The 57671-nt window shown below is 42.4% G+C and carries 48 protein-coding genes and 1 pseudogene (2 of these 49 cut by a window edge); 18 read left to right on the plus strand and 31 right to left on the minus strand.

Going from position 1 to position 57671, the window contains the following annotated elements:
- The 7 genes and pseudogenes from sufD to NIE32_RS08035 form a co-directional block, all read right to left on the minus strand.
- Positions 1–1061: the 5' portion of a Fe-S cluster assembly protein SufD gene (gene sufD, locus NIE32_RS08005; RefSeq protein ID WP_253054625.1), read on the minus strand. It extends 247 nt beyond the left edge of the window; the window shows 1061 of its 1308 coding nt (coding positions 1–1061); it begins with the start codon at positions 1059–1061; its stop codon lies beyond the left edge, outside the window.
- A gap of 26 nt (positions 1062–1087) precedes the next feature.
- Positions 1088–1870, minus strand: coding sequence for a Fe-S cluster assembly ATPase SufC (gene sufC / locus NIE32_RS08010; RefSeq protein WP_253054627.1), 783 nt, complete (start codon positions 1868–1870; stop codon positions 1088–1090).
- Between the two features lie 274 nt (positions 1871–2144).
- Positions 2145–2375: pseudogene (locus NIE32_RS08015) on the minus strand (MetQ/NlpA family ABC transporter substrate-binding protein); the annotation flags it as partial.
- Between the two features lie 116 nt (positions 2376–2491).
- Complete coding sequence (locus NIE32_RS08020) at positions 2492–3445, minus strand: anti-sigma factor domain-containing protein (protein WP_253054629.1); 954 nt, start codon at positions 3443–3445, stop codon at positions 2492–2494.
- A gap of 16 nt (positions 3446–3461) precedes the next feature.
- Entirely contained in the window at positions 3462–4220 is a 759-nt protein-coding gene (sigI, locus tag NIE32_RS08025; protein WP_253054631.1) for an RNA polymerase sigma-I factor, read from the minus strand.
- Positions 4221–4603: 383 nt separating this feature from the next.
- A complete protein-coding gene (gene gcvH, locus NIE32_RS08030; protein WP_253054633.1) occupies positions 4604–4984 on the minus strand; it encodes a glycine cleavage system protein GcvH in 381 nt (126 codons plus the stop codon).
- 116 nt (positions 4985–5100) lie between these two features.
- Positions 5101–5466 (minus strand): Spx/MgsR family RNA polymerase-binding regulatory protein, encoded by a 366-nt coding sequence (locus NIE32_RS08035; protein WP_253054808.1) that lies wholly within the window; start codon positions 5464–5466, stop codon positions 5101–5103.
- A gap of 175 nt (positions 5467–5641) precedes the next feature.
- Between NIE32_RS08035 and NIE32_RS08040 the strand changes: the two genes are divergently transcribed.
- From NIE32_RS08040 to NIE32_RS08055, 4 genes are all read left to right on the plus strand, one after another.
- On the plus strand, positions 5642–5920 hold the full coding sequence (locus tag NIE32_RS08040; protein WP_253054635.1) for a hypothetical protein: 279 nt from the start codon (positions 5642–5644) through the stop codon (positions 5918–5920).
- Positions 5920–6255 (plus strand): spore coat protein, encoded by a 336-nt coding sequence (locus NIE32_RS08045; RefSeq protein WP_253054637.1) that lies wholly within the window; start codon positions 5920–5922, stop codon positions 6253–6255. The genes NIE32_RS08040 and NIE32_RS08045 overlap by 1 nt, the downstream gene beginning before the upstream one ends.
- Before the next feature lie 428 nt (positions 6256–6683).
- A complete protein-coding gene (locus tag NIE32_RS08050) occupies positions 6684–7502 on the plus strand; it encodes a CAP domain-containing protein (protein WP_253054639.1) in 819 nt (272 codons plus the stop codon).
- Between the two features lie 152 nt (positions 7503–7654).
- Entirely contained in the window at positions 7655–8302 is a 648-nt protein-coding gene (locus NIE32_RS08055; protein ID WP_253054641.1) for a GDSL-type esterase/lipase family protein, read from the plus strand.
- Between the two features lie 222 nt (positions 8303–8524).
- Here NIE32_RS08055 and NIE32_RS14355 read toward each other — a convergent pair whose 3' ends face one another.
- The 8 genes from NIE32_RS14355 to gltB form a co-directional block, all read right to left on the minus strand.
- The gene (locus NIE32_RS14355; RefSeq protein ID WP_253054642.1) at positions 8525–9166 is read right to left on the minus strand and encodes a YpjP family protein; all 642 of its coding nucleotides are present in this window, start codon (positions 9164–9166) and stop codon (positions 8525–8527) included.
- A gap of 199 nt (positions 9167–9365) precedes the next feature.
- Entirely contained in the window at positions 9366–10346 is a 981-nt protein-coding gene (nrdF, locus tag NIE32_RS08065) for a class 1b ribonucleoside-diphosphate reductase subunit beta (protein ID WP_253054644.1), read from the minus strand.
- Positions 10347–10399: 53 nt separating this feature from the next.
- Positions 10400–12505 (minus strand): class 1b ribonucleoside-diphosphate reductase subunit alpha, encoded by a 2106-nt coding sequence (gene nrdE / locus NIE32_RS08070; protein WP_253054646.1) that lies wholly within the window; start codon positions 12503–12505, stop codon positions 10400–10402.
- Positions 12468–12851, minus strand: a complete 384-nt coding sequence (gene nrdI, locus NIE32_RS08075) for a class Ib ribonucleoside-diphosphate reductase assembly flavoprotein NrdI (RefSeq protein ID WP_253054648.1) — start codon at positions 12849–12851, stop codon at positions 12468–12470. The genes nrdE and nrdI overlap by 38 nt, the downstream gene beginning before the upstream one ends.
- 282 nt (positions 12852–13133) lie before the next feature.
- Positions 13134–15281, minus strand: a complete 2148-nt coding sequence (locus tag NIE32_RS08080; RefSeq protein ID WP_253054650.1) for an RNA degradosome polyphosphate kinase — start codon at positions 15279–15281, stop codon at positions 13134–13136.
- 10 nt (positions 15282–15291) lie between these two features.
- A complete protein-coding gene (locus NIE32_RS08085) occupies positions 15292–16809 on the minus strand; it encodes a Ppx/GppA phosphatase family protein (RefSeq protein ID WP_253054652.1) in 1518 nt (505 codons plus the stop codon).
- A 239-nt stretch (positions 16810–17048) separates the two neighbouring features.
- Positions 17049–18512: a glutamate synthase subunit beta gene (locus NIE32_RS08090; protein ID WP_253054654.1), complete on the minus strand. Its 1464-nt coding sequence runs from the start codon at positions 18510–18512 to the stop codon at positions 17049–17051.
- A 55-nt stretch (positions 18513–18567) separates the two neighbouring features.
- The gene (gene gltB / locus NIE32_RS08095; RefSeq protein WP_253054656.1) at positions 18568–23118 is read right to left on the minus strand and encodes a glutamate synthase large subunit; all 4551 of its coding nucleotides are present in this window, start codon (positions 23116–23118) and stop codon (positions 18568–18570) included.
- Positions 23119–23304: 186 nt separating this feature from the next.
- Between gltB and gltC the strand changes: the two genes are divergently transcribed.
- On the plus strand, positions 23305–24210 hold the full coding sequence (gltC, locus tag NIE32_RS08100; RefSeq protein WP_253054658.1) for a glutamate biosynthesis transcriptional regulator GltC: 906 nt from the start codon (positions 23305–23307) through the stop codon (positions 24208–24210).
- Between the two features lie 236 nt (positions 24211–24446).
- On the opposite strand, the gene lipA is transcribed toward gltC, so the two are convergent.
- Positions 24447–25379, minus strand: coding sequence for a lipoyl synthase (lipA, locus tag NIE32_RS08105; protein ID WP_253054660.1), 933 nt, complete (start codon positions 25377–25379; stop codon positions 24447–24449).
- A gap of 36 nt (positions 25380–25415) precedes the next feature.
- The gene (locus NIE32_RS08110) at positions 25416–26237 is read right to left on the minus strand and encodes a lipoate--protein ligase family protein (RefSeq protein WP_253054662.1); all 822 of its coding nucleotides are present in this window, start codon (positions 26235–26237) and stop codon (positions 25416–25418) included.
- A gap of 401 nt (positions 26238–26638) precedes the next feature.
- Here NIE32_RS08110 and NIE32_RS08115 point away from each other — a divergent pair, with 401 nt between their 5' ends.
- The 5 genes from NIE32_RS08115 to thrB all read left to right on the plus strand — a co-directional run bounded on the left by NIE32_RS08115 (position 26639) and on the right by thrB (position 33973).
- Positions 26639–29734: a DEAD/DEAH box helicase gene (locus NIE32_RS08115; RefSeq protein WP_253054663.1), complete on the plus strand. Its 3096-nt coding sequence runs from the start codon at positions 26639–26641 to the stop codon at positions 29732–29734.
- Between the two features lies 1 nt (position 29735).
- Positions 29736–30296, plus strand: a complete 561-nt coding sequence (locus NIE32_RS08120) for an SWIM zinc finger family protein (protein WP_253054664.1) — start codon at positions 29736–29738, stop codon at positions 30294–30296.
- A 422-nt stretch (positions 30297–30718) separates the two neighbouring features.
- The gene (locus NIE32_RS08125; RefSeq protein ID WP_253054665.1) at positions 30719–32005 is read left to right on the plus strand and encodes a homoserine dehydrogenase; all 1287 of its coding nucleotides are present in this window, start codon (positions 30719–30721) and stop codon (positions 32003–32005) included.
- A 4-nt stretch (positions 32006–32009) separates the two neighbouring features.
- Positions 32010–33068 carry a threonine synthase gene (gene thrC, locus NIE32_RS08130; RefSeq protein WP_253054667.1) on the plus strand — a complete coding sequence of 353 codons (1059 nt, stop codon included), beginning with the start codon at positions 32010–32012 and terminating at the stop codon, positions 33066–33068.
- Complete coding sequence (gene thrB, locus NIE32_RS08135; RefSeq protein WP_253054669.1) at positions 33065–33973, plus strand: homoserine kinase; 909 nt, start codon at positions 33065–33067, stop codon at positions 33971–33973. Before thrC ends, thrB begins: the two co-directional genes overlap by 4 nt.
- 237 nt (positions 33974–34210) lie before the next feature.
- Here thrB and NIE32_RS08140 read toward each other — a convergent pair whose 3' ends face one another.
- The gene (locus tag NIE32_RS08140; protein ID WP_253054671.1) at positions 34211–35053 is read right to left on the minus strand and encodes a MurR/RpiR family transcriptional regulator; all 843 of its coding nucleotides are present in this window, start codon (positions 35051–35053) and stop codon (positions 34211–34213) included.
- 395 nt (positions 35054–35448) lie between these two features.
- On the opposite strand from NIE32_RS08140, the gene hisC reads away from it, so the two are divergent.
- From hisC to NIE32_RS08160, 4 genes are all read left to right on the plus strand, one after another.
- Positions 35449–36537: a histidinol-phosphate transaminase gene (gene hisC, locus NIE32_RS08145; RefSeq protein ID WP_253054673.1), complete on the plus strand. Its 1089-nt coding sequence runs from the start codon at positions 35449–35451 to the stop codon at positions 36535–36537.
- A gap of 653 nt (positions 36538–37190) precedes the next feature.
- A complete protein-coding gene (locus NIE32_RS08150) occupies positions 37191–38360 on the plus strand; it encodes a pyridoxal-phosphate-dependent aminotransferase family protein (RefSeq protein WP_253054675.1) in 1170 nt (389 codons plus the stop codon).
- Positions 38353–39957, plus strand: a complete 1605-nt coding sequence (gene serA, locus NIE32_RS08155; RefSeq protein ID WP_253054677.1) for a phosphoglycerate dehydrogenase — start codon at positions 38353–38355, stop codon at positions 39955–39957. The genes NIE32_RS08150 and serA overlap by 8 nt, the downstream gene beginning before the upstream one ends.
- Positions 39958–40282: 325 nt before the next feature.
- Positions 40283–40387, plus strand: a complete 105-nt coding sequence (locus tag NIE32_RS08160) for an IS3 family transposase (RefSeq protein ID WP_381452258.1) — start codon at positions 40283–40285, stop codon at positions 40385–40387.
- A gap of 121 nt (positions 40388–40508) precedes the next feature.
- Here the strand turns inward: NIE32_RS08160 and NIE32_RS08165 are convergent, their stop codons facing one another.
- The 4 genes from NIE32_RS08165 to NIE32_RS08180 all read right to left on the minus strand — a co-directional run bounded on the left by NIE32_RS08165 (position 40509) and on the right by NIE32_RS08180 (position 44461).
- Positions 40509–41654, minus strand: coding sequence for an HAD family hydrolase (locus NIE32_RS08165; RefSeq protein ID WP_253054679.1), 1146 nt, complete (start codon positions 41652–41654; stop codon positions 40509–40511).
- A gap of 60 nt (positions 41655–41714) precedes the next feature.
- A complete protein-coding gene (locus tag NIE32_RS08170) occupies positions 41715–42665 on the minus strand; it encodes a hypothetical protein (RefSeq protein WP_253054681.1) in 951 nt (316 codons plus the stop codon).
- Between the two features lie 163 nt (positions 42666–42828).
- Complete coding sequence (locus tag NIE32_RS08175) at positions 42829–43623, minus strand: TIGR00266 family protein (protein WP_253054683.1); 795 nt, start codon at positions 43621–43623, stop codon at positions 42829–42831.
- A 58-nt stretch (positions 43624–43681) separates the two neighbouring features.
- Complete coding sequence (locus NIE32_RS08180; RefSeq protein WP_253054685.1) at positions 43682–44461, minus strand: class I SAM-dependent methyltransferase; 780 nt, start codon at positions 44459–44461, stop codon at positions 43682–43684.
- 233 nt (positions 44462–44694) lie between these two features.
- On the opposite strand from NIE32_RS08180, the gene NIE32_RS08185 reads away from it, so the two are divergent.
- A complete protein-coding gene (locus NIE32_RS08185) occupies positions 44695–45279 on the plus strand; it encodes a manganese efflux pump MntP (protein WP_253054687.1) in 585 nt (194 codons plus the stop codon).
- A 186-nt stretch (positions 45280–45465) separates the two neighbouring features.
- On the opposite strand, the gene NIE32_RS08190 is transcribed toward NIE32_RS08185, so the two are convergent.
- The 3 genes from NIE32_RS08190 to alsS all read right to left on the minus strand — a co-directional run bounded on the left by NIE32_RS08190 (position 45466) and on the right by alsS (position 48651).
- Positions 45466–45744 carry a hypothetical protein gene (locus NIE32_RS08190; protein WP_253054689.1) on the minus strand — a complete coding sequence of 93 codons (279 nt, stop codon included), beginning with the start codon at positions 45742–45744 and terminating at the stop codon, positions 45466–45468.
- A 426-nt stretch (positions 45745–46170) separates the two neighbouring features.
- On the minus strand, positions 46171–46890 hold the full coding sequence (budA, locus tag NIE32_RS08195; protein ID WP_253054691.1) for an acetolactate decarboxylase: 720 nt from the start codon (positions 46888–46890) through the stop codon (positions 46171–46173).
- 72 nt (positions 46891–46962) lie between these two features.
- Positions 46963–48651, minus strand: coding sequence for an acetolactate synthase AlsS (gene alsS / locus NIE32_RS08200; RefSeq protein WP_253054693.1), 1689 nt, complete (start codon positions 48649–48651; stop codon positions 46963–46965).
- A gap of 240 nt (positions 48652–48891) precedes the next feature.
- On the opposite strand from alsS, the gene alsR reads away from it, so the two are divergent.
- On the plus strand, positions 48892–49782 hold the full coding sequence (gene alsR / locus NIE32_RS08205; protein ID WP_253054695.1) for an acetoin biosynthesis transcriptional regulator AlsR: 891 nt from the start codon (positions 48892–48894) through the stop codon (positions 49780–49782).
- Positions 49783–49789: 7 nt separating this feature from the next.
- Here alsR and NIE32_RS08210 read toward each other — a convergent pair whose 3' ends face one another.
- Positions 49790–50902 (minus strand): AI-2E family transporter, encoded by a 1113-nt coding sequence (locus NIE32_RS08210; protein WP_253054697.1) that lies wholly within the window; start codon positions 50900–50902, stop codon positions 49790–49792.
- A gap of 232 nt (positions 50903–51134) precedes the next feature.
- Here NIE32_RS08210 and cls point away from each other — a divergent pair, with 232 nt between their 5' ends.
- Positions 51135–52583, plus strand: coding sequence for a cardiolipin synthase (cls, locus tag NIE32_RS08215; protein ID WP_253054699.1), 1449 nt, complete (start codon positions 51135–51137; stop codon positions 52581–52583).
- A 93-nt stretch (positions 52584–52676) separates the two neighbouring features.
- On the opposite strand, the gene NIE32_RS08220 is transcribed toward cls, so the two are convergent.
- Positions 52677–53126, minus strand: a complete 450-nt coding sequence (locus tag NIE32_RS08220) for an acyl-CoA thioesterase (RefSeq protein ID WP_253054701.1) — start codon at positions 53124–53126, stop codon at positions 52677–52679.
- A 104-nt stretch (positions 53127–53230) separates the two neighbouring features.
- Positions 53231–53944 (minus strand): AraC family transcriptional regulator, encoded by a 714-nt coding sequence (locus tag NIE32_RS08225; RefSeq protein ID WP_253054703.1) that lies wholly within the window; start codon positions 53942–53944, stop codon positions 53231–53233.
- A gap of 323 nt (positions 53945–54267) precedes the next feature.
- Between NIE32_RS08225 and larD the strand changes: the two genes are divergently transcribed.
- Positions 54268–54978: a D/L-lactic acid transporter LarD gene (gene larD / locus NIE32_RS08230; RefSeq protein ID WP_253054705.1), complete on the plus strand. Its 711-nt coding sequence runs from the start codon at positions 54268–54270 to the stop codon at positions 54976–54978.
- A gap of 445 nt (positions 54979–55423) precedes the next feature.
- Here the strand turns inward: larD and NIE32_RS08235 are convergent, their stop codons facing one another.
- The 3 genes from NIE32_RS08235 to NIE32_RS08245 all read right to left on the minus strand — a co-directional run.
- Positions 55424–56083, minus strand: coding sequence for a VTT domain-containing protein (locus NIE32_RS08235; protein WP_253054707.1), 660 nt, complete (start codon positions 56081–56083; stop codon positions 55424–55426).
- Between the two features lie 276 nt (positions 56084–56359).
- Positions 56360–56629 carry a glutaredoxin family protein gene (locus tag NIE32_RS08240; protein ID WP_253054709.1) on the minus strand — a complete coding sequence of 90 codons (270 nt, stop codon included), beginning with the start codon at positions 56627–56629 and terminating at the stop codon, positions 56360–56362.
- A 153-nt stretch (positions 56630–56782) separates the two neighbouring features.
- Positions 56783–57671: the 3' portion of a LacI family DNA-binding transcriptional regulator gene (locus tag NIE32_RS08245; protein WP_253054711.1), read on the minus strand. The gene runs 101 nt beyond the window's last position; 889 of the gene's 990 nt are visible here — the last part of the coding sequence; its start codon lies beyond the right edge, outside the window; its stop codon occupies positions 56783–56785.

Consider the following 57671-nt stretch of genomic DNA (forward strand, 5'->3'; position numbering starts at 1 on the left):
CTAAGCATCAGTACCCGTTGCGTTTGTTCGCCGTCAGCTCCTGAGGCACCGTGTTCGATTTTGGTCCGCGCGTTAAAGATGGAATTTGATGCATCCTTTTGTGCAGCACGGACAAGCAATTGACTTTTTGTCGCTTTGCCCACATGACGTACATAATTATCAAAATTCTGTTTCTGGGATCCACTGCCAATACTTACTGCTTTAATGTCGGCAGCAGCACCATCACCTTGAAGGTTTGTTGCGTTTTCCGATAACGTATTGCCGTCATTCATTTGACCGAGCGCCCACTGAATACTACCGTCCCTTGCTACTTCTGCCTGCCTGTTTACATAAGTAATCATTTGATCTGAGAATTCATCGACTGCACCATACTTAACTTGTGCGTTCTCACCAACAACCACTTCACTGACAATGTTTGCAACACCTTTTCCAACAATTGGATCAGAGAGATAGCTCTCAACAAAGGTAACCGCACTGCTTTGTTCAGCAACCACAACTGTATGTGCAACGAGACCGGCAGATGGTGCATTCTGATAGTAAACAGCCTGAACAGGTTCGGAAATCACAACATTCCTAGGAATATAAAGAAAGGATCCCCCATTAGCGAGTGCAGCATTCAACGCAGTCAGTCTGTGTTTCTTAATGGATGTCGTCTTGAAATAATACTTTGCAAACAAATCACTATGATCCCGCAAAGCTGTCGCAAGATCCGTATAGATAACACCTTGATCAATAAGTTCCTGAGAAAGATGATGATAAACAGCTGAGCTATTCACATGAACAAGCACATTTCCAGCTCCATCACCGTTATTCATTAGTCGGCGAATATCTTCAGGAAGGTCACTCAAGTTGTTGACTGCGGCACTACTCGTATCATAATTAAAATCAGTAAAATTCCAATCGGCAATTCTTGTCTTCTCGGGCTTAGGAAGCGGCAGTTCTTCTGCCAAGTTTAAGCCCTTCATCCGTAGTTCTGAGAACCAGTTCGGTTCATTTCGATCTCTAGAAAATTTTGCGATATCTTCCGAATCAAAGGGAAGATTTTGCAACTGCATAGACATAGTCAACCCTCCTTCACATTTATTTATTAGGCTTCAACCGTTTCATCATCAGTAATGCCAAGCTCAGCCTTCATACCGTCATAGCCCTCTTTTTCCAGTTGCAAAGCAAGTTCAGGGCCACCGGTTTTTACAATCCGGCCTTGCATCATGATGTGTACCTTATCTGGCTTAATATAGTTCAGGAGTCGTTGATAGTGTGTAATGATCAAGCATCCGAAATTTTCTGAGCGCATTGAATTGACACCTTTTGCTACCCATTTCAAGGCATCAATATCCAATCCGGAATCAATTTCATCGAGAATTGCAAATTTCGGTTCCAACATCATTAATTGAAGAATCTCGTTACGCTTTTTCTCACCGCCAGAGAAACCTTCATTCACATAGCGTTCAGCAAATGCCTGATCCATTTCCAACATTTGCATCTTCTTATCAAGGGTTTTAATGAATTTCATCAGTGGAATTTCATTGCCTTCTCCACGTCTGCCGTTGATTGCTGTTCTAAGAAAATCAGCATTGGTAACGCCACTCACTTCACTTGGATACTGCATTGCAAGAAACATACCCGCGCGGGCGCGTTCATCTACCGACATGTCAAGAAGATTTTCTCCATCAAGTAGTGCTTGCCCTGAAGTTACACTATATTTTGGGTGCCCCATAAGTGCAGAGGCAACAGTTGATTTACCTGTTCCGTTTGGACCCATCAGGGCATGGATTTCTCCGCCCTTCATATTAAGATCAAAACCTTTAACAATGGATTTGCCTTCAACAGAAACGTGAAGGTCGTTTATTTTCAATTCCGGTACAGTCATTTTAAAACCTCCAGTACTTTATGGTCTTATGCGGATTGAAAGTCGTTCTCAATCTATTCTCATTATCATATTATATCAGATGTAAATAGATAGCAACACATAGAAATCCGCATGATTTAGCGCAAAGGTATGTATCCGTATTATACCGCTGTTTTCAATAAACATAAAAAGAACGAAAAAAATATGTCACGAGCATTTATGTTCCTTATTATAATCAATTGCTAAAATTAAAATCGCCCGGCAAAATGCTGAGCGATTCTCATCTTTTAATCATTTATTCAGAGACCGGCAGTACCGCTCCTTTATAATGTTTGGTGATGAAGTCTTGAATTGTTTTTGAGTGAAGGACTTGAACTAAATCCTTGATGGCTTTCTTATTTTGATCGCCTTTACGTACAGCGATAATATTCGCGTAAGGAGAAGATGCACCTTCAAGAATTAATGCATCCTTCTTTGGATCCAGATGTGCCTGAAGTGCAAAATTCGTATTGATGGCAAAAAGATCAATGACTTCGACTGGAAATGAACAGCGCCAACAACAAGAACCCAAGCGAAACGTTCTCGTTTGGGTTCTTCTATCATTGGAATGGGACAGATCCATTGCGCCTTGGAATGAACTCATTACGCATAACCTGCTGTCGGGCTCGCAGGATATAGATAACTGCTTGTGTCTTGTTCTTTGATTTGACCATCACGAAGCGATGAGTCTTGGAATACAGGTTCGACGTATTTCATCTTATAAGACGCTTTCTCAATTGGTGCTTGGTGTTCCTGAATACGGTCATTTTGCCTGATTAACGTGCTCCAAGGCAACGAAATGGTCGTAGACATCTGTTGCATTTGCGCCGCGGATAAGCGCCGTGCATCATCAATGGTCAATGTTTTTCCATAAGCGTTAGCCTTAAGATAAAGTAAATATTTACCTACGGATAAGCCACGTGCTTCGGCATCTTTTTTACGCTCAACAGTTGTATGGAGCCATTCGATTCCAGAGTTGTTTGCCTGAGTTAACTCTTGTGCCCCAGTATTAAATGTTGTAACCAATCGATGAGCAAATAATGACTGTTGAGGATGACTGACTTGATCTGTCAAGACCGTCGTAATTAACCAGAGTGAACGATTCTTCTTATGTTCCCCACTCCTCAGTGTTGAAAAGAGAGCAGTACTAAATTTCTGGAAGGACATATTCTGGGTCACCGGTAATTCTCTAAGGAGTTGCACACCCTCATCATTTAAAGGTTGCACGGATATAATCTGCATATCTCGATTCACGCTTGCTTCTACACTCGCTTTTAAATCAAAATAGATGTATGCTGCCACCGGTCCTGGTGGTGCATAAGTGCTATGAGAAAGAGGCAGAAAACATAGGATGGACAATCCTAGCGCGATCACCGGTGTCAGAATAGAATGGGGAAAAAGATGAAATTGAACAAGGTGTTTGGGCAAAACAGTCTGTCCAACCGAAAGGTTCACCGAACGTCGCAGTCTAACCGCTCTAAAGTCGCCGTCGTTAGTCAGAACAACTGCGCGCCGTCCCTTTTTAGACACGAGCACACCCTGATTGATCAGTTTCACTCCCCACCTTTCTCAGTCAATGAACCGATTCAAGCTCCGGCTCAATATATGACTTTAATGCACTGAATCCGCCGATATAAATCAACGATAATGCTATTATATACTTTCGATTCCTTTCAATGGTTTTGCGGCTACATGAAACAAATTGCAACAAATCTTTTATCGGTAATTGTTTTTTCTTTTTTAAATAGTTCACCAATTCCGTGTGCTCGACAAGCCGTTTTGCCGAGACTTTAGCATTTTCACGAGCATCCGCATGTTTCGGACAGTGCTTGCTCAGCACGTCAAAAGTAATCCCGTAATCCAGCAAAAGCGTCTGATAGCTCTCAATTTGTTCTAAGCGTTCATTCATGCGGCACTCTTCTTCATAATAGTCTATTGCTGCCTGTTGCTCAATAAAGCTCTCCTCCATGGCATTCTCATCAGTAGGCTTTGTTTGTTCGAGATATATATGACGAACTTGTCTTGATTCTTTGCGAATAAAGTCGATAATTCTACGACGTATAACCATATCTGCAAAAGTCAGAAATTTACTTCCCTGCCCTTTTTGATACTGATTAATGGCTTCGTTAAAAGCAACAAGGCCGATGCTGAATTCATCCATTGTCTGATCAATAAATCGATTGCATACTTTAGAAACAACCTTTTTTATAAAAGGCTGGTAAGATTCAATAATTGAGTTTCTCAGGGTTTCATCACCCTGTTGTACCTGATATATATTCGTTTCAAGCGAAATATTAAACGCTCCGCCTAAAGTAAGCTGGTTTGCGCTCATCAAAATAGTCACCTCTCGCTTTGATCTCTAGAGTTTAGTCATAAGGGAGGACAAAGGGGGCTGATAAGGTCAAAGAAATAAGTTGACGAAAAGAGTCGACAACGATTCCCCCCGGACTTTTGAATATCCATCCATCTTTTCCCTAACATAACATGTCCAAACTACAGGAATAACTATTGTCAAAAACTTTTGTTAATGTCTGATCGTATGAATTTTGTCGAAAACAGGAAAAACCCTTGTCTCTTTTATACCATGGCTTCCTGTCGAATTGAAAGCGACAATCTGGTAACAAAAAGATGACAAGGGTTGTTAAGTTTTATGAGCGAATCATAATATTAAGGAGAAACCAGTTAAACTGGCACGCATTGGTGCAATCTCTCGGATCAGCCGATCAGCTTTTCATAAGCTTCAGCATCAAGAAGATCATCAAATGCCGATTCGTCTACTGAGTCAAGTTCAATCATCCAAGCTTTTTCATAAGGCGATTCATTTACGAATTCGGGTGAATCCTCCAAGTCTTCGTTAACTTCAGTAACCGTACCGCTGACGGGTGCATAGAGTTCGGAAACGGTTTTTACAGATTCAACACTACCAAATGAATCGCCAGCATTGAGTTCTGCACCTATTTCAGGTAGTTCAACAAAGACAATGTCTCCAAGTTCTTTTTGAGCAAATTCTGTAATCCCAATCCGGACTTTCCCGTCCGCTTCTTTCTTAACCCATTCGTGATCTTTGGAATAAAACAATTCTTTAGGTACACTCATTATTCTGCCTCCGTTTTCAGTGATCAGCCATAATTTCAAGTCTTTCAAAGTGGATATGTCCTCTTTATTATAGCGTAAAAAGAGATGGAAAAAACGATTGTTTTTCTCTTATTCGATTACTGATTATTTCCCCATTCCTTTTCAAACAGCGCTTCACTAAACCCAACAGTCGTTTTTTCTCCATCTGAAAGGATCGGCCGTTTAATTAACATGCCATCAGCGGCTAGCCAATCGAGCCAATTCTCTTCCGGTTCAACTTTTTTCTTTTCTTTAATGCCGAGTTCACGATAACGTTTACCGCTTATATTGAAAAATTTGCCGATGGGTTGACCACTCTGCCGGATGAAGCGATGAAGCGCTTCCCGATTCGGTGGATCTAGAGAAATGTTGATTTCATGATAGGCAATCGCGTGATCGTTCAGCCACTTCTTTGCCTTACGACACGTACCACAAGTTGGATAACTGTACATCGTCAGCAAGATCATCCACCCTTTCTTCTTTTTTGCTTAATTAATTATACCTACTCAACCATGATATTCAAAAATCTTTTCATCATATTGACAAATCGTCATGCGTACTTTCAATTTTTTCACAACACAAAGGACATAATAAGAACGAGCACCGCCACCATACAAATATTAGGAGTGTGAACATCACATGAATATGCAGCAACAGAGCGGGCAGTCTCCAATGAATTTTGCACAACCGCCGGCTTTCTTGTCGACCAAGGATTTTGCGTACATTGAAGATATGCTTTCGTGGAATCTTGAAATAATAAAAAAAGCCCATGCCTATGCTTCAATGTGTCAAGATCAAGATGTCATTCAAGCAATGAATCGGACCTGTCAGCTTCACATCCGCCACTATCAGTCAATCCTTAACCACCTTGGCAAGCATGCCCAAGCAACACAAATGGCAGGAGGCGTGATGCAATAATGGAAAAACAGCCGGTTCAATCCATGATGATCCAGAATAAAGAAACCCAAATTCAAAAAACAGTACAAATGAATGATCGTGATTATCTAAATGATGTACTGCTTAGTGAAAAGTATTTGGGTACTTCTTATGTACATGCCCTTCAGGAAGCCAGCCACCAAGAGCTGTACCAAGATATTAAGTCTGTGTTTGATCAAACATCCGAGTATCAACGAGACCTCTATAATCTGATGTTCAACAAGGGCTGGTATAAGTTTGAATCCCAGGATCCTCAAAAGATACAACAGACACAGCAGCAATTCACCCAATACGCACAACAACAATTTCCTAAATAAGCCCCTTTAGCCCTACTTTTGCATCATTCTCAATGGAGAATGGTGCTTTTTATTTTTTATAATAATCGACAAATTAACTGTGCGATTATCTATCGATCCAAAGGTATTATTACGCTAGTCCTGAATGTGCTCTTTTTCGACCGAAGATATCCATTTCCCGGGAAATGGTAACATTTTCGACAATAATAATGGTAGGTGATGCACTATATGATCCTTAATCAAGAGATTTCATCATCTCACATGATCCTCGAACATATCCAGATTTAATATTGTCTATCGCATTTCTATCCCATTAACTGTGCCATCTTTCTAAATCTACGAAACTGGCTCCTTCTTCCACAAATCTGGTAACATCATGTAATTCTATTTTTTACCCCACTACAAACCTCCTAATCCCGAAGATTATGAACCAAGGAGGGAGTTACACAATGAAAAAGAAAGTAATTGGTTTAACACTCGCAGGAATGCTAGCCTTACCACTTGTTTCAGGAGGCCAAGCGCACGCAGCTACTCAGCCACAGGAGAAAACATGCCCACAAGCATTTACGAATTTGCTTAACCCTTGGAAGTTGAAAGATCAGCAACTGCCGGATCTCAATGAATTATTGAGTAAACTTGGTATTTCACTTGATCTTACACAACTTCAGGAACAAATTCAGAACCAAGCAGACGCTCAGACACCAGAGAAAGTAGCAACGCCAACACCTCAAAAGGAACAGACTCCTAAGGCAGAAGCACCTAAGGCAGACGCACCTAAAACAGAAACACCACAGAAAGCAGAGCCTCAGAAATCTGAGCAACCAGCAGCAAATAATAATTCGTCAAATACAGGAAATCAACCTTCATCAAATAGCCAAATGAACGCTTTTGAGCAAAAGGTTGTCGACTTGACGAATCAGGAACGAACGAAAGCTGGACTCAAACCATTGAAAGCAGACAATAGCACACTATCAAAAATGGCACGTGCAAAATCTCAGGATATGAGCGATAAGAACTATTTCGATCATCAGTCTCCGACTTATGGTTCTCCATTTGATATGATGAAACAATTTGGAATTACTTACAGAAGTGCCGGCGAAAATATCGCAGCAGGACAGAAAACTCCTGAGGAAGTTGTGAATGGTTGGATGAATAGCCCTGGCCACCGTGCCAATATACTAAATGCCAGCTATACAACGATCGGCGTCGGCTATGTCCAAGGCGGATCTTACGGCTCCTATTGGACACAGGAATTCATCGGCAACTAATCCTCTTTTCTGAAAAATTGACGATCCCAAAAGAAAACAGCGTCTCACTGTGTTTCACATGTGGACGCTGTTTTTGTTTATTCTCACACTGAACCCCGTTTCGCTCCTTGAATACACTAGTAGCATAATAAGCTTGATCGGAGGTGAACAGAATGAGTGCGCGTCCACTTTATGTCGCGCTCGGTGATTCATTGACCGTCGGGGTTGGTTCTACTCTATTTCAACCGAATTTTGTAAAGCTTTATCAGCAAGCACTTGAAGCATACTGCCAGATGCCGATAATGAAACGTGTTTTTGCGAAGAATGGGGCGACCACAGTTGATCTATTCAGTTATAGTCAACAACCGAATGTTCGTGAAGCCATTCAACATGCTCAATTTATTACATTGACAGGGGGTGGAAATGACTTTCTCCGTGCCGGAAGACATTGGCTAAGAACAGGAGATTTTTCAGCTGTTCGCCTAGCTTCACAGCAAAGTTTATTTTATATTGAACAAATGATTCAACGAATTACTGCCCTTCACTCGGAACAGTCAGCACCATACATGATTCGGATCCTGAACCTATATAACCCGCTCTTCTATATTCCGAATACGAACGAATGGCTTGAAGATTATAACAGACATCTTGAGGAGCTGGAGCAGTATCCTTTCGTTCGCGTTGCAGACATCTATCATGCATTTACTGGCAATGAACCTCAATTGCTCAGTTTTGATCACATCCATCCAAATCCTATCGGTTACCGGATCATGGCTGATGTCACGGCATCCATTGGTTTTGATCCCTTCCTACCAGCATAACTATCGTTAATAGTTAGCGAGTATGAGAAAAACACTGGGGAAAAACTGCCTTCGAATTCGAATGCTCGCTTGTCGCGGGCGCACCGTAAGCCTGATCCAACAGCCAAAAATCTGCGGTTTCGCAGGCACCCGATCCTATAGGTGTCTCGCATCGTTGCTCTATTATTACGTTCTTATTTTTGAACAAGAAACCGGAGCAGCATTTGCTCCGGTCGCTTCTTCTCATGCTCTCCATTTTGGTGGCATGTTTTTTCCCCAATAGATTGTTTTAAGTTCATGATGTTTCTGAAAGCCATCAAATGCCGTATGATAGTGGAAATTAAAGTAGTACCCATCTAGTGGCGGATGATCACGGCGCACATGCAGTTTCAAAATTTCTGATCCTGTCTGCTTGTTATAGACATGCAGAATTCGCTCACCTAAACCTGATGCCGGTGTATGCGTAACAGCCAGTTCTCGAACCCAAGCCGAATCATGAGCGTCACTGACCTCACGTATTGCTTGTGCGAATCCCGGCACAATTTGCTCTGAATATTGATGATTTATTCGCGTCGCAATCCGAGTTCCGAATTTATTCAAACCTTGCTTTTCTGCCTCATTAAATGCGTATCTCGAGAAACGATCAATCAGTTCTGACTTTGAAAGATCAGCAGTTGAAGTACTACTCCATGGAAGCTCCGCTGTCTCGTGGTCGCTCGTATGGTTACCGAAGCCGATTTTTGATTCAGGCGCCTTCGTCTTCTGAACATTTTGCTTATCATTCTGTTTTTCAAGATGATGCGCCGGTAGCGTCGGTATGACCGTACCAAAGGTTAATAGAGCAATACAGGCAACAAAGCTTTTCTTTATCCATTGAGGGACCACAACAACTTACCTCCATTAACAAACTTCATCAACCATAATCATTCGCTGATACTTTTCTTTTCGGACAGTCTCATAAAGAAATCTAGGAAACTATTCCAAGTCTATATCAAAATTACATTACCTTTCAAGATGAACTTTTATTCTGCTTGTTGTGCAAAAAAGTTCCGAACCACTTAAGGAACGGAACTTTTCCAGCAACTTATACATTATCGAAGTTAAAATCTTCGTCAGTTAACGGTTCAATATTCAGAGGAACAACATAGTCGCCTTTCGTCGAGAAAAAGTCATGATTAATCGTGCTCGTGTCGATACCGTTCAAGACAATTTGACTGACCGGTGCATGCTCATACTTATCATCATAGCCCAAATTCTGCAGAGCCCGATTCGCATTATAGTACACATAGTTCATCACGTCTTCAACAAGTCCGATCTTTGTATAGATCTTAGCTGTATATCTTTTCTCAACTTCAATCAACTTGTCAAGAAGTGTTTCCCTTTCGTAATCGGCAGTTTGTCGTTCTTCATCTGTAAGTTCATCACGGTACAAACGCTGTGCGACCATTCCTGTAAAACTTCCGTGGATCGATTCGTCTTGAATGATTTTGCGAATGATCTCACCGCTTGCAATCATGTGACCTTGTCCGGATAAGAATACCGGATAGAAGAAACCACTGTAGAATGAAAAGCTTTCAAGAAATACAGAAGCAACCATCGCCATATAACGCTTGAACGGCGTCACATTTTCGCGTTTGTCATAAAGCTGGTTATACCAGTGCGCGATTAAGCGATACTTTTCCTGAAGTTCGGGTTGCTGATTCACCCACTCACCAAGATAATGTGCGGTCTCTTTTGACGAAATCAATGTCGAAAAAATATGAGAATATGACTTTGCGTGAATATGCTCCATCATGCCCATCCAAGCGAAAACCGCCTGTTCATGCATATTATCATGATGAATCGCAACCAATGGCATGCCGTTATCCCCTTGTTCACGGTCAAGCCCCGTAAGCCCGGATAATACTTCGACATAGGTTGTGCGTTCATCATCGTTCATCTTCGACCAGTCAGCCAAATCTCGTGATACTTTAAAAGCTTCTTCTGTCCAGAACTGGTTAATGTTTTGTTTCCAGTAAACCTTCGCGACCTGATTGTCGCTGCTGTTCCAGTTAATGGCTTTCATCTAAACAATCCATCCTTCATTATCTATGATTATATAAGCTCGATCTATGCTCATCAGACTGAGCAAGCTGTGCATTCTTCAGGCGACAGGAGCTGTGTTCTTGTATAGTAGAGAGATTTCAATCCTTTTTTGTGCGCGTACACATAGAGCCTTGCTAATTGTCTTGTGCTGGTCATGCTGTCCACATAGAGGATCGTTGAAATCCCTTGATCAACATGTTGCTGTATTTCAGCAATCATGTCGATCACGCGAAATTGATTGGTCTGATATGCTGATTTGTAGTACCACATTGTCTGCGGGGACAAGAATGGCATCGGATAGATGGTTTCACTGTTACCATATTTGCGACGTTCAATAATGTTTACAACCGGCATCACTGAACTTGTGGCATTCTGTACGTAACTGATCGATTGCGTTGGCGCAACTGCCAAGCGATAAGCATTATATAAGCCGTATTTCGCTACCTTCTCTTTCAGTGCCGACCATTCTTCCGTCGTCGGGATATGGATCCCTTCGAATAGTGCTGCAACTTTTTCCGTCTTCGGTGCGAAAAATTCTTGTTCATAGTTCGTAAAATATGAGCCATCCGCATAGTCCGATTTTTCAAATCCTTTGAATGTGTTTCCACGGTCTTTAGCAATTAACATTGATTTTTCAATGGAGTAGTAATTCACGAGCGAGAAAAAGGTACGAGCGAAATCACGTGCTTCTGCGGATTCATAAGCAAGCTGATTCTTCGCCAAGTATCCATTGAGATTCATTGCCCCAAGACCTACGGAATGCAATTCACGGTTGGCAAGGCTGACACCAGGTGCATTAGAAATATCGGTCATCTCACTAACCTGAGTCAATGCTTCAATTCCTGCATGTACAGAATCACGAATCTCACCGGTTTCCATCACATTAACAATGTTCAGGGAGCCCAGAATACATGACACATCGCGACGAATTTCATCTGGCTGATTATAGTCGTTAATCGTAGACGTTTCCTGCAACTGGAAAATTTCAGTACAGAGATTGGACATTTTAATATCGCCAAGACGGTGCAACGGATGGTTCTTGTTAGCATTGTCTTTGTAGAAAATATAAGGATAACCGGATTGCATCTGCATTTGAGCAATCAGATTTAAGAACTCACGCGAATCTGCAACTTTCTTTTTCACTGCAGGATTAGCAACAAGCTTGTCGTACATTTCATCCATGTCCATATCATCTAGATGTTTCCCGTATGCCTTATACACCGTATATGGGGCAAACATATAGAATGGTTCGCCTGCTTCCGCGAGTTCAAAGAATTTTCCAGGGACAATCAGACCGATCGAAAGTGTCGAGAGTCGAATATCTTCATCAGCATTTTCCTTTTTCGTATCCAAGAATTCTGGTGCATCCCAATGAAAAATATTTAAATAGGCAGCCCCGGCACCCGGTCTTTGTCCTAATTGATCCGCATAAGAGAATCCAAGCTGCAGTTTACGTGCAACAGGCACAACGCCCTTTGCGACACCTTCAACACCTTTTATGGCTTCGCCGCGCGCACGGATCTTAGAAAGATTCAATGCCACACCGCCACCAATTTTTGAAAGTTGCTGGGAGGTACTCTCTATGTAATTAATCGAGTTCAGTGAATCATCCGATTCAATTAGGAAACAGGAAACCATTTCTCCGCGACGTGCTTTTCCTGCATTCAAAAAAGTCGGCGTTGCCGGCTGATAGCGTTGTTCCATCATCGCACGCATGAAACGGACAGCCAACTCATAATTTCCACGTGCTAAGAACAGTGAAACGATCGAGACACGTTCTGCATAACTCTCAAGATAGTGAGATTTATCATTGGTTTTCATGGCATAATCGCGATAAAATTTACTTACAGCCATATAAGATTTAAATTGGAAATTATAGTCCGCTGCCATACGGTGCACCTGTTCAATTTGTTCGTCTGCATATTCTGCAAAGACGTTATAGTAGTATTGTTCATTGACCAAGTGGTGCAGTCGATCCAAAATACTGTCAAAATGCACCGTCTTTTCTCGAACTTCTTCCATGTAGACATCGATAGCTTCTTTGTCTTTATCTAATCGGTAAAAACCGTCTTCCCCGCGTGTCAGCACCTCATTATTCAATTCAGTGTAAGATTTTGATTTTGTCGCTTCGTTCGGCAAGTGCCTTCACCCTCTCTCGAAATTCAATTACATCATGATCTGTCCCGCCAAGTTCAAACTTATACAAAATAGGCACATGGTACATTGCCGCCACGACATCCGCAGCGTGTGCAAAATTACGTCCCCAGTTCCGGTTTCCGCTCGCTGCGACGGCGACAAGATTCCGTTCATTTCTACTTAAAAAGTCTTTCACTTGATCAGGAGCGTCGCCAAAACCAATCGTGTTCGTGACCAAGACAAAAGGTTCGTCAATTTTTTCGACACTACTGATCGGTTGATGTGCAAGTCCCGTTTTTGCCAAAAACCTTTTGACATTGCCGGTCATTGTTGCGTACAAGATTCGCATTCGACGCCCCTCCTTTCATATTAGTAGTTCCTTCTTTTTATTCACCACAATCACAACATGTTGTTTATGAATAATAAGATACCACAATATATAGTTAAAATTCAAGTGAAATGTTCGTTCATTCTTAGAAACTATCTTTAATAATAAGACATGTTTTCACTTGATTCAACACGAAAAAAATGTATAAAAGGAGAGAAAATCTTCCATAACAAACGAAAAATCGCCAGCTAATAGGAAAATATTCTCTCCAGATGATGTCGATAAATTTTTAAATGGACAAAATTATTCTTCAGAATTGATCAAGTCATCATCGTGATGCCCTTTAATCGGCGTAAACATTCGTTTCTCACGCAATGAATGCTCCCGTCGCATCGTTTGCTGTTCAGCTTGGTCGGCAAGATATTCCTGCACATTAAATGGTGTCTTCCCTCGGCGATCTTGCTTCTCATAACGATGATCATTTCCCAGTACACGCGTTTTTACATTATCCTTCATCATCATGTTAAATAAATCAATAATCGTGGTTTTAATCGCCTCGTCTTCAATAGGAAACATCAATTCTACACGCCGATTAATATTTCTAGGCATTAAATCAGCGCTTGCAAGGAAGACTTGTGTTTCCCCGCCGTTTCCGAAAAGATAGATTCGGCTATGTTCCAAATATCTGCCGACGATCGAATGTACGTCAATATGATCACTAATTCCCGGAATCCCTGTTCTTAGACAGCATATTCCCCGCACAATCAACTGAATCGAAACCCCGGCAGCAGAAGCCCGGTACAATGCTTTAATGATTTCTTCATCGCTCAGTGCGTTCATCTTCGCACGAATGAAGGCAGGCCGTCCAGCCTGGGCATTTTTTATTTCCGTCTCAATCAGATCTAGAAGCGTACTGCGCAACCATAGTGGTGCCATAACGAGTTTGTGGAAATACGGTGGTTCCGAATAGCCTGAAAGCATGTTAAACACATTCGATGCATCGACCCCCATTTGCTCATTGCAAGTTAGGAGTCCCATATCTGTATAAAAACGAGCGGTAATATCATTGTAGTTACCTGTTCCAAAATGCATATAGCGCTTGATTCCATCGGTTTCTCTGCGTACTACAAGCGCCATCTTACAGTGCGTCTTCAATCCAACAAGTCCATAAATAACATGACAACCGGTTTTCTCCAACTTTTGCGCCCAGTTAATGTTGTTTTCCTCATCAAATCTGGCCTTAAGTTCGACAAGAACAGTAACCTGTTTTCCATTTTCCGCCGCCTTTTCCAAATAACGAATAATTGGTGAATTTCCGGAAACTCGGTAGAGCGTCATTTTAATGGCCAAGACTTGAGGATCCCTTGAGGCTTGACGAATCAATTCAATCACCGGATCAAACGATTCATAAGGATGATGCAGGAAGATATCATTAGCCCGAATCGCATCGAAAATGGAATGTTCCAGTAGTTCATAGTGAACAAATGGTCGGTGCGAGGGGTATACCAGTTCACCTGGTTCATTTATCTGACTCGCTAGTTTGGATAAGAAAGTAAGATCGATCGGACCATTAACGCGATAGACATTGTCAGCACTCACAGAAAGCCGTTCAAACAGTTTGGATACTAAGCGGTCACTAATACCAGCCTCAACGTCTAGATGAATGACACTGCCCCGCTCACGCAGCCTGAGTTGTTTCTCAATCTCCTTAAGCAAGTCCTCAGTGTCTTCCTCGTCCACTTCAAGATCCATATCACGCATCACACGATAACATGAGGCTTCGTCGAGTTCATAACCAACAAATAACTGGTTCAAATGCTTCCTGATAATGTTCTCAAGCAGAATGAAACTTGTATGTCCCTCTCGGTCCGGCAACTTAACAACGCGCGGCAACACATTGGGCACTTGTACAGTCACAAACTCTCGATGAGCCGTTTTACTGTGCTTCTTATGAATAAATGCGGCGATGTTAATACTCTTATTTAGAATAAGCGGAAAAGGACGAGAAGAATCGACCGCCAGAGGCGTAAGTACCGGATAAACCTCACGAGTAAAATAATGCTCGATAAAATCAAGTTGTTTCTGAGACAATTCGCCAATATCAAGAATATGAATATGCTGCTCATTCAATAGCTTCTTTAGCATTCGATTATACGTTGTATATTGCTGGTTAATCATCTGGTGCGCAGCTTCGCTGATCGCCGAAAGCTGCTGATCAGGCTTCAAACCGGATGGATCCGGTTTGTCATAACCGACTTTCACCATGTCAATTAAAGACGCCACACGAACCATAAAGAACTCATCCAGGTTACTCGCAGTGATCGCTAGAAATTTCACCCGTTCCAATAGCGGATTATCCTTGTCTCTTGCCTCTTCCAGCACACGATCATTAAAAAGCAACCAGCTAAGTTCACGATTGCTGAAATACTCCTTACGATCAAACTTGTCCATGCGCATCCACCTATCCTCTTAAAATCGGTTTCAAACCAAATACTTCTTCAAAATATGCCGCTTTATCTCTAAATGTCTGCTTCTCAAGTGAAAGATCATCATCTGAATGTGCAGTAATCGTCACCTGTTCGTTTCTTAACGAAACTGCTATTTTCTCAATCTTTTGCTGACGACTGTCATCAAGCGCATCAGCGATACGCAGGATCGATGCAAGCTTTGCTGCAGTTAATCGATCTTTTACCGGCAATTTTTGAAAAGCAGATGAGTTATTTGAAGGCGTTTCAGCACTATGATAACGCGCGATATTGGCAACAATGTCCCGTTCATGCTCAGATATACCGATGATTTCTGAAGCTTGAATGATGTAATAGGAATGCACATAATGTGTGTTCATATCAATGTAACTTCCTGTGTCCTGAAGGATCGCAGCCAATTGAAGAAGGAGCCTGTCCCGCCGATCCAGTCCGTGCAGTCGTTTAAGTCGATCAAACAGATGGAGTGCAAAAAGCTCAACACTGTGAATATGCGTTTCATCGCAGTTATAACGTGCAGCGATATTTCGTGCCGACACAATGATATCCTCTATAAATGAGTGATTCAAAATATTTTTATGCATAAGATACATCTCATGAACAAGAATACCGTCGGCTAAATCCGCATCGGATAGAAGAATACTCTGAGCACCAGTGATCTCCAATGTCTTCTTCAAGATCATTGCAGATGGTAATAATTGGGTAGCAGAATCATAGGGCACACGATACTTTTTTGCCAACACTTGAGGTGGGATGGTTAAAATATGTTGATACAATTCCGCAAATCTTTTTCTGCTGATTGTGTCATTCTTTTTTTCCATAAACGTTTGTTTAAATGCGAGCAAGTCTGTACCGACAAGAACAAAATTTTCAATAGTAACCTCTTTCGGAGCGAATTGGTGATAGCCGTCAATTTTACTCCGAATATAATCCTCCATAATTTCCACAAAGTCACCGGTTTTGCTCTCCAAGTCACCTAATAATTCTCGGATACGGAGCGGACCGAGCTTTATATTGCGTGAGAATATAAAATGACCCTTATTATAAACTGTAAGTTGCATACTGCCTGAACCAATATCAATCAGCATGGTTCCTTTCCGGATCAAATGACTAAATTTATTGGTATTATAGGCTACTGCTTGATTATGAAGAAAACGCTCTTCAGCGTTTGCAAGCCATTCGACATGAAGACCGGTTTTGATACGAATCTGTTCTTTGACATATTCTGCATTTCTAGCCTCTAAAACCGAACTTGCCGCTACTGCTCGATAGCTTGTCACTCCATAATCATCCATAATCTGAACAAATCCACCTAACTGATGGCATGCTTGATCTACTGTTTGAAACGCAATCATCTGATGGTTATAGATATCCGCACCGATAAGTACATCCGCCTTTACATATTCAAGAATCGACATCTCAGTTAGATCAGCGATCTTTAGTACAATTGTTTGCAAGCCAACCGTAATCGATGCGAACAGTTTATGTTTTGCCACCGTCCTCACCCCCACAACCTAGGTCTCTCTTTTCTCATTTCAAGCACTTCATTCTTATTATAAAGTAATTTTAATCATGTATGAGAAAGCAGTTCTAATCTTTACAAATATTTTACCAAATTTTATTGGCCCGTAGCGGCATCTCGCATCTTCGCTGCATTTGAAACAAAAATTTATAGACCTTCGTATCAAAAAAAAAAAGAGCCGAATAACATCGGCTCTTCCTCGTAGTTTTCTCGTTATTCATGCACGAGTGACTTTTTTTTGTCCAAGTACAGATCGACTGCGGCTGCAGCCTTGCGACCTTCTTCGATTGCCCAGACAATCAAGCTTGCCCCGCGACGCGCATCTCCTGCTGCAAAGACACCTTCTTGGCTCGTCTGATAGCTCGTTGTATCGGCATCAATGACACGACCAGATGAATCTCTGTTAATCTCAAAGTCATCAAAGACTTTATCTTCAGCACCTTGAAATCCGATGGCAATGAGTACAAGATCTGCTTTCCAGTTTTTCTTGACCGATGCGTCATCATTATCCTGCTTAAAGGAGCCGGTGATGAGCTCAGTAACATGACCTTCTGCATCACTAAGAAATTTTTGTGTTTCCACATAATATTCACGCGGATCCTTGCCAAGTACCTCTTCTGCTTCTTCATAGGCATAGTCAACCGAGAAAACATTCGGATGCTCCGGCCACGGATTATTGTTCGTACGATGTTCCGGTAACTTGCCATGTTTACCAAACTGGACAACACTCTTGCAGCCTTGGCGAATCGCCGTTGCGACACAATCTTCGCCAGTGTCCCCACCGCCAATGACAATGACATTCTTGTCTTTGGCATCATAGTCCGCTTTGAGCGCTTCTCCATAGAGCAAGTGACGGTTGCTCGCTGTAAGGTATTCCATTGCCGGTGAAATGCCCTTCAGTCCTCTTCCTTCAATCGCTACATCACGGTGTTTTCCTGCACCGGTACAAAGGATCACCGCATCAAATGAATCTTTCAATGACTGAACGCTGACGGTTTTTCCGACATCGACATTCGTTTTAAAAATAATACCTTCTTCTTCGAGCAAATGGATTCGCCGGTCCACAATATCTTTTTCAATCTTCATGCTTGGAATGCCATACATGAGTAATCCGCCTGGTCGATCAGAACGCTCAAAAACCGTGACGCGATGACCAATTTTATTCAATTGATCCGCACAAGCAAGACCCGCAGGACCTGAACCGATCACCGCGATCTTTTTCCCGGTCCGTCGTTTCGGTGGTTTTGGAACGACCCATCCCTCATCAAAAGCACGGTCGATAATTGCCCGCTCAATTGACTTTATAGAGACCGGACTGCTAACAAATCCTGCCGTACAAGACCCTTCACATGGTGCCGGACATGCTTTTGATGTAAATTCCGGAAAATTATTCGTTTTCGCTAGCCGTTCGTACGCTTCTTTCCATTGACCATGGTAGACGAGATCGTTCCATTCGGGTATGAGATTATGAATCGGACATCCGGTTGTTCCTCGATTTATCGTAGTACCAATTTGGCAATACGGAATACCACAATCCATACAGCGTGCCGCTTGTTCCTTTGCATCGCTTTCTACGAGAGGAATTTTATACTCGTTCCAATCCAAGACCCGTTCAGTCGGTTTGCGTTCGCTTTGACTTTTTTTCTCTATATTCAGGAAACCCATTAATTGTCCCATTGTATCAACTTCATCCTTTCAAAATTAATCCGAATCATGACTTTGGATCTTGAATTTAAACCGGAAGATAAGTAGAGTTACGGACGCTCAACTTTCCTTGTTTTTTTAGATAAAACGCCTGTTCCTTCGCTTGTTCTCCGTTCAATCCCTGTGCTTCAAATTGCTCAATTTTCTCGAGCATCGCTTCATAATCACGTGGGATAATCTTGATGATTCGTTGAATGGATGTTTCCCAGTTCATGAGCAGTTGTTCAGCTTTTGGACTGCCCGTATGCTCAAAATGATTCTTAATTAATTGGTGAACCTGATCCTGTTCCTGCTTATCAGTCAATGGTTCAATATTAACCAGTTCCTTATTAATATAATGAATCATTTGATCCGGTTGCTCATCCGGCAAAATGTACGCGGTTCCGCCCGACATACCAGCAGCAAAATTACGGCCAACAGATCCAAGGACAACGACGCGGCCTCCTGTCATATATTCGCAGCCATTTTCACCTACACCTTCGACAACGGCTGTAGCACCACTATTACGGACGCAAAAACGTCCACCAGCAGTACCACGAATATACGCCTCTCCGCTCGTCGCTCCAAATAGGCCAACATTTCCCATCATTGCCTGAGGATCTGTGCTCATATCATCCAAGTCTTCTGACTTAATGATCACTTTACCACCGGACAAGCCCTTACCCACATAATCATTGGCATCGCCGGTCAAGATCATCGTCACGCCTTTTGGAATGAATGACGCAAAGCTCTGCCCTGCACTTCCGGTAAAGGATAAAGTAATTGTATCTTCTGGAAGTCCTTTTCCTTCTGTTGATCGTGAGATGAAATAGCCCAGTGTAGACCCAACAGTACGATCTGAATTCTTTAATTTATAGACAAGATGAACTGGCTTCTTATTCTCAATAGTTGGTAAACATGTTGCAACAAGATTTCGTTCATCGAAGCGTCGTTCTACGTGATGTTCCTGAGCACGAGCAAAATAACGTTTGGAAACATCGCTCTCTGCTTGGTAAAGCAGATCGGAAAGATCCAACGTACGTGCTTTCCAGTGACTATGCACAGACTTTTTTATTCTCAATAGATGTGCCTGGCCAACAACCTCATTAAGGGAACGGTAACCGAGTTTCGCCAACTGTTCACGAATATCTTCAGCAATGAAGGTCATGAAGTTAACAATATGGTCCGGACTCCCCATGAAGTTCTTACGCAATTCAGGATTTTGCGTTGCAATACCTACAGGACATGAGTCCAAATGACAAGCGCGCATCATGAGACAGCCAAGTACAACAAGCGGAGCCGTAGCAAAACCGAATTCTTCGGCACCAAGGCACGCTGCAATGAGCACATCACGGCCGGTCATTAATTTACCATCGGTTTCAAGACGGACACGATCTCGCAATCCATTCATCATTAAGGTTTGATGCGCTTCTGCTAAGCCAATTTCCCAAGGCAATCCTGCATGTTTGATACTCGTCTTTGATGCAGCCCCAGTGCCACCATCGTGACCACTGATTAAGATCACATCTGCTTTGCCTTTGGCAACACCGGCAGCAATCGTACCAACACCGCCTTTAGCAACGAGCTTAACGCTAATTCTTGCCTTCGGATTACTGGACTTAAGGTCATAAATTAATTGTGCTAAATCTTCAATTGAATAAATATCATGGTGTGGTGGCGGCGAAATTAGTGCAACTCCAGTGGTTGCATGACGTGTTTTTGCAATCCAAGGATACACTTTTCCTGCAGGTAATTGCCCACCTTCACCCGGTTTCGCACCTTGAGCCATCTTAATTTGCAGTTCATCTGCTTCAGATAAATAATAGCTCGTCACACCAAATCGTCCTGATGCAACCTGTTTAATGGAGCTTCGACGCCATGTGCCATCTGCCTCACGTGTAAAGCGTTCAGCATCTTCTCCACCTTCACCACTATTACTTTTTCCTCCGATCCGGTTCATCGCAATCGCCATCGCTTCATGTGCTTCCTTACTAATTGAACCGTAGGACATTGCACCGGTCTTAAAGCGTTTCAAAATGCTTTCAACGGGTTCAACATCGTCCAGAGGGATAGGTTTCCGATCTTTCTCGAAAGTTAGCAAGCTTCGAATCGTTGAAAATGGTGCATGATCTACCATTTCAGCATAGTCTTTATAGAGTTTGTAATCGTTATTTCGAGCAGCCTGTTGGAGCGTGTGCACAATAAGCGGTTCAATTTTATGCTGTTCGCCGCCTTGTCTCCATTGCATAGTACTTCCAGCATCAAGAGGTTTCATACTGCCTTGATGATATTCCTCAGTCGCCTTTTTATGTCGTAGAATTGTTTCCGTTTCGATTTCGTCTAAACCAATTCCACCAATTTGCGATACGGTTCCTTCAAAATATTTATCAATGAGTCGATTGGATAAGCCTAGAGCTTCAAAGGTTTGTGCCCCTCGATAACTTTGGATCGACGATATGCCGACTTTTGACATAATTTTAACGATCCCAGCGACCAAAGCCTTGATGTAATTTTGTTCTGCTTTTTCTTCATCGATTGTCAGATGATCTGCGTTAACGAGCGCTTGCACAGTTTCAAGAGCTAAGTATGGATGAACAGCATCCGCACCGTACCCAAGTAATGCCGCTACTTGATGACTGTCTCTCGGTTCACCCGAATCGACAATCAAACTGATTTGAGGACGAGTTCCCTGCTTAATCAAATGATGATGAAGTGCACTCACTGCGAGTAGTGATGGGATGGACAAACTATTTTCATCAACTCCGCGATCAGAGAGAATGATCAGCGATGCCCCATCGTGGATAACTTCATCAACATGAAGAATCAATTGATCAACAGCACTTGAAAGGCCAAATTCCCCTTCCTTTGCCGGATATGTTGTTCCGATAATCCGCGTCTTCAACTTTTGGTGGTGGAGATCTTGGAATGCTTTACGATCAAGCACCGGGTGTTTCAAGCGAATTTGCGATGTTACGTGCTTGCTTGGATCGAGCAAGCTAATCTGAGGCCCAAGCCAAGTGATCTTAGACATAACCCGAGCTTCTCGAATCGCATCGATCGGCGGATTGGTAACCTGTGAAAACCATTGCTTAAAATAATCAAAGAGAAGTTGCGATTTATTCGATAACACCGCGAGCGGCGTGTCGTTCCCCATTGATCCAGTTGGTTCTTTTCCCTGTTCAGCCATCGGTTGAATGGCTTTTGTTACATCTTCGTACGTATAACCGAAAACTTTCTGTTGAAACAATCGTCGTTCATCAGAGTGGAGATCACCGTTTCCATGATTTCGGTTAAGCTTTATTACGGATTGATTGAGCAAGTCTTGATAGTCAATTGAAGTGCAAATCTCTTTCTTCAATTCATCACTGGGTACAATCTTTCCTTTTTCCGTATCAATGAGCAAGAGTTGCCCTGGCTTTAAATGACAGCGCTGTTTGATATCTTCTGCCTTGAGATCTGCAACGCCAACTTCAGATGAAAAGACAACTTTATCATCATTTGTAATGTAATAACGTGCAGGGCGGAGACCATTACGATCAAGAATCGCCCCAATTTGCTTACCGTTGCAGAATCCGAGAGCCATCGGTCCGTCCCACGGTTCCATAACACGACTATGGAATTCATAAAAATTCCGCAAATAGTCAGGAAGATCACTGTCACCTTCCCAAGGTTCCGGTACCATCATCATGACAGCGTGAGGAAGTGAGAAACCATGATAAGTCAAAAATTCAAGAACGTTATCGAAGATCGCTGAATCGCTGCCTTCCGGATCAATAATCTGTGGGAGTTTTCCTCCGTTAAGATGTTTCGCTTTTGCCGTAAACCAGCTCATATTTCCACGGATCGTGTTAATTTCTCCGTTGTGTACAATCATCCGGTTTGGATGTGCACGTTCCCAGCTTGGGAATGTATTAGTACTATAACGAGAATGCACTAATGCAACAGCTGAAACAAACCGTTCATCCTGCAAATCCGTATAAAATGCTGACACTTCTTTTGCACGGAGCATGCCTTTATAGACCATCGTTTGACTCGAAAGACTAGCAACATACAGTTCATCTTTAAGTTTCGCTTCAATTGCTTTTCTCAGTAAATACAATTTGGAATCCAGTTCCTGACCGGAATCCTGATTCGCTGTACCGATGAACATTTGATACATGTACGGCGCTTTACTGCGTGCCAGACGGCTGATCTCATTCTCATCAATCGGCACATCACGTTCACCATATATTCTTAAATTACGCGCAGCGATGCACGCTTTTATTTTTCCAATCGCAACAAGTCGGCTTGAACGATCCTGAGGCATGAAAAACATGCCGACGCCGTAGTGTCCGGCAGGAGGCAATTCAAAATTGCAAACTTCCTGAAAGAAACGATCAGGAATCTGTACCAAAATACCGGCACCGTCTCCAGTTTTCCCATCGGCAGCTTTCCCAGCTCTATGGTCAAGCCTTGCCAACATTTCCAGTGCTGTTCTAACTATCTCATTGGATGCGCGTCCTTTAATGTCCGCGTATAACCCAATCCCGCATGCATCATGCTCAAATTCCGGGCGATACAAGCCTTCTGGTCTCTCTCTCGTCTGACCCTTGGTCTTCATAAACCTCATCCTTCCTTCTGGTTGCAATCACGCATCACTTATGTGTGATTTTTCTGAAAATGTACTTTTTATCTCTCTTTAGGTCAAAAGTATGGTGTATTTATTTTACTCTTTCATTATCAATCTTTACAATATATAATTTAGAATAAATTAATATCGATATTAGATGAATGGGGTCTTCGAGTCATGGAGTTAAGACAAATTCAATACTTTATCGAGGCTGCAACAAGAGAGCATATCACCCAGGCATCTGCAGCTCTCCATGTGGCACAAAGTGCGATCAGCCGACAGATTTCCCTTCTCGAGGATGAGCTGGGCGTCGCACTCTTTACGCGTAAGGGGCGGAACATTCAACTTACTCAAGCTGGTAAAATTTTTCTTGACCATGCGGAACGCGGACTGCTCGAATTTAATAAAGCCGAGCAAAAAATTAAGGAATATCTGAATCCTGAAACCGGTTTAATTAGACTAGGTATCTCAACTAGTCTTTCGGTACACACTTTACCCATTGTTTTACAGGATTTCCACAATATACATCCGGGTATTGATTTTCAATTACACCAAGGAACCGTTCCCTATTTAATTAAATTGATTGAAAAGGGCAATATTGATCTCGCTTTCGCATCCCCGGTTCCAAAGCACCACGAGCTCGTACGCAGCAGTATTCTATATACTGAAGATATGGTTCTCTTGATGTCAAAGCAGCATGAAAAAGCAAAACGAGGATCCCTTCCATTGAGTCAATTAAAAAAAGAACGCTTCATCACATTCCGCAGCAAACTTTCCTTACAAGAATTATTTCGGGATGCGTGCAGACAAGCAGGCTTCGTACCAAATATCGTCTTTGAGGGTGAAGATATGGATACGATTAAAAGTCTGGTTGCTTCTAATTTCGGGATTGCATTAATGCCGGAAAATGCTGCTGCTTATAATCTTCCCGAGTCTGTTGCAGCAGTTCCTTTGAGTGCTCCAAAACTGTCACGATCCGTTGGTATTATCCGACCGCGTGACCGTGATCTCGCACCATCTGAACAACTCTTTTTCTTATTCATCGATGAATTCTATGAACGCTTGCATCGTTTTGGGCAATGAAACAGAGTTGTTCCAAAGGGGATCCAACTTATTCTGCCCCCCGTTTGCTCGCGATCATCAGGGGCCACCGCAGGCGATCCGGGAGCCTCCTCGGAAGAATCCATAAAGCCTGCGGGGTTTCTCTCGGCTCGCTGATCCTGCAGGAGTCTCACACCTACGTGCTTAATCAATAATATGCCATATAAAAAGGTGTCTCACAGTCCATAGACTTTTGAGACACCCGCTACTCGTTAAGCTTATTCAGTTCCCGTTTCTTTTTTATCTAATTGCTTTATTAGTTGGTCATGACGACGTCGTGACTCTTCTCCAACTTGTTCATCTGCATGATACGAAGATCGTGCAAGTGGGCCTGCTTCACAATGTTTGAAGCCTTTCGCCAATGCAATTTCTTTCAGTTCATTGAATTCTTCTGGTGAATAATAACGGACAACATCAAGATGTTTACGTGTTGGCTGTAGATATTGCCCAATCACCATAATGTCGACGTGATTGGCAAGCAAATCGTCCATTGCTTCTAAAATCTCTTCTTTTGTTTCTCCGAGTCCCACCATAATGCTTGACTTCACAGGTGTATTCGGACTAAGTTCCTTTACCCTTTTCAGAACGGCAAGTGAACGATCATAGGTTGCAATCGCTCGCACGCGTTTGGTCAACCTTCGTACGGTTTCAATATTATGATCAAAAATGTCAGGCTTCGCTTCCATCAAAGTTAAAATACTCTCATCATCGCCCTTCATGTCCGAAGGAAGCACTTCGATGGTACAGTATGGAGCTTTTCTACGAATCGCACGTATTGTTTCAGCGAAAACATAGGCACCCCCGTCTGTTAAGTCATCCCGAGCAACCGCAGTGACGACAACGTGGCGCAATTGCATTTTGCAAACCGAATCTGCCACACGCTCAGGTTCCCGAAGATCCAGTTCTGTAGGTCGGCCGGTCTTTACCGCACAAAAACGACAGCCTCTAGTACAAATATCACCGAGGATCATAAAAGTCGCAGTACGACGTGATGCCCAGCATTCATGAATATTCGGGCATTTTGCTTCTTCACAAACAGTATGTAGCCGTTCCTCACGCATTAAATGTTTAATGTCACGATAATCTTGATTGGTGTTCAGCTTAATCTTCAACCATTCCGGTTTTCTCAAATACGTTCCACGTTGATCCATGTGCTTGCCCTCCTAATGTATCTAGCCATTGTCCACTTATCTTGATAGATTCCATTGCTCAGATTCATATTTTTTCTTGGCCAAGTAAAGGACTTCTTGTTCCTCTTCCTCGCTCAGTGTAATGGGATTCAATTGAATACCAAGGCCTTTTTCAAACCCAGAATAAAAGGCACGTTTAACTTCTTCAATAGATACATCGCGCTTCAACAAGTCTTTCAATGCAACCGCTTTACCAGAGAAAGCCCGTTTTGCGCGTTGCTTTTGACGTTCACCTGCATAGTGAAAACAAGCGAACAGCTCGTTTTCATCAATTGCAATCGGAATCGATCCGTGCTGAAGAATCATACCCTTTTGCCGTGTTTGAGCACTCCCGGCCGCTTTTCTTCCCTCGACAACAAGTTCATACCACGATGCTTCCTCAAAGCATACCGGTGAATGCGAACGCCCAAAATTATCGTCAGGAATCGCAAGTTCAGCGTGTAACCCCATTGCTTTGAATCCTTCAAGTAATCCTTTTGACAATACCCGATAGGCGCCAACGACCGAACCTGGCATTTCAGGATAGTCTTCCGGGATGATCACACTGTACGTCAGCTCTTGATGATGTAAGACAGCTAACCCACCTGTTAATCTGCGCACGCATTCTGCACCAATCGCGTGTACACCTTCCAGATCGATTCTACCGGTAGTTTTTTGAAAGTAACCAAGTGACAATCCTGGGGGATCCCACCCATAGAATCGAAGCACCGGTTGTTTTCGTCCCTTTGCACCACATTCGAGCAGATATTCATCGAGCGCCATATTGTATGCCGGTGTATGGATTCCAGAATCGATAAATAGCCACTTTTGTTCAGTCATATCCTCTTCACCTCTTCAACCCTGTTCATGATTTTTGAACCCATGATTCCACTTTATGTTTTGCCGGCTGCAAATGAGCGCCTCATGGATGCACTTTACGAGGTTGTACATCTGAAATGTTCATAATAAATAAAGTATAGTTTCACAATCAGCTGTGCCATAATGCTCATTAGGACTGCACAACTTCTCCCACTATCATAACAAGAATATAAAGCCATGAATACTTGCTTAAGAAACAAAAATAAACTCAGGAATGGCAGTGTCATCAAAGCGATGGCTATGATACACTTAAAGGATAGTAAATTCGGTGTAACGAATCGTTTCGGGTTAATTGGTGATCAGTTTTTTCTATATAAATAGGTACATCTTCCAGTTTTTACAATTTAAGGAGCTCTTAATTGATGGATCGCTTTCTTCAGATGACTTTTATTCCTCAGATAGAGAATACATGGAACTTTTTCGTTTGGTTAACCGATGATCGTGGAAAGGCACTTTCTTTCTCGAGTTTACTGTCCGAGAAAGAATCGGTTCCAGATTGGCTAACAGCGACTTCTGCTTACCCTTATTTCCCATATCAAACGAAATTTGTTGATGGAAAAGATGAGAAGGAAGTTAACGGGATAATTATGCCTATGGCTCGTGTGTTTCAGTTGATTCGTGATGAGGCATTCTATACGCACCAGACAGATCTTTATCCCGGATTAACGATACAATGGTTTCGCCAAATCTCTGAAGCCCTCGCTATTTTATTAGAGAACGGTCACTTTTATCCCTTCTTTTATCATCTGAATCGTGGGAAGAATGATCAATGTTACTTCTGCCACTGGATTCCGGACGCCCACGCATTAAGTGAGAGTGGTTTGTTCGCCGACTGGCTAAGCCGTCTTCCACAGCTTGCTTTCTCAATTGAAGAACTTCAAGATCAGAAAGTACAGCAATGGCTGTATTTAGTCGTTATTTATTGGCTAAATGCTATGATTCGAGCTTTATCATCGACAACGGACGCTGAGGGACAGTCACAAATTGAGAGCATGACGCACGCTTCTCCCATCAGTCACGAGATCGTTCAGCAGCAAGTCACCAGTGGTCATCCGCTGCTCAGTTTCGGTAAACCTTGGTTGATTGTTCACGACCCAAAGGATATAACTCAAATGGAAAAACTGGAATTTGAGATGGCTGGATGGGTGCGTACGGTTTCTGCCAATCAGCAAGATTCTTGGACACAGGCCTTATTGAATTATAAACGAGAACAGATGGAAAATTACTTTGAGCCTGAACGTGCAGAGATTGTACTGAAACCGGCGGATCCTACCAACCTTTTTTCACAGTCAGCCCTTTGGTCCTATGCCATCAAAATATTTGGTTGGCAAAATGGGCATCTCGTCAAACAATCACCTGAACAATTAGAAGACTATTCCACGCTCGACGAAAAACACAGTTGGTTGTTTGATCGTCTACAGACGGTGAAATCTAAAGTGTCCAAGACTTTGATGCAGTTCTTCGATGGTCCATCGGAAGGTTTTCTTACCGTCAATGATCTCTCAGAGTTTTATCAATATGAAACGGTGCTATCAGAGGCATCGATTGATGTTTCATTTCCAAAAAACATTGATATAGAGGATGCCTCCGACTCAATTTCTATTGACCTAGACATTCATCCGTCAAAATTCGAAGATGGGCCATCTCTTTTCAGTCTTGCGTCCCTAATCAGTTATGATTGGCGAATTGCGATCGGAGACATGCAACTCAGTGCTGAAGATTTTAAGCAACTGGTCCAAGCAAACCAACCATTTATCCATCAAGGAACTAAATGGATCCACCTGCCGATGCAGCAAATAATGAAAGCTTATCAAGAAATGGCAGACACCTTGGACTTGTTTGACAAAACGCCCACCGTCTCTTCTGCAATGAAATTAGAAGCAACCAGACGCCGAAAACGAAACACACACCTTTCTATTCATCTGGATGCAAATCTTGATAACTATCTCAGCAATTTATTGAAGAAACCATCACGAACCGTACCCTTACCGGATGCATTTATCGGTCAACTGCGTCCTTATCAAAAGAAAGGCTATACATGGCTTGTCAATTTACGCCATCGACGCGTTGGCGGATGCCTAGCTGATGATATGGGATTAGGGAAAACCGTGCAGGCAATCGCTTATTTGGACTACTGTAAGCAGAATCCTGAGCAGCAGATCCAGGCTACCGGCAAGCCAAATGCACCGGCGCTGATCATTTGCCCGACATCTCTGGTCGCAAATTGGAAACATGAATGTGCAACCTTTTCGCCACAGCTTAAGATTTACATCCATCATGGCAGCGACCGATTGAGAGGTCCTGCGTTCAGAGACCAATTGAACCATTGTGATGTCGTGATCACCAGTTACGCGATCTATACAAAAGAAGCAAGTGAGCTGCTGAATTATTACTGGAATTGTGTCATTCTTGATGAGGCACAAGCAATAAAAAATCCGCATGCACAGAAAACCCGGGCACTCCGCCCTATTCAAACGGCACACCGACTTGTCTTAACCGGGACACCTATTGAAAATCATCTTGAAGAACTATGGTCAATCATGGATTTTCTGAATCCCGGCTATCTTGGTGCACTTGAACGATTCCGAAAGCAATTTATTCACCCGGTGGAAAAAAAGAACAGTCGTTCTAAGGCGAGTCAACTGACACGGATGATCCGCCCCTTTCTTCTACGGCGTGAAAAAACAGATAAGAAAATTATTCATGATCTGCCAGAAAAAGTCGAAGCAAAGCGGATTTGCAATCTAACAAAAAACCAAGCTTCTCTGTATCAGTCAATTGTTAATCGATTGAAGAAAAATGTAGTCCAAACCGGAGGCATCCAGCGAAAAGGCTTGATTCTCTCAACACTTACAAAACTGAAACAGGTTTGTGATCATCCATCTTTAGTAAGTGATCAACCTACTGATGATCAAACTTCAGGAAAACTTAATTTATTTTTTCATATTCTGGAACCGTTATTTGAGCAGGATGAGAAAGTGCTTGTCTTTACACAATATATCCAGATGGGCAAAATTCTTCTTGAAGAAACGCAGCGCCGTCATCCAGATGCTGAGATCTATTTTCTTCACGGAGCACTCAGCGCTGATCAGCGCCAAAAAATGATTGAAAACTTCCAGAACCCAACGAGTAAAAAGTCACTTTTTATTCTTTCATTAAAAGCTGGAGGCGTCGGTATCAATTTGACAGCAGCAGGTTATGTCATTCACTATGATCGTTGGTGGAATCCTGCCGTTGAAGAACAGGCGACCGACCGTGCCTATCGCATTGGTCAAGAGCGTAATGTCTATGTGTACAAACTCATTTGTGAAGGAACACTTGAAGAACGCATTGATCAGCTCATTGAACAAAAAAAGAATCTTCAAAAGCAAATCTTGAGTGGTGGAGAATCCTGGCTTACTGAAATGAGTGATCAGGAATTGATGAATTTGATTCAATTGCATGAGGGAGTGTTGTAACATGGTCCTTCGACTGACTTTCCGGAGTACCACGCTTGCGAAATGGCTTTCCCAGTTCGCAACGTACATGACGGGAAATACATTTAAACGGGGCATCAGCCTTTTTGATAAGCATCGTGTCTGGGATTATCATGCATCAGATAAAGGATTGCATGCAAGTGTTGAAGATATTCATCACACATTTTATCAGGTGCATATTCAGTGGCAAAAAGAGGACTACGAATTAACAGGAAACGCTCAGCGACTACCTATTCCCGACAAAATCGAAGTAAAATGTGAATGTACATCAGCCCACCCCTATTGTGCACATGCTGTAGCAGCGATTATCTACTGGATAAAGCGGCTGGACGACACCAAAAGCGAGCACACGCCTATTCTCTCAGTTGCAGACCAAGGCGACAGCCCTGCCTACCAACGTCTCCTGGAAAACTATAAAAATCTTGAACAGTCCGTTACACCGTCTTTTCAGCGATTCGATAAACAGAAGCTCATTAATCGGCCGGATTTCCAAGAGATTGCTGAGCAGATTGTCAAATCAGTGAGCGCTAATCAACATGATTAGCGCTCAATCCTTCAAAAATGAAACGCTCGAGCATACCATTTGTATCATTGACAAATGGGTTTTTTTTCAAAAAGAATCAGTTAAATTAGGTTCCAACAGTCCAAGATATGCCTGCACAAATGGCTATCTTGGTTTAAGCTTTTTTTGTTTTCACCTAAACAATGGCGAATAAATGTAATCTTTGACAAAAATGTGATGAGCGTTCAATTGATCACTTTTTCCCTCACCTAAAGTACAGGAATCGGGAAAAAGTGGGTTGTTGTTGTTGATTCTTCGGGTTATAATGCAAGTTACATAACCGAGTGTATTATTTTACTGAAAACTTAAAAATTGCAGACAGTTGCGTTTTCGACGCAACCGCGTTTCCTTCTGAGAAAGTGTTCGATGGATTGGATGTGCGCGAATACGAGGAGTGATGTGCATTGGAGAAGGTGTCCATAGGCTTACTTGGATTCGGAACAGTCGGTACAGGCGTTGTCCGCCTGATTACAAAAGATAGAGAGCGCCTCGAAGAGCGCACCGGCTGCAAGATCCATTTGGAGAAAGTACTTGTCCGTAACAAAAACAGAGCAAGAAAAGTCCTCATTGATAATCGAAAATTAACAACGAATGTGTATGAAATTCTTGACAATCCGGAAATCAATGTAATTATTGAGTTGATTGGTGGCGTAGATCAAGCTTATCGCTATATTCTTCGCGCACTGAGAAACAAAAAAAATGTGATTACCGCAAACAAAGATTTAATGGCTTCTTATGGTGAGGAACTCCTCCTAGAGGCACGGGCAAATCAATGTGACCTTTATTATGAGGCCAGTGTGGCCGGTGGTATCCCAATCCTGAGAACATTGACAGACAGTTTAGGTGCCGACCGCATTCAGAAAATGATCGGAATTGTGAATGGTACCACAAACTATATTCTGAGCAAGATGAGTGGTGAAGGATTGTCCTACGAGAAAGCACTCTCTTCAGCACAACGGCTCGGCTTTGCAGAAGCAGATCCGTCCTCTGATGTTGAAGGGCTTGATGCTGCGAGAAAAATGGTCATTCTGAGTCATCTCGCCTTTTCTATTCCAGTTAAATTAGATGATGTGAAAATAAAGGGCATCACAGATGTCACTCGAGAAGACATTGCTTTTGCTCAGAAACTCGGGTATACAATTAAGTTGGTCGGTATTTCAGAAGTCAACAACGGTGATATTGATGTGCGGGTTGGACCAACACTGCTCCCTAATGGACATCAGCTCGCGTCTGTCGAGAATGAAAACAATGCGATTTATGTCTACAGCTCCGTTCTTGGCGAAACCATGTATTATGGTGCTGGTGCTGGTGAAGGCCCGACATCAGTTTCCGTTATTTCCGACCTACTTTCTGTCATTCATAATATGAAGCTGGGCATGACTGGTAACCATATCTTTTTACCAAAGAAAGAACTCCATGCCCGCAAAGATAATCTTGTAGAAAGCCAATTTTTTGTTCGTATGCATATCAAAGATCAGCCAGGTTCCTTTTCTAAATTAACCGACCTGTTCAGGGAACAGAACATCAGTCTTGAAAAGCTCTATCAGGAACCGGTCCCTGGCCGAGATGTTGCTGAAATTGCTATAATTACGCACACGACCAATAAAGTTCGATTCGAGCAATCCTTTGATATTCTTAAGCACTTAGATGTTGTTGTAAACGCCAAATATTTCCGAGTTGAAAGGGGCTAACATCATGGTTTGGAAAGGTCTTATGGAAAAATACAAGGATGTTTTGCCGGTATCCGACAAAACACCACGATTGACTCTGCTCGAAGGAAATACTCCGCTCATTCCACTCGAGAAACTTTCCGAAAAATTAGATTGTGAAATTTACGGTAAATTTGAGGGATTAAATCCGACAGGCAGCTTTAAGGACCGCGGCATGTTTCTCGCCGTTGCGAAAGCAAAAGAAAGTGGTAGTACCGGGGTAATCTGCGCCTCAACTGGCAATACGTCTGCGTCAGCCGCTGCGTACAGTGCACGTGCTGGGATGGACTGTATCATCGTCATTCCAAAAGGAAAAATTGCACTCGGTAAATTAGCACAGTCGGTCATGTACGGTGCCAAGATTTTCGAGGTCAATGGCAACTTTGATCAAGCTCTGGATATTGTCCGTTATACTGGCGCACATTCTGATTTTACAATTGTGAATTCGATAAATCCATTTCGACTGGAAGGCCAAAAAACAGGTGCTTATGAGATTGTCGACCAGCTTGGTTCAGCGCCGGATGTCCTTTGCATTCCGGTTGGAAATGCTGGCAATATCTCTGCTTATTGGAAAGGATTCAAAGAGCTGCGCGACAACAAACAGATTGCCCCCCCTGAAATTCATGGTTTCGAAGCTGAAGGATCAGCAGCAATCGTGAAAAATAAGGTCATCGAACATCCTGAAACCATTGCAACAGCGATTCGGATCGGCAACCCGGCGAGTTGGAAACTTGCCGTTGCAGCTGAAAAAGAGTCTGGTGGAGAAATTGACTCCGTAACAGATGATGAAATTATTGCTGCGTACAAGCTCATTGCCCGTACGGAAGGAGTATTCGCCGAACCAGCATCCTGTGCTTCTATTGCCGGTCTTATTAAACATGTCAAAGCAGGAAAGATTAAGAAGGGATCTAAGATCGTCTGCATTTTGACCGGAAATGGGTTGAAAGATCCGGCGACTGCAATGGATACACTGACGATTGAGCCAACAATTATTGGGGCTGAGGAGTCGGCAGTTGTTGATCATTTGCAACAGGTGTCCAAATGAGTGAACCATCAGTATTTCAAATTAAAGTGCCTGGAAGCACAGCCAATCTTGGACCGGGGTTTGATTCGATCGGGCTTGCTTTCGAGCGTTATCTTATTTTGAATTGTTCCAAAGCGGAATCTTGGTCCTTTGTTTATCTCAAACAACCTGCTTTTCAACCTGAATTGCAGAATAACCTAATCTTTGTCACCGCAAAAAAAATTGCAGACCAACATGGGAAACACCTCCCTCCCTACTCGGTGGAGGTTCTTAATGATATTCCGCTCTCTCGTGGGCTCGGGAGTAGCGGTTCTGCAATTGTTGCAGGAATTGAGCTTGCAGATTTTCTGCTTGATCTACATCTTACGTTGGAAGAAAAATCTTGGATTGCGTGCCAAATAGAGGGACATCCTGATAATGTCACCGCTTCTCTGTATGGAGGATTGGTGGTCTCTACGCAATCAAGTACAGAGGTCTCAAGTGTCCGACTGTCCGCGCCAACGTTTGATTTTGTGACCGTTATACCATCCTATGAATTAAAAACAAGCGAAGCACGTAAAGTACTGCCAACAACACTCTCTTTCAAAGAGTCTATTGAGGCGAGCAGTGTCGCTAATGTATTAATTGCTGCACTACTGACAAGTAACGGTCCTCTAGCAGGAAAAATGATGGAAAGTGATCGCTTTCATCAGCCATTCCGTGCCAAGCTTATTCCTGAAATGGAAGAGATCCGCAAGCTCTCCGGTGAAAATGGAGCCTATGGTACATTCTTAAGCGGAGCCGGCCCTACGGTCATGTCTCTTGTGGATCATGCAAAAAGTAGACAAGTTCGTGATTGTCTGCAGCGTGCATTTCCAAATTTTGAATGTTTAGTGCTGCATCCTGTTAATCACGGTTCTTGCGTACAAATGATCTCCACAATATAGTTCACTTCATGCTTAAACAATAAATAGAAACCTCCCCATCTGCTCAAACTAAGCGTTGATGAGGAGGTTTTGTCATGAAAGTGAAAATTGGTTGGAAATTTATTATATTTTTTGCTGTTCTGTTCGGTGCACTCTATATTCTGTACATCGTCTTGCATTCTCAATTCTAATACACAACACGCGTATAGATGCGGGAAAAGAAGCCATTTCCTGCAACCGTTTGCATTATTTGCCTGATTATCCCTGTAATAATACGTCTTGTATCTTTCCGTCACTGTTCAGATGTTGCTGGCGCACGTGCATCACACTTACAAAAAGCGCATCAATTAAGGTCACCTGAGCAGCACGCGCCACATAAGATTCTGATCTGAAATCAGTGGGTACGGATACTGTATGGAGCGATATATCCATCATTTCAGCCAAAGCAGATTTCATAAACCCGGTTAAGCCAATTGTTGGACAGCCTTTTTGCTTTGCCGTTTTCGCAACTTGTACCAGATGTTTATCTGATGCCGAATATGAGATAAATACAGCAGTATCCTGCTCTGTCAACTGTGAGGCGGTCAATGTTTGGAATTCTCCATCGCTTGGTGCATAGGTCATGACACCGGCACGAACGAACTTTCGATGAGCTTCCTGTGCAACCAAGGCTGAACCACTACTGCTAAAAAACGCAATGCGTTCAGAGCGTGATAAAGTATGAATTGCTTTTTTGAATTGTTCACTATTTAGAATCTGGTAGGTATTCTCCAATGTGCGGATATTATCCTGAAAGACCTGCTCAGCCTGTGCCAATACTTCATCGTCCTGACCGGATTTCTTTGTCTCTTCAAAACGCTTACTTCGAGCGATATCTGAAGCAAGAACGATTTTCATTTCTTGGAATCCTTTAAAATCCAACCTGCGGCAGAACCGAAATACTGTTGCATCGGCTACCTTGATGCGTGCGGATACTTGATTAATACTACTGTGAATCGTTTCTTTGGGATGATTTAAAATATAATCGGCAATTTTGCGTTCTTTTTCGCTCAAATGTGGGTAGGCTGACTGAATACGAACGATACACTGACTCTCTGACATAGAATAGTCCCCCTCCTAATCGTTAATTCTATTGTACATCAAACGCTTTCATTTGAAAATAATTTTCTGTAAACGTTTTCTATTTTTTTAATAGCTTCAATGTCCATTACCTATTCATGAAGATTAGGTATCAAAACTATTCCCTAGTTCCTGCGAAACTCCTACGTAATTTGATCACTTCACTATTTAATCACTGCTTTCCTGCACTACCATGCCAACCTTTACTTTTATCATCTTCCATGTTTAAATGTAATGGATTAAACGCAGGATGTCTCCGCTGGGGTGAGGGTATATCTATACTTCAGTTAACTACAATCAGTGACTTCTGAAAATTCGCGGAATACTGTGAAAAAGAGAGCACCTATGCGCTTTGAAAATGATGAGGAGCGATGCACGTGTTTAAGAAAAATCTTGAAGATTTAAAAGCATATAATCCCGGTCCATCCTTGGAAGAAATTAAACAAATTTATGGTTTGAAAAGGATTGTCAAACTGGATTCTAACGAGAATGTCTATGGTGCTTCACCTAATGTACGAAAAGCGATTGCGAGCGATGTTCTTTTGCCTGAACTCTATCCCGATTGTCGTGATCAAGCGCTACGACTTGAACTAGCCAAACGGCTTGGTATCGAACCGGAACACTTTCTATTTGGCACCGGTTTAGATGAAATCATTGTTTTAATCAGCCGAGCCTTTCTATCTACCGGCGACAATATTATCATGGCTTGGCCAACCTTCTATGAATACTATTGTCACGCTCAAATTGAAGGCGCAACAACGAAAAAAATTCCATGTGATCAAAATGGAAAGCACGCGATCAATGCGATGCTGGATGCGATTGACGCTTCAACGAAAATCATATGGATCTGTAATCCGAACAATCCTACAGGAACATATCTCACTGCAACCGAACTTGATTCCTTTATTCAACGGGTACCAAGCAATGTTCTTATTGTTCTTGACGAAGCTTATATTGATTTTGTTACGGCTGAAGACTTTCCAAATGGATTGAAATACTTGGAAACAAAGGAAAATGTGCTTGTTCTCAGAACTTTTTCTAAATCCTACGGCTTGGCATCATTCAGGATTGGTTATGCGGTTGGCTCCCAACGCGTCATCGATGAAATTGACAAAGTGAGACCCCCATTTAATAATCCTCGGCTGAGTCAAGTGGCAGCACTCGCAGCGCTCAAAGATGATCAATTTAAAGATGAGTGTGTGCGAAAGAACAATGAAGTGATCGCCATGACCACTGCATTTCTTGATGAGAAAGGTATCCCCTATTTTAACACGCAGGCAAATTTCATTTTTATTAAGGTTGATGAACCACAAAAAATCGCTGAGTTTTGTAGAAAAAACGGCTTTCTAATTAATGCATTTCAAACAGGAGTACGTATTACGATCGGAAAAAAGGAAGATATGAAAACACTGCTCAATATTCTTGATCAGGCGATAAAAACTTTTGCTCCGGAACCAAGCAAGTAAATTGATGAAAAAACACCATTAAAGTCAAACAGTATGTTTAAATTTAATGGTGTTTTTCTGATCTAAAGGTAATATGTGAGATGCCACGGGATCGGTGCCAGAGCGACCCCACAGCAGATCTAAGCCTGTATGGTGATACTCCGTTCACCTGTGACAAACGAACACATCGCAATAATCAAATAAAAACTTCAGGGGATTTTAATAAAGCCTTCAGAAAAAAAGGAAAATATTTTTCTTTACAAATAAACAGATAGCTGTTACAATTTGGACACAATCAGTTAAGCAAGTTCAACTTTGTGAACTGCAATGATGAAGACAACGGTCTTAACGAAATCAGTCGCCAGAGAGCCGGCATTTGCTGAAAGTCGGTACGGTTTCATTTTGATTGAGCACTTCGGAGCAAATTTGCTGAAAAATTGATCAAAACAGAGCGTTTGATTAATCAGTGAGTAGGCAAATTCGGCTTTTGGCCGTTATCGTATGTAACGAAGGTCGCCTTTATGATTTACTTAGGCGATAAATGAGGGTGGCACCACGAATATTAGCGTCCCTCGCGACATGTATACCATGCCGCGGGGGACGTTTTTATTATATTGCGAGCGGTTATGCATCTAATTGCCCCGTTTTTCGCAGATCAAACAGAAACAGAAGGGATGAGTTCATTGTATTTAGATCAGTCGTATTTATTTACACCAGGTCCGACCCCTATTCCTAACGTTGTCAACGCCGCTATGGCGCGCCCGATGATCGGGCACCGGAGTCCTGATTTCTCTGTCCTGATAGAAGATGTCGCTACTCGGCTTCAACCCGTGTTCGGCACCAAGCATCCTGTTATGATTTTGACCAGTAGCGGTACCTCGGCACTCGAGGCCGCTGTCGTAAATACGGTTCATGAAGGAGACCACGCTATTGTTATTGTTGCTGGATCTTTTGGGGACCGCCTTGCTTCGATCGCGAAAAATTACGGGGCAACCGTACACCGTTTATCTATTGAGTGGGGTAAATCCTGCTCCACGGAACAACTTGAAGCATTTATCGACAGTCTTTCCGGTACTCCGATTAAAGCAGTCTTCGGCACGTTCAACGAAACATCTACAGGTGTCCTGAATCCTATTCATGCGCTTGGCACCGTGGTTAAACAAAAGACGGATGCATTGTTCATCGTCGACGGTGTAAGTTGCATCGGTGCCGTTCCGGTCGATATGGAACAAGACAATATCGATCTGCTCGTCACCAGTTCACAGAAAGCATTGATGCTTCCTCCGGGTCTTGCTTTCGTTGCTGTCAGTGACCGCGGCTTACAAGCAATTCGCGAATGTCCGGAAAGACGCTTTTATCTCGACTTGAAACGTTATGTAGATACTTATGAAAAACAAAAATCAACGCCGTTCACTCCCGCTGTTTCCCTCATTCAAGGCGCACAAGCCGTCTGCGATATGATCGAAGAAGAAGGATGGGATAATGTGATCAAGCGCCATCTTTTACTTAGAGATATGATGCGTGCCGGAATTCGTGAATTGGGTCTTCCGCTTCTAACTTCTGATGCAGATGCTTCACCAACTGTTACAGCAGTTAAGCCAGAAGGCCTATCGGCACCAGACATTCAAAAGGCCCTGAAAAAGGACTTTTCAATAACGATTGCAGGCGGTCAAAAAGACTTAAAAGGAAAGATTTTCCGAATTGGCCACATGGGTTATTGCACACCGTTCGATGTATTGAAAGTGTTGAGCGCTCTTGAAATGACATTAGCTAAATTTGGACAAGCACCGCGATTCGGTTCTGCCGTCAAAAAAGCTGAGGAGGTTTATGTACAGCATGTATAAAGTTATTGTTACCGATCCGATCAGTGAAAGCGGCTTGCGGGCATTGACCAGTAATCCTGAATTCAAGGTTGACCAAAAAACCGGACTTGATCCCGTTGTACTCGCAGAATTGATCAAGGATTATGATGCATTGATTGTCCGCAGCCAAACTCAAGTCACTCGTGATATTATTATGGCTGCTGATCGGCTGAGAGTCATCGCCCGCGCAGGTGTCGGCGTCGACAATATTGACATTGAAGCTGCTACGGAAAAAGGTATTATCGTCATTAATGCTCCTGCAGGGAACACGATCGCAGCAACGGAGCACACATTGGCAATGATGCTGTCACTGGCGCGCAGCATCCCTCAGGCATATGGCTCATTGACTTCAGGAAAATGGGAACGTAAGCTTTTTAAAGGCGTTGAACTCTATCAAAAAACACTTGGTGTTGTTGGCATGGGCAGAATCGGAACTGAAGTCGCGAAACGTGCCAAAGGTTTTGAGATGAACATTCTCGGTTATGATCCGTTCTTAACTGAAGACCGTGCCAAGAAGCTAGGCATAATCAAAGCCAGTCTAGATGAAATTGCCGAGCAAGCGGATTTCATTACCGTCCACACACCGCTTACCCCAGAAACACGTGGATTAATTAATGCCGACTACTTTGCGAAAACAAAAAAAGGTCTGCGCATTGTTAACTGCGCGCGCGGTGGTATTATTGACGAACAAGCATTGGTGGATGCCGTAAACAGTGGACAAGTCGCTGGAGCAGCCATTGATGTATTCGAGCATGAGCCACCTCAGAATATCGGGCTCACGCAGAACCCGCGCATCATTGTCACACCGCACCTTGGTGCATCTACTACTGAGGCACAAGAAAAAGTCGCAGAATCCGTTAGTGAAGAGATCGTCGGCATCTTTACTGCAGGCAGCGTTCAGCATGCGATTAACCTGCCACATATTTCAGCTTCGGTTCAGCAAAAAATTAGACCTTATTTAACCCTAAGTGAACAGATGGCTGAATTGTTGATGCAAATCTTTAAGAAAGCACCTGAAAAAATTAATATCAATTATTACGGTGAATTATTTCTCGAAGATACAGGTTTGCTTACTCGACAAATGATCAAGGCTCTGCTCTCTTATTATTTAGATTCTTCGATCAATATTGTTAACGTGATGCAAGTCCTTAAAGCACATAGTCTCGCCTACACAGTACAGAAAAATGCTGCACATAAAGGTTTTACAAACTTCATCGAACTTGAGATCGTGAATGGTGAAGATCGTGCAACGATTGCCTGCACGTATTTATCCGGATTCGGCGGACGTATCGTCTCGATCAATGGCTACCGTCTTGATATGGAACCAGAGAAGTATCTCCTTTATATCGACCATATGGATGTTCCTGGAATGATTGGAAACGTTGGATCGATACTCGGTAAAGGTCATATCAACATTGGCAGTATGTATGTAGGTCGAGAAGCAATTGGCGGAAAAGCGGTCATGGTGCTCACACTCGATAAGAAAGTACCAGAAGAAGTACACAAAGAAATTCTCGGCATTCCAGATCTGAATGATGTACAGTTTGTTGAGATCGATATGCCCGAAGAAGATAATTAACAAATACATTTTCTAAGCTCGCCTCCGGTTCCTTTTTGGGACTGGAGGTTTTTAGTTGTCAAAAAAACGTAATGCCAATTGAATTAAAAATATTAACAAGTGGATAAGTGAGCGTCATAAAGAATCCCAATACAATTCCATTGTAGATTAGAAGATGCCTTGCCGACCCTTTTTTTATAAGAGTTGAACCTAAAATTGATCCAATGACAGCTCCTCCCCCAAATAATCCTTCGCTAATACCCTATACAAAACCTTGAACCTTGAAAGTTTGTAGCATTAATGAATTATAAACAACGTTGAACACGCCAACTGAGATCAATCAGCTATGTGTGAGTGGATTGAGTATTACAATATGTCTCGAATCAAAGAAAAGCTCGGTGGTCTAAGTCCGAATGAGTATCGGATTGCAACCACCGAGCAAGTAGCTTAATAAAAATGTCCAACTTTTGGGGTTTGGATCACCATCTTCTATCTGCTTAATCTCTTTTTTTATTGTGTCCTTGACAGGGAGGGGTACCAGTTTAATAAATGGCCCGCTCTTAACATACATTTTATTTAGTCAACCCTAACACGAGCTGCTGTACATCCGCAATCGAATCGAGTATATAATCTGCACCATGATCCTCTAACTCACCGCGCGCTTTCTGTCCGGATAGTCCGGTCAGCACACCGGCAAAACGGCAACCGAGCTGCTTGGCACAGAGCAAATCGGCGAGTGAATCTCCGACGATTAACGTTTGATCGCCATTCGGCAATTGCTCCGGTTGTCTGGCCGTCCAACGTTTCAGATCACTGTCCTTGCCATAATAGGAAGCTAAGTAAGTAAAAGGATGTGGCTTTGCCAATGGTGCGGCGTCAAATGCTTTTTCAGCCGAAAGGACATCATCTGCAGTCGCAATATGATTCGGATCAAGCTCATCAATCCACTGTAAATAAGTAAATGGTTTGAACGTCTCAAGTCTTGGTCGTCCGGTAGCAATTCCTACGTTCAACCCTTGTTCTCGAAAAGTACGAAACATGCCGCGAATATAGGCCGGGTCAGCCAAGGTGACCTCATCATTCATGAATCCATGTTTTCCTGTTTGCACAGAAGGAAGACCTGTTGCTCCAAGAACATTTTCATCACCAATGTACCATTCCTGAGAAGCATGTTCGCCAATATGCCATAAAGCACTCTTTGGCTGAAATGCATCCGTCTTGATTCCAAGCCGTGTCTCAGCGATTTGATTCAGGTATACGATCAATTCCTGTTTTACAGCCGTTGTATTTTGATATTCAACCATGACTTGCGAATAATCTGTTGTGACCGGATATTCTTTAAACAAGGTTCTGAATTTATCTAGAGTTGCACGGTCGATCGTCTTCGTCAGCAAATTCGCTGCCTCAATCCTTACAGGTTCAGGCAATTGTGCCGTTAAATGGATCAGTTGTACGGAAAAGGTTATGTAAATCATATCCCAATTCGCATTCATACCACGGGATTTAAGGAAGTTCAAAATTTCATCGTTCAAAAAGATTTTAGAACGGGTTTCAGCAATTTCCGCATCGCTATATTCTGTCTTGAAGCTTTGCGTATTGCCAAGACCTAGATAATGATCACTCATCAGTAATTCTCGAACTGTGAGCGCCGATGCGTCAAAATAACGTTCCTCACTAAGAAAAACGCCATCAACATCGAATAAAACCGTTTGAATCATTTTTTCACCGATCCTCTCGTCCTTTTCATCAGTGTATCATAGATCTAGCGGTTCTTCCTATCATTTTCCGTTCAGCGCATGACCTTTTTTTGCCAGTATCGTCCAGTTCTGACCAGCGTTTTCCGTAAGATAAAGATCACCATGTAACGTAAGTACAACCGCCTCTTCAGGCTTGACCGGATTTTGGACAATTTGAGTTAAGCGATCACTTTCCACCGTTCCCATATCAAGATTGATCGTCTTCTTCTGATTGGGCAGAACTTGAAAGAGCGATGTCTCATCCCCTGCTGAACCGGCAAGTAATGAGGGCTGTGTTGAATAGCCATAAGCTAGTGCAGTTATCGAATGTCCTTTTAGAAAATGATGAAAATGTAGCCCATGATCGTCACTGACAAAGAGTCCTTCTGATGTACCAATCGCAAGTTGATTTTTATCTTTTGGTGCTGCAGCAATCATCTGGACCTTACCTCTGACGTTACGAATGGGTTGATTGATCCAACGCTTTCCGTCATCTGAGTATTTGAGCGTCCACTTACTTCCTGATTGCTGTAAATGATAAACTCTTTGATTCGAATAACTTGCTCCCCAGAATCCGTTGCTGTCGCTTAATGATTGATTCCGTAAATGTTTCTGCTGTAACGTTCTCCATTCTAATCCCTCTTTGTCGACACGTATGAAGCCTTGTTGGACCGGGATGAGATTCACCACTTCATGAGAACCCTTGAGCGGTTCCGATCGCCACGTTTGATCATGATAAATGAACAGCTTTGAACGATTACCCATCCAAAAAATTTTACCGTCACTGCTGTACCCTGAACCGAGTACGTGATCAAAATGGACGCCTACTTTGTTATTTGAATTTTCCTCATGAACAGTGTAAATAATCCATATCGCTGCTCCTGCAAGTAGAAGAATAAAGACAATTTTTGCCAGTAGTAGCCAAAATACCCATTTCACACTGCTCTTTCCGTTTGCTGATTCTTCATGATTCTGGTCTTTTGTTTCACTCACTTGATACCACTCCGTTTTCATTATTCACTTCATTGTACCGAATTGACGGTCAGAAACCTAGCAAAGTGCCACACCCAAGATATTAATATTTACCATTAAAGACAGAAACAGCGCCGCAGGAGGTACCTGCGACGCTTCATCCCCACATATAAAAACAAACAAATTAATCACCATCGAACATATTGAAGAATCCTCCTGCGAGGCTCCCTTCATCTTTGCTTCTTCCAACCGGATTGCCTGGCATAGCACTAAACACACGGCTTGCCAGTCTGCTAAAGGGAAGTGATTGAACAAGCACTTTTCCCGGTCCTCTTAACGTTGCAAAAAACAAACCTTCACCGCCAAACAACGCTGTCTTCACACCTTTTACAAACTCAATGTCATAGTCCACTGAGCTGGTCATGGCAACAAGGCAACCGGTATCCACTTTCAGTGTCTCTCCAGGTGCAAGCGCTAATTCTTTAACCATACCGCCAGCATGAACAAACGCAAGTCCATCCCCTTCAAGTTTCTGCATAATAAACCCTTCGCCGCCGGAGAATCCGGTGCCCAGTTTCTTTTGGAAAGCAATACCGACGGAGACACCTTTTGCAGCACAAAGAAAAGAGTCTTTCTGACAGATCATTTGACCATCATACAGGCTGAGGTCGAGCGGAATAATTTTACCAGGATATGGTGAGGCAAAGGAGACATGCTTCTTTCCGCTGCCTTCATTCGTAAAAGCGGTCATAAATAAACTTTCGCCGGTCAATAAGCGTTTCCCGGCACCAAATAACTTGCCCATAATGCCGCTGCCCTGGCTGCTCCCATCACCAAAGATCGTCTCCATGGCAATGCCGTCTTCCATCATCATAAAACTTCCTGCTTCAGCAATGACCGTTTCGGTCGGATCCAATTCAATTTCAACAAATTGCATCTCTTGGCCTTCAATTTTGTAGTCAATATCGTGATTATTCACGCAGGTACCCTCCTGATTGTCTTTGATCAAGCATAGAAAATTTTTTAGGTTGTAAAGCTTATTTGAAAGCGATGATGTAGTAATCTGTGACCGGCTCGATAAAAATACCGCTCGGATCAATAGCTTTCAGTTGATCGTAGATTTCTTTCTCAAAATTGGGTGCATCTGTGCCGAGAAGGTCCTTTCGACATGCTGAAGTGGAGTAGAGATAACCAATAATTGATGGAATGTCACGTTGTCTTTCTGTTTTGATCTGGCCGGTTGCCAAATCGTGAAAAGAGGAGTGTTCCAATAGGGTTTCATGGCGCTCACCAAAATCAACTTGCTCTGATTCATGAAACCATTTGTCGACTATATGCTGGACAGCCTGCTGCCATTCCAGAGAGCGGTCGCCAAGGATATGGCCCTGACCGACAAGTGCTAGAGCCCCTCCAGGCTCGAGTCTGTCGTAACAAAGTTCTAATACGCGCTCGCGATCCATCCAATGAAAGGCATCACCTGAAGTAATCAGGCGGAATGTCCCTAGATTTTCATCCATGTTCTCTGAGGGCATATTCACCCATTTCATTTTTTCAATATCAAGTAATTCACATTGGCTTTGGGCGGACTGAAGCATGTCTGCACTGACGTCTAGCCCAATGGCTTCTTCAAAATACGCAGCCATGGGAAACGTGAGTTTTCCGGTTCCACAACCAAGATCAAGTAGTCTGCCTTTTCCGTTCAATTGGCATTTATCAGCCAGCGTTTGAATCAATGTGTCACTGTATTGGCCTCGATATTTCAGATAATAATAGGCAGCGCCATCAAAAAGGCCATGCGTTTTTACAATCTGTTTCACTCGATCACCTGTCTCTCAACCGATTCATTTATTTTTTTCAAACGACTTCCCTATCATTATTCTCTTTGTGGAAGTGGCTCTCTTTGTCCCCACATACAGCTTTAGTAATCTGGTAACCGTATATCATGAACACCTTTCTTATTTTAACATACTATACCTTCCGACCGGACATTTTTGAAGCTGATTAGCAAAATCAAACACGTACTTTTTTTGTGGACTAGGGGGATGAGCACATGCATGGGTTGATGATACTCTTGATCAGTGTCGCGGCGAGCATTGATAATTTTGCTGTGGGTATGACTTACGGGATACAGGGAAAGAAGATTACTTGGATGGCAAATCTATTTATGGCTTCTGTCGCATTAGTGACCTCGCTTGTCACGATTATCGCTGGGTCACTTATCGGATTCACAATACCCGAGTTCATGTCAGGGCTAATAAGTGGGATGATGATTCTAGGTATTGGCCTCTGGTCACTTTTCGGAGCTTGGCACCATCGTGAAAAGCCATCGAAATCGATTCCGCAGGCAGATCAGATCGACCGTGATCAAAACAATGTGATTACATTCAACGAAACCTTTTGGCTGAGTTTTGCTCTTGCTTTCAACGCGATGGGTACCGCTTTTAGCGCAGGGATCGGTGGACTAAATCCGATAGGTGTGGCCATGTCCGTTGGCGTGTTCTCATTTTTCTCCATTGAAGCCGGTCAATACTTAGGTTTGAAGAAAATCAGGTCGCATTTCGGCACTTTATCTGAATATGTTGCCGCAATACTTCTTCTTTGTATTGCTATTTATATAATCTTGTCAGCTATGTAACTGGATTAGAATTTCTAATAGAATAAAGGTTCACTTGGTTTTTTCCACACTATGTCTTTGCCAAGGCAATACGCTCAGCTGAGAAGTCTTGATTTCGGTTGGGTACTTCATTTCTGGACAGGCTGAATTTTAACGCTGACCAGCCACATGTTCTTTGTGTTAAATGGCGGCGAAGATTTCAGACAATCAATGAAAAGGACCTTCCTTTTGGTGGCGGTAGACTTTAGACAATTTTCGAGCAAGCATGTACAGTCCATAAGCAGATAATGCATAGATGATCCCAAGAAATGCACCCTCAATCAAATCTGCCCTTCTTTCAATGAACGCTGTATAAAATAATCCAAACGACAATGCGGCTGGAAAAAGAATTAAATCATGTGTGTGAAAGAATAGTTTTACCAATGCAATTAACATCATTATGGCCCCAAATGCTGATACAGTCTGAACAATAATCATTTGAATCATACGTGACACCTGCTTTCATAGTCTACCGCTCCGTCAATAGCCATATCTCATTGTATGCATAAGCTTGTCTTCCCATGCCTCGATTCAGCTTAGTCGGAAAAGCCCTTCATAGGAATAACCATGCAGTCACTGTCTTAGTTGCCCTACCCCAATTCCAGCTTAAAGGTTTAGCTAAGAAAAACCGGGCAAAAAAACAGCCAAGTCCTTACATCTTCAGGATGCTGTAGCTTTCGCGTTGCATTTGGTATTAAATCGCCCCAATTGCTCCCCATCCGCGGGCGATCCGTGAGCCTCTTCGGTCAACCCATAATCTGCGCATTTGGTCACATAACTTTGCAAGGTCAACTATCAAAATTTAACAGAGCTTTCATAAAAAAAAGATTCGAAGGTCTGCTCCTTCGAATCTTAACCATGCATATTATTTTTTTATCCTTCAGTCACTTTAATTTCTTTTTCCAAATCATCTCGGGATAAGTTTGCATTCAGAAAGCCTTTTGTTTCCGGTGTGTACAAGCTCATATGCGATTTCTTATCGACCTGAACCGTTCCATGATCCAATGTGTAGTCAAACACGTGACCGCCGCCTTTACGTTCTTCATCAATAAAATGAAGATGGAAACCGGATACGGCGATGCCTTGGGTAAATACAGGCGACCAGAAACCGACAACGGTTCCTTTTATGTTGTTAAAATGAAAAATTGGCTGTGTTTTTACTGCTTCAGTCATTGGAATGGGTTTCTCCTGATAAGCCACGGTACGTGTGCTCATTTCTTTGAAAACCCCATCGATTCGGAATGCATAAAAGAGATTTTCACTTGCCATCAGCTTCTTCAATTCATGTTCGAATGCTGATTTTTGAAGCGGTTGATCAAATTTTTTCTCAACTGTTGGCTGAAAATAAGTCAGTGAGCAAAATGGTGTTCTGTCTTCGCTCTTAAGTGGTGTAGCAGTGCCATCACCACGGAGACGATAAAACTGTCCGTCAAATGCAATCATTTCACCATCAAGATGCTCAAAAGTGCCAATACCGAAATCTCCATATTCCTTGATCTCGTCATAGTTCATTGCACCCTCAAAGACACCGTCAAGCAGAGACGACATCGTTGAAAGCTGGAACAATTCTCCACTATCTTTTACACTTGCCATAATAGGAATAACCTCTTTCCTAAATTGTGATTCACTTCAGGCAGAGACGTTAATGTTCTGCCCGAGTATTAATCAGTTCAATTGGTTTGGAATCAGGCTCTTGCCTAATGCAATGTTATCACTATAATCTACCGGTACATCAATGATAACCGGACCATCTTTATACTCGATTCCTTCACGCAGAACATCCTCAAGTTCCTCTGGTTTATTCACTCTTAATCCCTTAGCACCGAAGGATTCTGCATACTTAACAAGATCAATTTTTCCAAAATCAATGCCTGATGTGCGGTCATATTTCATTTTTTGCTGGAAGGCAACCATATCGTACGTACCATCGCGCCAAACGATGTGAACAATCGGCAATTTTAGACGAACTGCTGTTTCAAGTTCCATAGCGGAGAATAAGAATCCTCCATCACCGGACATTGAAATCGTTTTTGCGTGATGATTAACCAGTGAGGCAGCCATTGCCCAAGGGAGCGCTACACCAAGTGTTTGCATACCATTGCTGAACAACAACGTTTTTGGCTCATAAGACCGGAAGTGACGTGCCATCCAAATGTAGTGTGACCCAACATCGCAAGTAACCGTGGTGTCATCGCTGATTAGGTGCCGCAGCGTATGGATAAGATTGAGCGGATGAACCAATTTGTTTCCCGTATTCTTCGGCGGTTCATCACGCGCATCGAGTTTATGACGCATGCCCTCAAGATATGCGATGCTCTCTTCAGACATATTCAGACTTGACAACTTATCTTTGATGCGTTGTACCGTTGAAGGAATATCACCAACTAATTCAATAGAAGGTTGATAATAGTGGTCAATATCCGCCCGTACTTCATCCAAATGGATAATGGTACGCGCGCCGGTATTGTTCCAGAATTTCGGATCATATTCAACGGAGTCGTAGCCAATTGTAACAATCACATCAGCTTTTTCAAGAACCAAGTCACCTGGCTGATTGCGGAACAAACCGATACGTCCGAAGAAGTGTTCCTCCATATCTCTAGGAATCAAACCGGCAGCTTGGAAGGTCTCAACAACCGGGAAAGCTATTTTTCGAAGTAATGAGCGAACCGATGAGACGACTGAGAAACGGTTCGCACGCATTCCGGCAAGAATAACCGGCATTTTGGCATTTTTAATGGCTTCTACTGCGCGATCAATCGCTTCTTCGGAAGCTGTACCAAGTTTCGGACTCTCGAGCGGTCCAAGTGCGTTCACCGTCGTTTTCGATACAAGGACGTCCTGCGGAAAGCTGACAACACTTGCACCCGCAGACGTTGATTCAGCGGCACGGAAAGCATTCGTCACAACTTCCGGGACGTTTTTCGGGTCAACAACTTCAGCGCTGAACTTAGAAATCGGTTGAAACAACCCCGCATTATCCATCGATTGATGCGTTCTCTTTAAACGATCGGCACGTGGCACTGCACCAACTAAGGCAACAATCGGATCATTTTCGACATTCGCTGTAACAATACCGGTGGCAAGGTTTGAGGCGCCTGGTCCTGAAGTCACAAGGCAAACACCTGCCTTGCATGTCAGCCGGCCAACTGCTGCAGCCATAAACGCAGCATTCTGCTCATGGCGGCAAACAATCAGTTCCGGACCTCGGTCTTTCAACACATCAAACACTGCGTCAATTTTTGCGCCAGGAATTCCAAAAATATATTTAACACCTTGCTTAATCAAGCAATCAACAACAAGTTCCGCACCAGTCGCAAGTTTTTGTTCTTCTTCCTTTTTCAAGTCACTCACGAATCGTTCCTCCTTGAATTTATAATTGTGCACTTCTTTCAGTTATCCGTGCATTTTTTTATCTTTCTGTGGCTAAGTTCATTCTAACGCTTGATTTTAGCAATGTGAAATATATTATTGATCAACATGTAATATACAGTGTATATTAATGATGAGCATGATTTTAGGGTATATACCAATAGTTTTCACCAATTCATCCCCTATGTACCCTGTAAAAAAGTGGAACTGGATGTGGAACACATGGAACTTCGCCATTTTATCTATTTCATTACTGTTGCGGAAGAATTACATTTTGGCCGTGCTGCTACGCGGTTGCAAATGACACAGCCGCCGCTCAGTAAGCAAATACAGCAATTTGAAGAGGAAATTGGTGTCGCGCTTTTTAAACGAAACAAGCGTCATGTTGAATTGACAACAGCAGGAGAGTTTTTTCTTCCTGAGGCGCGTGAAGTTGTTGCGCAAGTTCATCAGGCAGTAGATACTGCACAACGTGCGCATCGCGGTGAATTTGGGCGGTTAGTGATTGGTTTTGTCGGCTCAGCCACTTATGATATTCTGCCGAGTATCATTCGAGAATACCGGCGTATTTTTCCCCATGTATCCATTAAGTTGCATGAGTTATCAACACCGGATCAAGTCGCTGCCTTACTCGGTGATCGCATCGATATTGGTCTCCTGCACCCACCGGTAGGCAGCTCATTAATTGAAACAACACCGATTGAACGTGGATATGCTGCCCTTTCTTTGCCCAAGAATCACCCATTAGCAAAAAAAGAGAAGATCCAAATTGAAGATCTTCGTGATGTTCCTTTTATCCTTGCTTCCCGTGATATCTGGCCCGGTCTTTATGACGAGTTCCTTTCTCTGTTCAAAAATGTTGATTTCACGCCAAAAATTGTTCAGGAAGCGACCGAGTATCAAATGGTCGTGGGACTTGTCTCTGCAGGTATTGGTGTCGGCGTTGTACCGGCAACTGCAGAAAAGCTCTTCAACCTCGAGGTGGTTTATCGAGATATTGATCACTATCCACTCAAAGCTGTACTGTCCCTTGCTTATTTAAAAAGAAATACGAACCCCGCTTTGAAAAATTTTGTCTCATTAACAAAGCGCATTTGCAGTGACGAACGTTAAGTATGCGTTAAGATTTAATTAAACTGTCGTCTTTGCTCTTACGGCGTAAACGTATTAATCGGATCACGTGCGCAACAATTGATTTAATCATTGCATAGGTAGGTACAGCAAGAATCATCCCAATTGGTCCAATCCATTTGCCGGCAACAAGTAACAACACAATAATGGTTAGTGGATGAGTATTCAGCCGTTTCCCCATAACTAATGGGGAAATTAAGTGCCCATCAAGCTGTTGAACAATCACTATAACTGCAAGAACAAGAAGTGCTTTTGTTGGCGAATCCATTAATGCGATAATCAGTGCTGGTGTTGCACCAATAATTGGCCCAAGATAAGGAATAATATTTGTCACACCCACAATCAGCCCCAAGAGCAGACTGTAAGGTAATCCAATCACAGCAAAACCGATACTCGAGGTGATTCCGACGAATGAAGCAACAATAATCAGCCCATGAATATAGGAAGACAGCGTTTCATTCAAATCCCCCATAATGTGATTGACTTCCTCGTGATATTTCTGAGGAAAGAATCTCGTCACTGCTTGTGGCAAACGGTTTCCATCTTTTAACATATAAAATAAGATGAACGGCACGGTTACTACAGTCAACGTTACGTTTACCAGCACATTGAAGAACGTTGAGAGTCCTGAACCGGCATTGTCGGTAAATGTCTTTGCCATTTGTTCAATGCTTTGCTGGATTTTATCAATTGAATAATAATCTTGGTGGATCAGCCATTTAAATCCGCGCGTGTCGGCTAGATGTTCAATGCTGCTTCGCCAGCTCGTGAGATAATCCGGAAGTTGACTGAATAAGGATTTGATCTGAGCAGTGAGTGGTGGTCCAACAATTGTAACAAGGAGCACAATTAAACCTGTAAGAATAACATAAATAATTAAAATACTCACCGTTCTCGGAATCTTCATGCGCTCAAACAGGTCAACAAATGGACTAATCAAAAAGAACAGAAATCCTGCGACTATAATGGGAAAGAAGAGGGTTGTAATCAAGGTGACTACCGGAACAAAGATAAACGATATTTTTGTCAAGACAAAAACGAGTAGCGCAAGCCCCAACAGTTCTAGAGTCCAGAAGATCAGATTTGAGTATTTCTTCAGCATAGTATCCACACCTTTATCAAAGCCCTCGACGGACGATTCACAAATCACTTATTTAATTATAGCTTGTAACCAAGCTTTGAATCAACGAAATACCCACCATACTGATCTGTCAATTGCATGCGATCAATGTCCCCACCCTTGCTTACTCCCCCTAACTAGCGTGCCAAGCTTGTTTCGATGTATAATTTAATAATATGCTAGAGTGCAGTTCACGCAAAAAGGATGTGAGTAAATGAACATCATCACGATATTATTGGCATTTATTATCGTGTCAAATATTTTATTGGGTGCAACTGTCGTCTTTCTTGAGCGAAAAAGTGTCAGCTCCACATGGGCATGGTTGATGATTCTTAGCTTTCTCCCAATCTTAGGTTTTATCCTCTACCTCATTTTTGGTCAAAATCTAAGTCGCCGAAAGATTTTCAAGTGGGATCACATGGTTCACCAACGCACGAGGGAGCTGGTGGGTAACCAGATGCTCGCCATCGTTAATCAGGAACCCCCTTTTTCCGAACCCATATTATCCGATTATCACGGGCTCATTTACTTGAATCTTAATAATGATGAAGCTCCATTGACGATGAATAACTCTCTCTCCATTTATACAGATGGGGATTCGAAATTCCAACAATTGTTGGAAGATCTTCGCTCGGCCCAACACCATATTCATATTGAATATTATATTTTTAGAGGTGACTTTTTAGGAAATCAAATCATTGACACACTAATTCAAAAAGCTAAAGAAGGCGTCATCGTTCGTCTGCTCGTAGACGATGAAGGGTCAAGACGGCTCCCGAAGAAATTAGTTCGACGGCTTGAACAGGCAGGGGGCAAATTCCAAACCTTCTTTCCTGGACGCCTCCCGCTCGTGAATTTGCGTATTAATTACCGTAATCACCGCAAATTAGTGATTATTGATGGAAAAATCGGGTACATCGGCGGTTTTAATGTTGGGGATGAGTATCTCGGTCTCAGTCACAAATTCGGTTTCTGGCGTGACACACATTTGCGTCTGATTGGAGATTCGATTAATAGTATCCAGTCACGATTTCTCCTGGATTGGAATCAAGCTTCTGGTGAACAAGTGCCTTTCCAATCCTATTACTCAATCGGTGAAAAGAATCATAACGGAGAAGTTGGGATACAAATTGTCTCGAGTGGTCCAGATCAAAAATGGGAACAAATCAAAAATGCTTTTATTAAAATGATACTCTCCGCGAAAAAAACGGTCTATATTCAAACGCCTTATTTGATTCCCGATGAAAGTCTCTTGAACGCCATTTCAATAGCTGCGCTCTCTCATGTTGATGTTCGAATTATGATTCCTAATAAGCCCGACCATCCATTCGTTTATTGGGCGACATATTCTAATATTGGTTTACTCCTTGAAGCCGGTGCGCGTGTTTACCTTTATCAAAATGGTTTTCTACATGCGAAAACGATTGTTGTTGATGAACGGCTCGCCACCGTGGGTACTTCCAACCTTGATTTTCGTAGCTTCAGTCTGAATTTTGAAGTGAATGCCTTTATTTATCATCAACAGACATCAAAACAGCTCGCCGATATTTTTAAGAAAGACATTAAACTTTCGAAAGAGCTCACCATGACCGATTACAGAAAACGGCCATTTAATATTAAAGTAAAGGAAAGTATTTCTCGGCTCCTTTCTCCAGTTCTCTAGTCATAAAAACATAACTACTGAGATTGTTGCATTATTTTGCTACACAAAAGCAGCCTTGTGTCATAGATACTCGGCTGCTTTCCTTATTTCTCCTTAATCTTGTAATTCTTTAGCTATCCGGATTTGACGCAAATTCGGAACACCCTCAGGACCATCTTGGTGCCGTCTAAGCGTCGCTTTAATTGCCTCAGTCAAAGGCATGACTTTCTTGTTCTTATAGTCATAACCGATGAGTGTGACACGACCTCTGGCATGCCAATTACCGCTCGGACCTGCAATCGCGTGTTCAACATCAAAACTAGATCGAGAAATCGTGCTGATCCAAGTATACACCGTAATTTCTTCATCATAATTGATCTCTTGAATGTAATCGCAATGCGTGGACGCAACAATGACGCGCCAATCATTCAAATCCATGTTTGGTGTAAACCAACGGAAAATCTCACGTTTGCCTTCTTCAAAGTACGTATAATAGACCGCATTGTTGACATGCCCCATAGCATCGCAATCCACAAAACGAACCGGTAGTTTCGTAATAATCATTCAGACATCCCCTTATCGTCACGACGAATAATGATTTTTCTCTGGGGATTAGTGTACCATACCTTTCCGGACGTTGCTTAAAATTCATTACACACGCACATCGTTCAAGAGTTCATGGCAGCGCGATACTCAGAAGGAGATTGCTGTTCATATTTTTTAAACATTTTTGTAAATGAGGCATTGTATTCATAGCCTAACTGATAGGAAATGGTCAACACGCTCAATTTCGGATCACCCAGTAATTCTTTTGCTCTGTGTATGCGCAAAAAGTGAATATATTCAAGAGGCGTCATTTTCATCTTGCGTTTAAACCAGTCGCAATAATAGGATGGCGTATAATGTTCCATCGCTGCTAAAGACTTAATATCGATTTTCTCAGTATAATGTTTGTGAATATATCTTATGGATATGCTCGCCGGCTCATCCATCATTTTATGAAACCAGTAATTAAGGAGCAGAACTGCTTCATCATGATTGTTGTGCATCACTTCATGAATAAGTAATTCCTTAATTGATTGCCAAACCGAATTTGCATTCCAGATTAATGCGTTGTTTGCCTCTAAACGATGGTTAAAATGCTCACGCATATAACGTTCGGGAATCTCAATAACCAAGCTTTCATTGGAGCCGATTGAACTTAATGAATAAGTGCACTGGTTGGGCAGCAGACAAAACTGATTGCCATTAATCTTTTGAACATCATTTTGTGTAACGATATCTAGATAGCCATGTATTGGAATCAAGATTTTATAATATAAGGTACTGCAATACTGCTGTTTCTTGCCAAAAGACTCAAAATAGAAATAAATGTCCTCCAATGTTACGGACCTCCTCGAGCTTGTATCCCCTGTTGTTTTTAGGATGTCCTATATTATCCGTACCTCATAACCCCTGATTTCAGACAACCTTTCCAATTTGAAGTATATCAAATAACTGATCATCGGTGTGTGACGATGTTGTTAAGTTGCACATTCGAAAAATAAAATAAGCAATACAATTTTTATAAGTCAATAAATGTGCATTTTTGTAAGCGGATTCTATGAATATTGGCTAAATGCAATCGGAATAATGGAAAAGAAATAGAATGGTATTCCTCTTATACTCTTTCTGTTAAAACAAATAGCAGGGGGAAAATGAAACAATGCATCAATTAATTGCGGAATTCTTGGGAACAGCGTTAATGATTATCTTTGGTGTCGGCGTACACTGTTGTGAGGTGCTGAAAACATCAAAATATCAGAATTCCGGTCACATTTTCGCCATTACAACTTGGGGATTCGGTATCACTATCGCATTGTTTATTTTCGGAGATGTCTGCATTAATCCGGCGATGGTTGTCGCCCAAGCGGTACTTGGCAATATTCCTTGGTCAAGTGTGATTCCACTAAGTATTGCAGAAGTACTGGGCGGAATTTTCGGTTCAATCGTCGTTTTCATCGCTTATTACGATCAATTTAAGGCATCAAAAGATATTGATAGAGTGAAAATTCGTAACATATTCTCAACGAATCCAAACGTGCGTAATTTACCACGTAATTTCTTTGTCGAATTTATCGATACGTTCATCTTTATTACTGCAATCTTAGCAATCGCTACGATAAAAACACCTGGCATTGTTCCAATTGGTGTCGGTTTGCTTGTTTGGGCAATTGGTATGGGCATGGGTGGTCCTACTGGATTCGCCATGAACCTCGCTCGAGATATGGGACCACGTATTGCGCACGCAATTTTGCCGATTCCCGGAGGAAAAGCGAATAACGATTGGCAATACGGCATACTCGTTCCAGGTATCGCACCTTTCCTAGGCGCTGCATGTGCCGCTCTATTTGCTCGTTATTTTCTTGGATTGTAATCTTATCGTTAAATTTAATACGATAAAAAAATACCGGAACGCAGAAATAAACTGCTGCTCCGGTATTTTTCTTTGTGTGAACCCATAGGGTGCTGTACCTTTACCACATCATTAATAACAGATGGTTGTTCGGCTTGATTAAACCGTCGTCGTTCAATTGACTAGATGCAAAAAAAGTGAATCTCTGTGATGCCTACTTAATCGACATGATATGGGGCTATCCCAAAGGATCGCCAACTTTTTGCCGCGCTACGATTGAATGGATGCAAGGCTCAAGCCGGGAGCTTTCCTCGGAAGAACCCCTAATGCCTGTAGGATTCAACGGGCTTGTTACCCTCAGCGGCGATCCCGCAGGAGCCACTGATTCAAAAATACACGATCCTAATAAAAAGGTGTCTCACAGTCAGAAGACTTTTGAGACACCTTCATTTTCTATCCAAATCCATCAATCTAACTTTTTCCCTTGAAACATGTTCTTCACCAGAACATAGAGCATTGGCAGAATGGAGACAAATACGATCAACAGCATGATTACTGAAAAATGATCCTTGATGAATGGAATCTGGCCAAAGAAGAAACCGGCCATTAAACCGGCTAACGTCCAAACAGCCCCACCAATAATATTATAGAAAAGGAAAATCGGATAGTGCATGCGGCTTGCTCCCGCGATGAATGGAATAAATGTACGGATGAAAGGAGCAAATCGTCCCAGAAATACCGCAAACCCGCCATATTTATTGAAGAATTGTTCCGCCTTCGCCATCTTCTCCTTATTGATTAAGCGATGGAAACGATGGTGCTTTTCTAACGATTGGCCAATTTCACGGCCGATCCAATAATTAACAGTGTCGCCAAGGATTGCCGCAATAGCAATGAGTACAATGAGTAATGCAATATTGAGTTCAGAAGCACTGTGCGCAGCAATTGCACCCGCAGCAAACAGTAATGAATCGCCTGGGAGGAATGGACAAATAACCAACCCGGTTTCGATAAAAATGACTACAAATAAAATAAAATAGGTCCACGCGCCATACTGATTGACGATTTGCGTCAAAAATTGATCAATATGAAGAAAGACATCAATAAACCACGCTATAGAATTCATCCCAACGTCTCCTTAAGTTCGACTCTATCTAATGTCAGCTCACGAAAAATGCTGCCTACATTCCCTATGCTTCATCGTACCTAATTTTTCAAAAATAGAAAACCCTCTAAGCCAACTTATCCTGTCAAATTAGTGATTATGAAAAAATTCTAATCAAAATTGTTCGTGCAGAGGTTTATTGTCGGAAAAATTACACGACTTGATTTCCTATGTTGGTTAAACAAAACGAAAAAGAAGTCTGAGCTATGAATCTCAGACTTCTTTTCTAAGCAGAGCTTATCCAATTGCTTCTTTCATAAAGGCAGTGATCGTTTCTTCCTTCGAATCACTCAGAACTTTGCCGGTTTTCTTATCAATAAAGGTCGGCACGGTCATGAATTGATATTTATCTTTGAGTTGAGTAAATCGATTTTCATCATCCTCACGGACAAACAATTCAATTTGATCGTTATATTTTCCTTCAAGTGCCTGATTCAAAACTACCTTAGCCCGATCACAATATGGGCAAACGGTTTTTGTGATCATTAATACTTTCTTTTCTGCCATAAGTACTCACTCCTTTCTTCTATTTTAACCAAATTCAGTGGCCACTGTCCTATCATCTGCCTGAAATCATGAGCCACGTAAAAGGGTTACAGGAAAGTACATACCAAGGTTCCATTAATTTTCTTCTGATAACGTGCTGTTCTGTATGGAACCTTAGACACTATCCCTTTCTAAAAGCGTATAATTCATCACTATTTTTTCGGGAACCGTATTGATATTTTTAATTTGATTCAACAATAACTTTCCAGCTTGTACGCCTGCATCCTCGTTCGGATAGCTAATCGTCGTTAGCGACGGTTCCACGTATTCTCCCAATTCAGAGTGCCCAACTCCGACAATCGCTATGTCTTCTGGTATGCGGTAATTGTGCTCCTTTAAATACTTCATGGCTCCAATCGCCATATGTTCCGTTGCCACAAATACAGCAGTCGGTGCTTCAATCGACTGCGTTAACATTTTTCCCATTGCTTTATACCCCGACATTGTGCTAAAATCGCCGATCTGCATCCAGCTTCTTTCCAACTCAAGCTTATGTTTCTCAGCGACATGTCGATAAGCTGCCTTCCTGAGATAACCTACAGACCTGTCACGCTCATCTACACCGATGTAACCAATCTTTACATGGCCTTTATTTATGAGATAAGTCATCAATTCCTCAGCCGCCCGAAAATCATCCTGAACAACACAGGAAAATCCGTCTAACGATTGTCCGACAGCGACAAACGGAAGTTTCACATTTCGAATTTCCTTTATTAATTCATCACTATCGTTTGTAGCAATCAAGATAATCCCGTCAACTTGACGGCTTTTCATTAGTTTCAGATACTCAATTTCCTTTTCCCGTTGCAGATTCGTGTTGACCAAAAGAATCTGAAATCCCCGTTTACTTAATACGCGATCAATGCCTGAAACATATTGACTAGGTGTTTGTGTACTGATTCGAGGTAAAATAACACCGATAACATTGGACTTCTTGGTGCGCATCGCTTTCGCTTGTGTACTCGGGATATATTCAGTCTCTTTTATCACATGAAGAATACGT

This window comes from Sporolactobacillus kofuensis, assembly GCF_024125425.1.
GTDB lineage: Bacteria > Bacillota > Bacilli > Bacillales > Sporolactobacillaceae > Sporolactobacillus > Sporolactobacillus kofuensis.

Excerpts from the sequence above, each read along its gene's own strand:
- sufC (WP_253054627.1), bottom strand. The coding sequence starts at position 1,870 with ATGACTGTACCGGAATTGAAAATAAACGACCTTCACGTTTCTGTTGAA.
- sigI (WP_253054631.1), bottom strand. The coding sequence starts at position 4,220 with ATGAGCGCAAACCAGCTTACTTTAGGCGGAGCGTTTAATATTTCGCTT.
- gcvH (WP_253054633.1), bottom strand. The coding sequence starts at position 4,984 with ATGAGTGTACCTAAAGAATTGTTTTATTCCAAAGATCACGAATGGGTT.
- NIE32_RS08040 (WP_253054635.1), top strand. The coding sequence starts at position 5,642 with ATGAATATGCAGCAACAGAGCGGGCAGTCTCCAATGAATTTTGCACAA.
- NIE32_RS08045 (WP_253054637.1), top strand. The coding sequence starts at position 5,920 with ATGGAAAAACAGCCGGTTCAATCCATGATGATCCAGAATAAAGAAACC.
- NIE32_RS08050 (WP_253054639.1), top strand. The coding sequence starts at position 6,684 with ATGAAAAAGAAAGTAATTGGTTTAACACTCGCAGGAATGCTAGCCTTA.
- NIE32_RS08055 (WP_253054641.1), top strand. The coding sequence starts at position 7,655 with ATGAGTGCGCGTCCACTTTATGTCGCGCTCGGTGATTCATTGACCGTC.
- nrdF (WP_253054644.1), bottom strand. The coding sequence starts at position 10,346 with ATGAAAGCCATTAACTGGAACAGCAGCGACAATCAGGTCGCGAAGGTT.
- nrdI (WP_253054648.1), bottom strand. The coding sequence starts at position 12,851 with ATGCGAATCTTGTACGCAACAATGACCGGCAATGTCAAAAGGTTTTTG.
- NIE32_RS08080 (WP_253054650.1), bottom strand. The coding sequence starts at position 15,281 with ATGGACAAGTTTGATCGTAAGGAGTATTTCAGCAATCGTGAACTTAGC.
- NIE32_RS08090 (WP_253054654.1), bottom strand. The coding sequence starts at position 18,512 with ATGGGACAATTAATGGGTTTCCTGAATATAGAGAAAAAAAGTCAAAGC.
- gltB (WP_253054656.1), bottom strand. The coding sequence starts at position 23,118 with ATGAAGACCAAGGGTCAGACGAGAGAGAGACCAGAAGGCTTGTATCGC.
- gltC (WP_253054658.1), top strand. The coding sequence starts at position 23,305 with ATGGAGTTAAGACAAATTCAATACTTTATCGAGGCTGCAACAAGAGAG.
- lipA (WP_253054660.1), bottom strand. The coding sequence starts at position 25,379 with ATGGATCAACGTGGAACGTATTTGAGAAAACCGGAATGGTTGAAGATT.
- NIE32_RS08110 (WP_253054662.1), bottom strand. The coding sequence starts at position 26,237 with ATGACTGAACAAAAGTGGCTATTTATCGATTCTGGAATCCATACACCG.
- NIE32_RS08115 (WP_253054663.1), top strand. The coding sequence starts at position 26,639 with ATGGATCGCTTTCTTCAGATGACTTTTATTCCTCAGATAGAGAATACA.
- NIE32_RS08120 (WP_253054664.1), top strand. The coding sequence starts at position 29,736 with ATGGTCCTTCGACTGACTTTCCGGAGTACCACGCTTGCGAAATGGCTT.
- thrC (WP_253054667.1), top strand. The coding sequence starts at position 32,010 with ATGGTTTGGAAAGGTCTTATGGAAAAATACAAGGATGTTTTGCCGGTA.
- thrB (WP_253054669.1), top strand. The coding sequence starts at position 33,065 with ATGAGTGAACCATCAGTATTTCAAATTAAAGTGCCTGGAAGCACAGCC.
- NIE32_RS08140 (WP_253054671.1), bottom strand. The coding sequence starts at position 35,053 with ATGTCAGAGAGTCAGTGTATCGTTCGTATTCAGTCAGCCTACCCACAT.
- NIE32_RS08150 (WP_253054675.1), top strand. The coding sequence starts at position 37,191 with ATGAGTTCATTGTATTTAGATCAGTCGTATTTATTTACACCAGGTCCG.
- serA (WP_253054677.1), top strand. The coding sequence starts at position 38,353 with ATGTATAAAGTTATTGTTACCGATCCGATCAGTGAAAGCGGCTTGCGG.
- NIE32_RS08160 (WP_381452258.1), top strand. The coding sequence starts at position 40,283 with ATGTGTGAGTGGATTGAGTATTACAATATGTCTCGAATCAAAGAAAAG.
- NIE32_RS08165 (WP_253054679.1), bottom strand. The coding sequence starts at position 41,654 with ATGATTCAAACGGTTTTATTCGATGTTGATGGCGTTTTTCTTAGTGAG.
- NIE32_RS08185 (WP_253054687.1), top strand. The coding sequence starts at position 44,695 with ATGCATGGGTTGATGATACTCTTGATCAGTGTCGCGGCGAGCATTGAT.
- NIE32_RS08190 (WP_253054689.1), bottom strand. The coding sequence starts at position 45,744 with ATGATTCAAATGATTATTGTTCAGACTGTATCAGCATTTGGGGCCATA.
- budA (WP_253054691.1), bottom strand. The coding sequence starts at position 46,890 with ATGGCAAGTGTAAAAGATAGTGGAGAATTGTTCCAGCTTTCAACGATG.
- alsR (WP_253054695.1), top strand. The coding sequence starts at position 48,892 with ATGGAACTTCGCCATTTTATCTATTTCATTACTGTTGCGGAAGAATTA.
- NIE32_RS08210 (WP_253054697.1), bottom strand. The coding sequence starts at position 50,902 with ATGCTGAAGAAATACTCAAATCTGATCTTCTGGACTCTAGAACTGTTG.
- cls (WP_253054699.1), top strand. The coding sequence starts at position 51,135 with ATGAACATCATCACGATATTATTGGCATTTATTATCGTGTCAAATATT.
- NIE32_RS08220 (WP_253054701.1), bottom strand. The coding sequence starts at position 53,126 with ATGATTATTACGAAACTACCGGTTCGTTTTGTGGATTGCGATGCTATG.
- larD (WP_253054705.1), top strand. The coding sequence starts at position 54,268 with ATGCATCAATTAATTGCGGAATTCTTGGGAACAGCGTTAATGATTATC.
- NIE32_RS08235 (WP_253054707.1), bottom strand. The coding sequence starts at position 56,083 with ATGAATTCTATAGCGTGGTTTATTGATGTCTTTCTTCATATTGATCAA.
- NIE32_RS08240 (WP_253054709.1), bottom strand. The coding sequence starts at position 56,629 with ATGGCAGAAAAGAAAGTATTAATGATCACAAAAACCGTTTGCCCATAT.